Here is a 57671-nt window from a genome sequence, read left to right on the forward strand (position 1 = left end):
AGTCGATTCATCGAACTGTTGGGCGCTGTGCGCGTTGGCTAACGTTGAATAGGAGTTTCACTGAGGAGTTTGGGGCTGGAATACCTCTGAAGCGGGCTTGTCGAGTGGAGTCGCCAGAGCGGAGTCGCTATATGTGGCTCCAAACTTTTCCTACTGCAAGCCGTAGAGGCTGAGGAAAAACAGAACGGCGATCGCCAGCCCACCAAAAATCAGCAAATTCTTCTGACCCGGTGTGAGCGTGTTCACGCCAAATCCGTAGCCCAGGTTCTCCTTGAAGCCAGAAGGGCTGCCCGCTGGCCCGATGTTTGTAAACCGAGCGGTGCGGGCCCCGCAAACGGGACAGCGCCAGTCAGTCGGCAGTTCTTCAAATGGGGTTCCGGCTGTAATTTTGCCCAGGCTATCGCCTTTGACTGGCTCATAGATATAGCCACAAGCGCCGCACTCGTGGCGGTCGAGCGTCCTTGGATCGATTGCCTCTGCACTGCTTTCTACACCACTCATCGCTCTACGGGCCTCCCCTGGCCAAGATGAGAATTTATGTAAATGATTATGACACAGTGGGGGATCGGCGGAGGGGGGTACGAAGAAGGAAGAAGGAAGAAGGAAGAAGGAAGAAGGAAGAAGGAAGAAGGAAGAAGGAATAGGACTTACGCAGTTGGACAATTTCTCGCGGGCTGTGCCTATGAGAAATTGTCCAAAACCCAAAGAGCTTCTCGCAAGGGCGCAAGTCCTGACGAAGAAGGAAAACCGAAGAAGGAAGGTGATGCGCTGGGTGTTCAGGATTTTTTGTCGCTGCTGCTGGGGCCGAAGGCGACGAAGAGCAGGCAGAGGATGCCCAGGTTGATGAAGACATCGGCAAAGTTGAAGATGGGGAACCGGATCAGGCGAAAGTCCAGGAAATCGATCACTTCTCCCAGCATGAAGCGGTCGATGCCGTTGCCAACTGCGCCTGCCATGATCAGCCCGTAGCCCAACTGCTCCCAGCGAGGTAGCCGTGCGCCCCAAATTGCCAGCGCTGCTAGGGCCAGGCTGACCCCCAGCGACAGCCATCGCAGCCAGCTTCCATCTTCGCTAAACCAACTAAAGGCCGCGCCTTTGTTGGTGACGTAGGTGATGTGAAACACGCCGGCCCAGAGCGGGATGGTTTGGGGTGGATCGGTGAGCGTCATGTTTTGGGCGATCGCCATCTTGGTGATCTGGTCAAACACGACCCCCAACACGGCTGCTGCCCAAAAGAGAAAGTTTTTAATCGGCATGGTCATTTTGGTTAAGTCAAGCGCAGCCAGAGAGAAGTGGAGAGCCGTCGCGCGAAGGGTCAGTCGGCAAAATCGGAGTTCGCGTTAATAAAACAGCAGATGACGCAGGGCAAAGGAGATGACCGTGACGGCGCACAAAATTGCCAGTTGCCCCAGGAGTGGCTGGAGGGAATGCAGGATGAGAAGCTGGCCCAGCGGCAGCGTGGGAGCCAGGAGCCAGTTGCTGGAATGGGCGATCGCCAAATAGGTCATGCCTACCAGATGCACCGTTACCAGTCCACACAGACAGCTAAAGGCCAGCGATTCTAGGCGAGGCGGCACGCGAAACGCCAGCGCTCCACAAATCCACGCACCAGGGATAAACCCCAGCAAATAGCCAAAACTAGGGCGGTGAATATACTCTAGCCCGCCGCCTTGGGCAAAGATATTGAACCACGTCAGCCCCAGCAGCACATAAGCAATCTGAGACATAGCCGCCGCGTTGCGCCCCCCCAGACACCCCACCAGCAGGACTGCCCCAAGCTGAAACGTGACTCCCAGTGAGTGCGTTTGCAGCCCGCTGTGTCCCCACTCCCACGGGACATTGGTAATTGAAGCCCGAAGAAACGTGCCGCCAATTGTCAGCGCCAACCCGATCAGGGCCCAAAGCAAGTCGGTAGGGGCGATGATGCGACGCACAGGCAGCCTGGGGGTGGAAAATGGCAGCGGATGGAGACGGGTTCTTCGATGTGTCAAGCGGTTGCCCAAAACCTCAGACTCTATAGTAAGCCCGAACGAGAAATAGAATTAATCTGGATTTTTGGATTTTGGGTTTGGCAGACAAATAGTTGAGATATTTAGTGGCTGGGTTAGCGCCGGGACGGGGATGGGGGGCGGCGACTAGCCGTGAGGGCGGCAGGGCGACGGCGCGGAATTTCGTGGGTGTAAAAATCTTGCGCCATGAGGGTGTTTGGGAAAATAGCGCGGGCCTCGGTGAGCAAATCTTCGAGGGCGATCGCATTTCCAGGGGCATAGCGCGGGCTGAAATGGGTCATGATTAGCTGCTGTACGCCCGCATTCAGCGCCACCTGCGCCGCCATCGTGGAGGTGGAATGGAGCCGCTGATAGGCCAGGTCGGCATCTTGATGGGCAAATGTCGCTTCGTGAACCAGCACATCGGCATCCCGCGCCAGTTCTACCGCACTGTCGCAATAAATCGTGTCCGTGCAATAGACAAACTTGCGCCCGATCTGCACCTCGCCGCAGAGGTCTGCGCCATTAATCTGGCGGCCGTCGGGCAGCGTCACCACTTCCCCCCGTTTCAGCCGACCATAGAGCGGCCCGGCGGGAATGCCCAGCGCCTCGGCTTGCTCTACGTTGAACCGGCCGGGCCGGTCTTTTTCTGACACGCGATAGCCAAAGGCCGGGACGCGGTGCGTCAGCGCCTCGCAGCTCACCACATACTCGGCATCTTCAAACACCACGCCCGGTTCGACCGTGTGAACCTTGACGGGATAGGAGAAGTGGGTCTGGGAATAGCGACCACAGGCCCGCAAATAGTCCTCCAGTTTCGGTGGGCCATAGACATCGATGCGCGTGGGGTTGCCCGCCAGCCCAATGCTCGACAGCAGCCCCATCAGCCCGTAGATGTGGTCGCCGTGCATGTGGGTGATGAAAATGCGGCTAATCTGGCTGATGCGGATATCGCTCCGCAAAATCTGGTGCTGAGTCCCTTCGCCACAGTCAAACAGCCAGGTTTCTGCCCGCTGCGGCAGTTGCAGCGCGATGCTCGACACATTGCGCGATCGCGTTGGCACCCCCGAACTGGTTCCCAAAAATGTAATTTGCAAAGCCCGATTTCATCCCCTACGCTCAATGTGTTTTGTATCCGGCTGGGCAAGTCAGTTGCAAGCTGTATGACTTGCCTAAGGCTTCCCTCTCAACTTTCATATTGCACCAATCTCACAGGCTTCTGGGTCTTGTGCTGATGCTAGATTCCGTTCTTCTAAAAGCCTTGAAGATTCGGAGGCATCCAATCAAACCTTAATCTCCAACTCCCGCTATAGCTTGAGGATTAGCCGGGCCACGTTTAAGTAAATCATCACGCCCAGGACATCGACAAACGTGGTGATGAATGGGGCCGACATGAGGGCGGGGTCGAACCCTAGCCGCTGGAACAGGAAGGGTAGGCTGGAGCCTGCTATCGAGGCCAGGACGGAAATGCTCACTAGACTCGTACCAACGGCGATCGCCACTACGAGATTACCCTGCAACAGGTATGCCCACAGCAACACGACCGCGCCCAGCATGATGCCCAGAAACGCCCCGGCGATCGCCTCTCGTCCGATCACCGCCCAGGGTTTGGTGGAGCGCAGTTCGTCGGTATTCAGCCCGCGAATGATGACGGTAGACGACTGTGCGCCCACGTTGCCGCCTGTGCCAATCAGCAGCGGGATAAACGCCGTTAGGGCCACCACCTGCTCCAGTACGTCCTGCTGGCTGCGAATCACGGCACTCGTCCCCGTGTTGGTAATCAGCAGCACCAGCAGCCAGACCACCCGCCGCCGCGCCACCGTCAGCAGATTGGTCTGAAAATAGCTGGCATCGCCCGACTGCACGCCGCCCAGTTGGTAGATTTCTTTGGTGGCCTCGGCTTCCAGCACGTCCAGCACGTCGTCTACCGTGACGATGCCCACCAGCCGCCGCTCGGCATCCACCACGGGCAGCGCCAAAAAGTCGTACCGCTGAATCAGCCGCGCCACGTCTTCTTGGGCCGTGTCGGTTTGCACGCTGACCACCTCGCGCACCATGATGTCGCCGATCGTCTGCTCTGGCTGGGCCACCACCAGGTCGCGCAGGGAGAGGATGCCCGTCAGCCGCCGGGAGCCGTCCGTGACGTAGAGGTAATAGATCATTTCGCTGGCGCGGGCGAGGCTGCGGATGTGCGCGAGCGCCTGGGTTGCGTCCCACCCTTCCTCTAGGGAAAGGTATTCGGGGGTCATGATGCGCCCAGCGGTGCCCGGTTCATAGCCCAACAGCAGGGCCGTTGCGCCACGCTCCTTGGGACTAAGCTGCGACAGTAGCCGCGTCACGACCTTGGCGGGCAGCTCGTCGAACAGGCGGGCGCGGTCGTCGGGCGACATCTGCTCCACGATATCCAGTACATCCTGGCCGCGAAATTCTTCGATCAGCGATTGCTGTACCTCCAGGTCGAGGTATTCGTACACCTCAATGGCTTCGTCCTTGGGTAACAGGCGAAAGGCGATCGCCTGGAGGGGGTTGGGCAAATCTTCAATCGCTTCGGCAATGTCGGCTGGCTGCGCAGGCACGAGGAGGGCTTTGGCATCCGGCAGGTTATTGGCTTCTAGCAATAACTGGAGTTGCGACCGCACGATGGGACGCAACTCAGTTTGGGAAAGGCTTGGGGAACCTGATGGAGACTCGTCTTTAAGAGCGGTCAAGGGCGTTTGAAAAAGCGGAGTAGGGTAGGACTGGCAGATGAGCTTGGGCGATCGCGCTGGCTCTCGCTTGCTCCCTCAGTGTAAAACGAGTGGGTAGAACGAGTGGGTAGAACGAGTGGCAAGCAGTGGGGCGATCGCCCTCAACGGCTGAAACTACACCGGTCGGCTGCTAGCAGACTTTCGGCGGCGGTTGGTGTTGTCGCCAGAATCGGGCGACTGCCCAGCAGATGTGGCATGTGCCCTATCGCGGTGAGTTGAAGCGGTTCTGTCTCCAGGCAAAGGTGATGGAACTGCTGGTGATTGATCTGGACGTGATTGCTGATAGTTCAAAACAAACCCATGTCTCTGGTCTGAAAGCAGAAAGAATCGTTCGTCTACCTCAAGCTAGAGGGATTTTGACCCAACGGCTTGCTCATCCCTCCTCATTGTTGGAATTAGACCTGATTAAGCATCTGTGGAGCTTCTAGGCATTTCATTCAGATTGCTACTCAAGAGAATTTCGTGAAATTTGCTGGGAACGGACGGGCGGTTGAATACGTCTCGGTCACTTTCTGGAATCAGTGAAATGCCCGTTATTGGGTTGAATTTTGGGTTGAATTGTCAATCCTGTCTTGATCCTGTCCCGATAGGAATTTTCCTGAGGCGAAGAACTGAGTAGTGCGATCGCCCCGTTTCTCACCCGCCTCGTTCTCGCTATCCAGCCTGCAACAAGCCTGCAACAAGCCTTCGACCGTCCACATCTCACCGCTGCCGTTCTTGCCGTTCCCTCCCGTGAGCCAGAGTTCCTATCGTCAGAATTTAACCTTTAATCAGCAGAGCTACCTGCGGCTCAAGCTGGCGCTGAGCCTGAATCTGCGCCGACAGATATTTATCGCCGTATGCGATGATCTGCCCCTGCGCGATCGCCTTGCGGCCCAACTCCAGGCAGATTTCTCCAACCCGTCGCCGATTCACCAGGGCGATCGCGCTTTTTGGGAAGTGGGAGAACGCCGCTATCCCCGGCTGGTGACGCTCGACCTCAACCTGTCAGACCCCAATCCGATTGTGCAGGTGGCGCAATGGCTGGCAGATTCGCCGCCGCCGATGAATGGCAAACGGCGATCGCCCGTGCCCGCCTTTCAGTTTTTGGGCATCGAGCAACTCACGCGCCAGTCTCCGACCACTCAGCGCATGTTCATCACCCATTTGCAGGGCATCGAGCGCAGCCTGCCTGTGCTGGATTCTAGCCTGCTGTTTTGGATGCCGCAGCCCTGGTTTCGGCTGTTGCCCCAGTCAGCGCTGGAGTTTTGGCGCTGTCGGACGGGCGTGTTTGAGTTTGTTGGGGAGCCGACCCCGCGCCCACCCAGAACGATGACCCCCATTGTCAGCACAGCGCCCACGGCCCAACGCCCGCCCAATCCGTCGCCCAATCCGTCGCCCAATCCGTCGCCCAATTCACTGTCCAATAGCGCCGCCTCCTCTCCACCTGCGGCTCGCGCAATCACACAACCCACGCCCCAGAAAGCTACGCCCGCTTTACAAGCGCCTGCCAAGGTAGACGTAGCCCAAAAAGTTGAAGAAGTTGAAAAAGTTGAGACACCGACTGCCAAAGCGCCAGAATCCAAACGACCCGCCGAGGCTGGCGCAAGTCCTCCTGTGAATCCCTGGGCGATCGCCCCGTCTGTTCCACCTGCGGCCCCAACTGGAACGGTTCGCCCCGCCTCGCCTGCGAACTCCTCTACAAAGTCCCCAGCAGCCTCATCAGCCCACCCTGCGGCGATCGCCAAACCGCCTGCATCCCCAGTTGCCGCTCCGCCGACTGCCTCGTCTGCTGCTGCCAAACCGCCGTCCAGCCCCGTTTCTGGCTCGTTTCGGCTAGATGCCGCGCAGACCCCGGCTCCCTCCTCGGTTTCCGTTGGGCGAGCGACTGTGAAATCAACGTCCACCGGGAAACCGCCAACGCCTCCAGCGGACTCGTCAGCCAGCCCGCCGACCCTGCCCCAGCCGCCACTGGCGAACCCGGCCCCGCCGACCGATCCCGACGCGCAGATCACTCGACTGCTGGAGCAAATTGCCCATCTGCATCGACAGTCGGCCTCAGCGGCTCAATTGCAGGACGCTTATCGCACGCTGGGGGATGCCTATCGCGATCGCATTGAGCAGGGCGACACAGTCTGCCCACCCTGATGGCCGCGCTGCAAGCCTATGAGCAGGTGATGGGTGCGCCTGCCGGATAAATCCCCATTGTGGACGGATTGCTGAATGACGTGGGCAATCTCTGCTGGCTGCTGTCGCGCAACTCGTCTGCCCCTGACCAGGTGCTGCCCAACCTGCGGCAGGCGATTCAGTCCTACCAACTTGCGCTCAAGAAGCTGGACACCCACACCCAGGCCCAGAGCTATCCCATGCTGCACAACAACCTGGGGGCAGCCTACGCCGATTTGGCCCGCTACGAGCAGCCCGTTGAGAATTTACAGAAATCGGCGCAATCTTACCGAGAGGCGCTGCGCTATCGGGATGCCAGCAGCGATCCTGCCCGCTATGCCTCGACGCAGAATAACCTGGGCACGACCTACTGGAATCTGGCACAGCACCACCAGCCCAAAGAGTCTCTGAAGCGGGCGATCGCCGCCTATCAGGAAGCACTGAAATATCCCAATAGCCAGCCGCCGCTGAGCTACGCCATGATTCAAAACAATCTGGGCACGGCGCTATGGAGTTTGGCACAGATCGAGCAGCCAGAGATATACTTACCCAAGGCGATCGCCGCCTATCGCCCAGTCGCTTCAGCAGCGCACCCTGGATGCAGCCCCGGCGGCCTTTTGCCGCCACACAAAACAACCTGGGCACGGCCCTCTGGCATCTGGCCCTGTGTCTGGGCGATCGCCCCCAAGAGCAGCTCCAAAAGCTCCAGGCAGCCATCCAGTCCTACGAAGCTGCCCTACAGGGCGTGGCAAAGCTAGAAACGCTACCCAACCCACCCATGCTCAGCTTTGACCCCGCCACCACCCACAACAACCTGGGCCTTGCCTATTTCCATATCGCCACACAGGTTCCCCGGCTCCTAGGCACAGCGCCAGAGTCCACCCCCCTCAAAAAAGCGCTGCACCACCATCTCCAGGCCGCCACTCGATGGCAGCATCAGCCAGAACTACGACAAGCTGCAATGCAGAGCGTATTGCAAACCCTGAAAGCCTTTTATGAACTCTTTGGAACCGCAGGACAAAATCAGGCGCTCTCAAGCGTGCCTGCCCACTTGCTACCCGAACTGTTGCCCCGCCTATAGTCCTCCTGTGGTTTGCAGTCTGTAATTTGCGGCTTGCGAAAACCATACTTCGAGTCCATACTTTCCTGCAAAGACACCACCTGCCTTTTCTTCTATCGTTGAAAGCGTCAGGACTTACGCACTTGCGATAAGTTTTCTGGGTTTTAGAGGATTTCTCGCGGGCTGCGCCCGCGAGAAATCCTCCAACTGCGTAAGTCCTAAGCGTTAAGGGATGCAAATCACTTGGGTGAATAAACCCATCGAGCGACTTTGCTGCGGCATTCCTCAAGCTAAAATCCATAGACGACTTTAGGAGAACCATAGGAGAGCATGGTGCAATGATGAAACGCTTCCCATCGTCTAAGTCTGCCAAGTCTCAGTCTGCTCATTCTGCGAACCCTGTTGAAACGACCACTCCAAAATTTAAGACCTTAACCCACCCAGGCGCATTGGCCAATGGTTCAGGCACATTGGGGCTACGCTGGCTGGGCCGGGGTGGGGCGATCGCCCTTCTGTTGGCCGCAGCCGCCTGCCAACCGCCCACGCCGACCAGTAGCACGTCTAGCCCAGCCGCCAGTCCGGCCGCAGGCGGATCGGGTGCGCTGAAACTGGGGACGCTCTTGCCCGTCACGGGCGACCTGGCCCAATATGGACAACCCATGCAAGATAGCGTCGGGTTCTTGGTGGAAACCGTCAATGCCTGTGGAGGCGTGATGGGGCAGCCCGTGCAACTAGTGTCTGAGGACGACCAGACTGACCCAGCCGCAGGTGCATCCGGGATGACCAAGCTGGCCGAGGTGGATCGAGTCGGCGCAGTGGTGGGCGCAGCCGCTAGTTCCGTCTCCAGTGCTGCTGTGGATATTGCAGTGCGAAATCAGGTGGTGCAAATCTCCCCCTCCAGCACCAGTCCTGTATTTACCGAGCGGGCGAAGAAGGGAGAATTTAACGGCTTTTGGCTGCGAACTGCGCCCCCCGACACCTTCCAGGGTGACGCGCTAGCCCAACTCGCCAATCAGGAAGGCATCAAAACGATCGCCATCCTCGCCATCAACAATGACTACGGCAACGGACTCGTCCAGTCCTTCGTGCCTGCCTTCAAAGCCTTGGGCGGCACAGTCGTCAACGAATCCAACCCCACCAAATACGCCCCCAACGCCACCAGTTTTGACTCGGAAGTGGGCAGCGCCTTTGGCAGCAAACCCGATGCCGTGCTGATCATTGCCTATCCCGAATCGGGCAGCATTATTCTTAAAGCCGCCCAGGAGCAGGGCTTCCTCGACGGCACGACTAAGGTGCTTTTCACCGACGGCATGAAGACCGACAACCTGGCGGAACTGGTCGGCAAGACGGCCGACGGCAAGTTCATCGTGACGGGCATGATGGGGACGGCCCCCAGCGCAGGCGGCCCGGGGCTAGACGACTTCCGCGATCGCTACCGAGAAAAGTTCAACCGCGACCCACAGGTCTATGACCCCAATAGCTGGGACGCGGCGGCGCTCCTCGTTTTGGCAGCAGAGGCCGCCAAGAGTGGCAGCGGCCCCGCCATCAAAGACAGCATCCGCAATGTATCCAACCCACCGGGTGAACAAACGACTGACATCTGCACAGCACTGTCCCTTGTTCGGGAAGGCAAGGATATAGACTTTCAGGGAGCAAGCGGCAGCCTGGACTTTGACGAGCAGGGGGACGTGGTGGGCAGCTACGACGTTTGGACGGTCAATGATGCCGGAAAAATTGAGGTGAAGTCCACGATTAACGTCGGCGGATAAAGTTGGCGGGTAGCGTCGCCAGATAGCGCCCGACGACTTCGTTTCACCCGGAAAAAGGCTTTGCCTGAACCCAATGCAGATAAGAAGGCATGGAGGGTTCAGGCAAAGCCTCAATTGCCAGTATTTGGAATGCTGAAGGCTTGGCTGAAGATCCTTAGCCCAAGACGTAGAGCCAGGGTCGATCCAGGGTGGAACAAGTCCAGCAGCCTTTCTCAAAAGAGGTGCAGCAAACCCGAACCCGCACACACTGACAGGTCTGGGATGCTTTGAAATCCTCGAATGCCAGTTAAAACCTGGAGGCTAAAATTTAGCTGCCTGCGGAAACCAGCTTGCGCTGCTTTTCAATTTGGAGCTGCTGAAGCAGGGCCTCGGCCTCGGCGCGGAGGTGCAACAGCTCAAGCTGATGGGCTTTGTCGTAGGGAAGCTTGTTTAGCTCTGGGGCGGGGGCGGCTGAAACAAGACTGCGATCGCTCTCAACTGCGGGGTTATCTAGCATAGCTCGGTCACCAACGTCACCAACAACAACAGAAGAAACAGACGCATTCACAGGGGCATTCACTGCCTGACCAGTAGAAACCTGATCTAAAGACAGATGCAAAGTTGCGCTAGTCATTTGTACTCACTCACACCATTAAGTAATCTTAACTTAGTGCTAAAGATCGATCCTAGTCAAATAATTTATGCACCCACCGCAGAATGTGGCAGTTTGGGCACTGGCCAGCGTCCTGACTAAACGGCAGCGCGATCGCACTCAGTCGCGCCTGTCCTCACGGGTTACGCGGCAAGCCCTCTGCGGGTAGACTTGAGATCCATCCCTGCATTTCGCTCCGTCCCTCATTCTCACTCCATTTGTGCGATCGCCCGCTTGCGGAACTCGCCTTCCTCAAACTGCACACTTATAAGTCGAGTTAAATCAATCGAGTTAAATCGAGTCTGAGTCTGACGAAGCCTCAGCCACTATAGGCGAAAATGGGAGTCTTGAAATGAGTTTTATAGCACCCTTTGGAGATAGCCTTTTGAACACAGCTTCTAAATTCAGCAGTCCGAGCTTTTTGGAGCGGGGTTGAGACTGAAATTCTGAATCTCAAACTGAATCTTCAAAATCGACCTTCTAGTTGAGAGACTCCTATTTTGCCCAATTAGTTGCCTGAAACCAAAGCCATTTTTAGCAGAACTGCTTTTCAAACTTACGCTCAGTGATATTGCCGTGACCCTGACTTCTAATTCTCATCTGGTTCAACCTGTTGATCGACCTGCGAGTTCTGCCAGCAGCGCGGCTGCTTGGGGCGGGCTGATCGAAACCTATCGCCGCTATCTGCCCGTGACGGCGCAAACGCCCGTGGTGACGCTGCTAGAGGGCAACACGCCGCTGATCCCCGCGCCAGCGATCGCCCAAGAGATTGGTCGCGGCGTGCAGGTGTTTGTCAAATACGACGGGCTGAACCCGACGGGCAGTTTCAAAGACCGGGGCATGACCATGGCCATTTCCAAAGCCAAGGAAGCCGGAGCAGAAGCGGTGATCTGTGCCAGCACAGGCAATACCTCCGCTGCGGCCGCCGCCTACGCCAGACGGGGAGGGCTGCGTCCCTTTGTGCTAATTCCCGATGGCTATGTGGCGGTGGGCAAGCTGGCCCAGGCGCTCCTCTATGGCGCAGAGGTGCTGGCGATTCAGGGCAACTTTGACCGGGCGCTGCAAATTGTGCGCGACATGGCGGAGCATTACCCGATTACGCTGGTGAACTCGGTCAATCCCTACCGCCTGGAGGGGCAAAAGACCGCCGCCTTTGAAATTGTGGACGTGCTGGGCACTGCGCCCGACTGGCTCTGCATTCCCGTTGGCAACGCGGGTAACATCACTGCTTACTGGATGGGCTTTTGCCAATATCACCAAGAAGGCAAGTGCGATCGCCTGCCCCGGATGATGGGCTTTCAGGCGGCGGGCGCATCGCCCTTGGTCAGCGGGGCCCCGGTTCCCCATCCCGAAACGCTGGCCACCGCAATCCGCATTGGCAACCCCGCAAGCTGGGAAAAGGCGATCGCCGTCCGCGATGCCAGCCAGGGCGAGTTCAACGCCGTCACCGACGAAGAAATTCTGGCTGCGTACCGCCTGCTGGCCAGCCGCGAGGGTATTTTCTGCGAACCCGCCAGCGCCTCTTCTGTGGCGGGCCTGCTCAAGGTGAAAGATCGCGTGCCTGCGGAAGCTACCGTCGTCTGCGTCCTCACAGGAAATGGGCTAAAAGACCCCGACACCGCCATTAAACACTGCGAAAACCAGTTCAAAGGCGGCATTGCGCCAGAGTTGGAGGCCGTCGCGCAGGCAATGGGATTTTAGGAATTTGATCGATTGCGATTTTGGATTTGCGGTGAGGAACTTTAAGCGACGCTTGTTCCTCTTCTCACCACGCAGGAGAACTCGACGGTTTACCCATGCCCTCAGTGGGTTAATCCAATCGCTTGGCCCAGTATTCGTCCAGATACAGCCGCAAAAAGTCCTGCGCTGCCGCCGGATTGAGCGTGTCCAACGCCGCCACAATCGCAGGAATTGATTCTGCGGTGGGATCTCGCGTTTCGTTAAACCAATTGTTGACCGTGCCACGACTAATGCCCATCGTTACGGCTAGGCGATTTTGGCTAATGCCATAGGTGGTTAGAACAGTTCTTAGCGCGTTGCCTGCTTTACCCATGCCCTCAGCGGGTTAATCCAATCGCTTGGCCCAATATTCGTCCAGATACAGCCGCAAAAAGTCCCGTGCTGCCGCCGGATTGAGCGTGTCCAACGCCGCCACAATGTCTAGCAGGGACTCTGCTGAAGGATCGGTCACTTCATGGAACCACTGATACACCGTGGAACGATTCAGTCCCATTGTCACCGCCAGCTTATTTTGGCTAATGCTGTAGGTTTCTAAAACTTGCCGGAGCGCTTTGCCTGCTTTGCCCATGCCCTCATCGTGTCAGAGGGACATGACGGAGTAAATGTTTGTAAATACAAACATTTGGAGTAAGATGATGTTTGTGTTTACAAACACTCTGCAAAGCACGAGAAGGAACTAACCGCATGAGCAAACCGCTTTTTAATGCTGAAGAATCCCTGAAGCAGTCCGAAAACATCGGATCGCAACCCTCAAAACCGCTTTACAACAGGATGATTTTGGTTGGCGCACCGGACTGGGTGAGCGGCACGATCGCCCGCCTGCACAGCGCTGGCATTGCCCATGTCCGGGACTGGAGCCGTTTAGTGCCTACGCAACATCCAGGTGAAGTGATGAGCCTTTTGCAAAGACTGCGCTGCATAAGTGACTAAAGGCAACTGTGCAGCGAAAGGAAGACCGTGCGATCGCCCCAGATAATTGCCGCCCCGGATAATTGCCGCCCCAGATAATTGCCGCCCCGGATAATTGCCGCCCCGGATAATTGCCGCCCCGGATATTTGCCGCTATTTGCCGCTCCTGAATCATTAAGGTTCCGGTTTAAGGGCGATCGCGCTCCTGCCCAGCTTCAGGGTTTAGACGGGCTAAGATCGGTTCGACGGGCAATTTGACGAACGGCGTCTACAAGAATTCTGTCGTGGCAAAGCGGGCGAGGCGGGGCTATCTGGTCGATGCGGCGGGGCGATCGCTGCCCAGCGTCAGCACGATCCTCAACGCCACCAAGCCGCCAGAGGCAAGAGAGGCGCTGGCAAAATGGCGCGATCGCCTGGGGGCAGAGGAGGCAGGACGCATCGCCATCGCCGCCAGCCGCCGGGGCAGCCAGACCCACGCCCACATCCGCCGCTATCTGGCAGGCGAACATCCCACCTGTCCCGACGCAGTGCGCCCCTACTGGGAAAGCCTGGAGCCGATTGTGGCAGAAATCCAGAACGTGCGGCTGCTAGAAGCGCCCGTGTTTCACTATGACCTGGGCTATGCGGGCAAAGTGGACTGCGTCGCCAGCTATCGCGGCGTGCCCTGCGTGCTGGACTGGAAGACGGGCGATCGCCCCAAGGGCAGTATCGAGCGGCTGTATGACGGGCCGCTGCAACTGGCAGCCTACTGCGGCGCGGTGAACCATTACTGCGAAGCCGAGAAGATTTACATCCGCGAAGCCATGCTGGTGGTGGCTATTCCCCACCAGCCCGCCGAAGTGTTTCGGTTTGAACCGGGGGCGATCGCCCAATACTGGGGCCAGTGGCAGCGGCGCGTAGGGGAATACTATCGGCGCATGGGGTCGAGATAGCCGAAAAATAGCGGCGATCGCCCTTCCGCAAAGAGCATGAATTAATGATGTACTCGCCAGCACTTTATCTAATTGCTTAAGTGTTGAACACTTGAATAGATCAGTGTGTACACCTGCCAACCGAAAATTTACGGAAAGACCTTGAGACAGGATTACTTCAAGTTGATATTTTGCTAGACAAATTTCACTTTTCTGCTCAGTATTGAGACTATTCTCAATTAGAAGAGAATGGCAAATCCGTAAAATTGCGGATATACTCAGGGAGGAGCGAGCGCCCAAAAGGTTTGGTATTAGACCTCTTTAGGTCTATTTTGTTCAACAACTTATGTTTTTTTAATTTTCTCTTTTTTTGTGCCGATTTACGAACTTTTTCTAGCGCATACTGAGCAGGGCTATGTAGAGAGGTCAGTCTATGCAGAAGGGGGTGGGGGGCATTTGCCGATTGAGAGTTGAAGCGTAGTATTGTTTGAGCCGATGGTAAAGCTTTTCAAAAAGTAAATTTACGACTTTATGGCTGTGGTGAACAATGATTCAAAATGCAACTGTTTCCACTCACGACGCTCCCTCGATAGGGGAACCCGCGCTCCAGCTTGTTTCATCAGTTCGCTCGTTTCAGCGCAAAGATTTGCTTCCGCTTGAGCCGGATAGTGTTTGGTCGATTGAGCAAGGAATTGTGCGAACGCTGACTTGGGATGAGGAAGGACGCACGATTGGGCTAGGCTTTTGGGGACAAGGGGATGTGCTGGGTTTGCCGCTATCGCCGATTTCGCCTTACCAGGCCGAATGCATCACCTCCGTCAAGGTGGCGAAACTGTCGCTCGATAGTCGGCATCTCCAGGAAGGACTGATCCGCCGCGCCCGCAAGAGCGAAGAGCTACTGACAATCGTCCATCAGCCCTCGGTGGTGATGCGACTGTTGCAGCTTTTGGAATGGCTAGCGGCACACTTTGGTCAATCGGTTCCAGGTGGGCGATCGCTCGACGTGCTGCTAACCCATCAAGAACTCGCAGAAACCATCAGCACCACCCGCGTCACCGTGACTCGCCTGCTGAGCCAGCTAGAACAAGAGGGCAAAATCGAGCGATCGCAGCGCAACCTGACGCTATTAGTGCCCAACTCCTAAGGAACTGCATCCCAGGGCTATTGCAGAGAAAACGGAGATTGCACCGTCAGGCTCAGATCGGTGCGGGGTTCCACCACCAGCACCTCGACTCGGCGATTCCGGCGAATCAGCAGTTCAGCCGCCGCACCAATGCCTGCGCCTGCCAGCACCTCTACGACCTGCACACTGCCAAACACTTCCGCTAGCACGGCTGCTGCCGCTGCGCCAATTGCTGCACCCCGCAATACGTCAGGGCGATTACGGCGGGTGATGGTTTCTCGCTTTGTGATTCGGTTGGAAGTCGCGTCTAGCGGGATTTCGCGGGTGCTTCCGGCCGGAATGACTGAGCGAGCAAAGAACTGAGTCCCTCCGTCCACCGGGCGCAGTTCGCCCTTGATTTCGCTGCCCGCCCGCAGCATCACCGTGCCGCTGGGGGTTCGCACGTCGCTGGTCAAGGTCAGTGTTAAGGGCGCAGTTTCCGTTGGCAGCACCACTACTCTCTCTGCACCGCTGTAGGCCACCGGAAGCACCGTGCCCGCAGGCAGCCCCACTCGCGCTGGATTAGAGAAGACCTGAGCAAGCTGAATCGGCTGAGCCACCGCACGCTGCGAAGTCCACACAGGCAGCAGCGAAGTTGCGGTCATGCCAACTGCCAGCAGCAGCGCAGCTTTTGAGCGGTATTGATAGTGCTTAAGCATTGCCCGATTCCTCGAAACGAGTCCGTCAGATGCAGTTGACTCGTCTTGGCACAGGGAGGTTCCCCCAATGGAAAAAGTCTCAAGGTATAGCAAAACAGAAGGGATGCTAGGGTGGCTCGGAGTTTGGGGCGATCGCCACGTCCCGCCATATCGTTCTCGTTCCGCTATATCAATCTCCCAGCGAGATTACCCGCGGAGATTAATCAGGATATCAATCGTGGTATCAATCATCCAAATAGCGCAAAGACTCAGCCTCTTCCAAAATCTTTTGAAAATAATCGGTTTGGACGATCTCTGCGACTTCCTGGGCCCGCCTAGACTGGTCGATTTGAATTTCGAGCTGCTCTAGCTGGCGTTTCAGTTCCTCTTCCTTGCGCTTGCGCTCAGTCACGTCTTGCACGATCCCTTCGTAATAGAGCAGGGTGCCGCCGCTGTCATAAACGGCACGAGCATCCATTGCCGTCCAGATAATGCTGCCGTCTTTGCAATAGCTACGAAACTCAAAACCCTTTAAAAAGCCCTGGGTCGCCAGGATCGCCTTCACTTGCAGACGGAGGGACGGCTCAACATACATCTGTTCGCCAATGTTGGTAATGCTAGCGATCATGTCAGCGGGCGAATCGTAGCCATAAATTCTCGCCATTGCCGGGTTGATAGTGATCAACCGTCCCTCTGGCGTGGACTGAAAGATGCCTTCTAGCGCGTTTTCAAAAATGCTGCGATAGTTCTCTTCGGCAATTCGCAGGGCTTCTTCCTGGCGCTTGCGCTCGGTGATGTTGCGAATAATGACCAGCACTTCGTCTGGGCCCGTTACCACTACCCGCACTTCTTCAAACTCAAGCTTCCCATTGATCTCAATTTGCTGTTCATAAAACTGGTACTTACCCGTTTGGAGGGCCAGTCGAATGTAGCGCATCCGCAACTCTGCCAAATCAGGGGGCATGAGTTCATACACAGTGCTTTTGCCCGGAACCATTTTGTCTTTGTTCAGCACTGGGTAGCGATCGCCATTGGCCAGTTCCAGATGGGTGCCGTCTCCCCGCATTCGGATCAGCAAATCGGGAATTGCCTCAATCAGCGCTCGGTTTTTCGCTTCACTTTGGCGCAGGGCGGCTTCGGAGCGTTTGCGCTCGGTGATGTTGCGAATAATGACCAGCACCTCGTCTGGCCCGGTGGCCACTAGGCGCACCTCTTCAGACTGGATCTGCCCGTTAACTTCGATGTCCTGCTCATAGAACTGAATCTGTCCCGTCTGGAGCGCCTGACGAATGTAGTGCATCCGCTGCTCGGCTAGCTCGTAGGGCATAAGGTCATAAACGTTGGCATTTCCAGCAACTAGCGCATCTAGCTCTAGAACCGAGTAGCCATCGCTGTTGGCAATGTCTAAATGAGTGCCATCACCTCGGAAATGCATCAGAAAATCGGGAATTGCCCGAAGAATAGCCCATTTGTCGGCTTCGCTGCGGCGCAGAGAGTCTTCCGCAAGCTTGCGTTCGGTGATGTCTTGGGCGATGCAGACGATATTGCCATCGGTCATCTGCGATAGGGCAAGGGCTTGCGGATAGGTTGTGCTGTCTCGCCGCTGGGCGATCGCCTCGCCAATCCAACTGCCTGCCTGAAGGCACTGCGGCAAAATCTCTTGCTCAAGCCGCTGCTGGTCTTCTGGGGTGTAGAGGAGGGGCCAGCATTGCCCAATCAAGTCTTCGCAGTCGTGGTATCCATAAAGGTCAGCGCAGGCAGGATTGGCGTAAAGAATGTGCCCGTTGCGGCGAAAAATGGCAATTCCGTAAATCGTTGCTTCGAGGGCACCAAGCTGCTGTTCGGGCGTGGCCCGAGAGGGATGAGGCGCAGGCCGATCCTGCGGGCGATCGCTATGTTCAAGATCCATAGATGCCACAAAGAATCAGCGAAACCCATATCCTCAAAGCTAACTCAAAAGCTTTGCTGCGGCTAGCTGAATCACGGCTTCAAACACACTCAGGTCGGTGTAATAGCTCGCTGCATCCACCAGTTTGCCCTGAAAGTTCCCATTGCTAGTATAGATTGCTCCCTCCAGCATCAGGTTGTCGTGCATTCCAAACTGTTCGACAAACAGGTTGTTTTCGTCGCGTTCGGGCGTTGGCTGAGGCACGCGATCGCCATACAGCCGCCCGTCATTGCTATAGCCAAACACAGGCTTGCCCTGCGCCGCCATATAGCCCATTTCAAACGCCGTGCCTACGTCCATGCTAGGGCCCCGAAACGGGGTCATGTTGGCCACGATCAGGTCACAGCGATCCATCAATTGAATGTTGCTTTTGTAAATCGCCAGCCCCGCTTCAACGGGGGTCAACCCCGCTAAATCCAGCGCACTGTCAAACGGAAACTGACCGACAAAGCCATACTTTGCACAAATTTCTTTCTTGGCTCGCGCTGCTTCCAGTGGTTCTGGCAAGAAAACATCGGGCCCAGCGAGGTAGACGTTCATAGAAAGGAGTTAGGGTCTTGGGAGTGGAAGGAACATGAAGCATCATGCAAGTCGGGCGATGAGATGAGGAGATTCGGTCAGTCCATCCCCCCATCGCCCCGTCACGCTAGCATCAGGTCAACAGGCCGGCGATCGCCGCGCTGACAAAGTTGGTAAACGAGCCTGCGATCATAGCGCGAACCCCTAGGCGGGCCACGTCGTCGCGGCGACTGGGCACCATGCCGCCAATCACGCCGATTTGCTGACCGATAGACCCCAGGTTGGCAAAGCCGCAGAGGGCAAAAGTGGCGATCGTTGCTGCGCGGGCCCCGATAGCGCTGTTGCTCATAGCTTCTGCCAGATCGGTGTAGGCAATGAATTCATTCAGAATAATTTTCTTGCCCAAAAACACGGCGACATTGGCACAGTCGGCAATCGGTACGCCCATGATGAACGCCAGCGGAAACAGCAGATAAGACAGCAAAAATTCCATCGAAAGCTGGGGCACACCAATCAGCCCGCCCAGCCAACCCAAGAAAGCATTAATTGCCGCAATCAGCGCTAGAAACGCAATCAAAATCGCCATGATGGCTAATACCAACTGGATGCCCTGAATCGCCCCATCGGCGATCGCCCCAATCGGATCTTTTGCTGTAGAAGCAGCTTCGGGCGGAATGAGCACCTCTTCCTCGCCTGCTTCTTTACGAGCAATTTCGTCTTCCTTTAGCTCCTCATCTAAAACAGAATCATAGGAAAATTTTCCAGTCTGTGGAAAAAACACCTTTGACATCGCCAAAGCACCCGGCGCATTCATCACCGAAGCAGCAATCAACTGCTCTGGATTAATACCAAACGAAATATAAGCAGCCAGCACACCGCCCGCCACCGTCGCAAAGCCGCCCGTCATAATAGCGTGCAGTTCCGACAGCGTGACGCGCCCCACAAAGGGCTTGATCATTAGCGGCGCTTCGGTTTGCCCGATGAAAATATTGGCAGCGCAAGACGTTGTTTCAGGGCCAGAAGTTCGCATGGTGCGACGCATCAATCCGGCGATCGCCCCCACAACTTTCTGCATGACACCCAGGTAATACAAAAGCCCAATCACCCCAGAGAAAAAGATCACCGTGGGCATCACCTTAAAGGCAAAGAAATGCTCCCGAAAATCAGCCCCAAAAACGAACTCCGCACCCGCATCTGCAAAGTTTAAAAATCCCGTAACCAAATCGCCAATAAACTTGAAAATTTGATAGCCAATTGGCAGCTTCAGCACAAACAAACCCATCAAAAACTGAAGCAAAAAACCAATCGCAACAGTTCGCCAGTTAATAGCCCGACGATTGACAGAAAACAGATACGCTAAACCAAAAAATATAAGAATCCCAATCAGTGAAATCGCGCGTTCCATAGACACTCCCTATCAAGCTTTTCTGAGAGAACCGATAGCGGCACCTCTCGCAAATATAAAAAAACGAGCTTTACTAAACGAAAAACCAAGTGCTAAGTGCATGCTGCATACAGCATTTTTGAAGCTAGTGAGGCACACGGATGGTCAATAAGCCCTTGCCTCGTGAGGGCAGCGTGTGCCTCACCCCGCAAGAAAATGCTGTAGCATCTCTGCGGCATACGCACGACGCTTTGTGCTGCATATAACCTGGCGCTGTCTGCATGAGGAGTACGCCCAAAAGTATCAGGTTGACTTGACCCGGAGTGTATAAACCAAAGCTTTTCTATAGAAAGTCGTGCCGGAGAGGAAAGTCATTCAGATAGCGGCATGGGCCGACGGCGGGATCAATACATTGGGAAGGCATTCGGATTTTGCAATTTGGGCGTTTCTACGTCTGGTTGTTCCGTTTGGTTGTGAGGAGAGCATGAGATCAAAGTTTGAAAAGTTTAAGTTGAATCATTTTGCAGCAGAGGTTAAGCAAACCAGAGGACATCGGTCGCAAATCCAGCCATTGCCACCTCAGTCCCTCTGGCAAGCGCTGATACTGGGTGTGGCGCTGATGGCTGGGGGCATGGTGTGGCAAGGGTTGGGGGCGTTGGCGCTAGCCTCGCAGAGCAATATCCCCAACGCCTCCGAACTTCCAGTCTCCGAACTCCCAGCAAGCGAACTCGCTGGAACCAATCTGTCCGAACCCAGCCTGGACACTCCGGCAGGTGCCGTCCGCTTGACCACACTCGACCAGCTTTCGGAATATGGCGGCGAAAACCGAGGCGACGGCAACATGGCCCAGTTCACGTCTGTCACCGAGTTTTCTGACGTTAGCCCTGGCGACTGGGCCTACGAAGCCCTCGCCTATCTCGCAAATTCTGAGAGCCAGGGTGGTTTGGACTGTCTGGAGGGCTACCCCAACGGCACCTACCTGGGCGGACGAGCCATGACCCGCTACGAATTCGCCGCAGGTCTAGCTTCCTGTCTGGATGCAGTCGTGGGGCGACTGGAAAACCTCGATCCCGAAGCCCTAGCCCGCATCGAAGCGCTCCAGCGGGAGTTTGCATCTGAACTTGCTGTCCTGCGCGGCCGGGTCGATGCCCTCGAAGCCGCTGTCGAAGAACTGGAAGCCAACCAGTTTTCCACCACCACCACCCTCTTTGGTGAAACCATCTTCTCCATTGCCGACATTTTTGGCAGCAACGTAGACGATGCCAATAGCACTGTCTTCCAGGCCCGCGTCCGCCTCAACTTCAATACCAGCTTCACAGGTCAGGATCTGCTGAATACCCGCCTCCAGTTCTCCAACCTGGAGTTTTTTAACCTTGGAGACAACGAACTACCCGACAGTTTCACAGTTGGCAATGTTGTGCCGATGGCGACGTTTCCCAACCCCTACTTGCGGCAAACTTCGCCCTACTATTTCTTTGGCACTAACCGCTTCGACGTAACCCGCCTGTTCTATGCTTTTCCGGTAGGGAACCTGCGCGTCACGCTGGCGGCTACGGGCACAGGCATTACCGATATCGTCTCTAGCATTAGCCCCATCGATGCAGGTGGCTATGGCTCCATTAGTTTCCTGGCCTATAACCCCATCTACGATGCGGGTGCGCCCAGTTCTGGTATTGGTTTAACCTACGACTTTAGCGACACCTTCCAGATTGGGGTGGGTTACCTAACTGGCTTTGGTCAGGGCAATCCGTCTCCTGGCTTTGGGCTGTTCAATGGGGGCTATTCTCTGTTTGGACAACTCACCTTCCGGCCGGGGCCCCTGTCGATTGGTCTGATCTATCTCAACGGGTATAACAACCTGGAGTCGAGCGGTTTGCCCGCCGCCGTGACCAACCAATACGGCATTACCATCAACTACGCGCTGTCGGATACCTTCAACATCGGAGCTTGGTTTAACTATGAAGACGGCATCCTGATTGGAACGGCGGATTATCGCTCGGTGGCCTATGCGGGCTATCTGGCGATTAATGACTTGGGCGGGCCCAATAACCAGCTTGTTCTGGCAGCAGGGGTGCCGCCTCGCATTTCTGATTACGAGATCGGCAGCACTCGCATCGGCGCGTTTATTGACGATGCTGCGTTTTCGGCAGAGCTTTCGTACCGCATTAGCTTTAGCGACAATATCTCGCTGACTCCGGGCATCATCTGGACGGCTGACCCCGGCAACAACAACAACGACAATATAGCGACACTTTTCTGGGTGTGCTTCGCACGACGTTCTATTTCTAGTCCGTTCGCAAGCTGACCGCTCTGATTCTCACTCTGCAAATTGTCTGGCTCAGAGTTGAGGTGATAGTTTCATTCCTGCTGCATTCGTGCAGACCTAGGCAACTCGTTCAACAACTCGTTCAACAACTCGTTCAACAACTCGTTCAGAGCGTTTGCAGCATCGGCTGTTAGCAAAAATTTGTGCGTATCATAAAGGGTCTTTTTGAGGATCTTGTTCAGCAAGATTCACGAAAAGGTTCTTTTTTTGGTTCTATTTTTGACTATTTTTGAACAATGAATAATAGATGAATTAGCAGGTGGGTTTTGGGGCGATCGCCCTTGTCCAAGTAGTCGATTAGGCATTCGTTTGGTGTGCCAATCGCCCTAATCAATCGGCCTTGATCAACAAAGCCCAATTTAGAAAAATCGCAACAGAGCCATGTGCTTTCTGAAACTTCAACTTTTATTAAAGAAGGGATTAAAAGTTCCTGTAAAGTCTTTGCTTTGGAATGAATACTGAATTAAATTGGATTGAGTAGTGTAAATATTAATACCTTAATTTAAGGATTTCCACTTAGGAAGGGATCAAGATCTGAACGCTGCATCTAACGCATAGGTGACTGACTCAATCTGCTCTAGTCGGTGTTTTCGCTTTATCTGCGATCGCGGGTGCGTCTCTTCTCTGTTTATCAATTTCGTTGCACTGCGCGTATGAATCCTCCTGAAATCGAATCGTCACGTTTACTTTTAGTCGAAGATGATCCCAATGATGTTGAACTGATCCGCCTTGCTCTGGAGACTGGCGGGCTGGCAGCCCCAATGGATGTAGTCAACGATGGAGAAGCAGCCTTGAACTATTTGCTCGGCGAGGCTCTGGACAATTCATTGGATGACGCTTCCCAATCCGCGGCGGCGCGTCCGCTGCCCCGCTTTGTGCTGCTGGATCTGAAACTCCCCCGCATCAACGGGATTCAGCTTTTGCAAAGGCTGCGATCGCACCCCCGTACTCGTCGCCTTGTCATCGTGGTCATGTCCTCTTCCCAAGAAGACCAAGATCTCAACGCCTGCTATGACCTGGGTGTCAATAGTTACATCGTGAAGCCCCAGGACTTCGAGCAATTTTCAGACGCGATTCAGCACATCAGTCACTACTGGATGCAGTTGAATTGTCCGCCGCTGCCCACTGCTTTGCCCTCTTGACTTCTCAGTAGTAGGAGGGCAAACCCCCACCATCCATCCCCATCCTGCTAATGGTTGTTTAGGGAGATGCATTAAATCTAGAATCCCCATATACTGAGTTATTCGCTTTACCAGCACAGCCAGATGAAACCATTGAAGGGGCGAGTTCTGCTTGAACCTGATTCCTGTTTTTGAAACGGACTCAAGCAATGAACGGGTTGCCGTAAGGCTGCGGCTACGCTGCTTACACTGCTGCTTTGAGTGGCGATTGAAATGGAATCAAGCTGGTTTTTAGCAGGCGTTCCCGTTTCGGCGATAGCACGGTTTACTGCTGGGTAAGCGGGCTATCAGGTGGCAGGTTCAGATCGAGATGAGAACATCGCAGAATACTAGGGCAAAACCTTCGGAGCAGGATGGACTCCTGCCAAAGAGTTGGCATTTGATGTGTTCTGCTGCTCCAGCTTTAGCAGCACAAGTGTTGAATCTTAAGATTTTGGCGGGTAGTGCCAAGTTGTGCGTTGGTGCTGGTGATACCGAATTGGTCTGACTATTGACCCCATTCTCATTAACAGAAGCTCAAACTCGCCAAAAATCTCCAGGTTTGTAAAGTTGTGTATCGAGATTCAACACTTCTGCTTTAGCAGATACAATGCTTTAGCAAATGAGTTTCGACTGGGTATGGGCCGATCATCAACTGCTTGATGTGGCATCGGGCAGAGCCGAAAAGGGCGATTTCGTAGCAAACGCAATGCGCCTTGTTAAGGTGGTCTACGGTTCAAACCGTTGAAATGACCGATTTGGCAGCGATTCAGGAACTGTCTATCAGGGCTTTTTACTGGATGCCGTATCCAGAAAGCTGGGCAGATAGATTTAGAATTCAAATCAGTTTTGAAGTCACTTCAATACTTTTTTAGTCAAGGCATTTTTCTCCTGCAAATGTCTTTCTCGAAGTGATTGTCTAAGGTTAAGCCTGAGATGTTTTATTTCAAAATCCTGCTCAATTTGCGTAAAAAGGACGCGATTGAGTGACTCAATTCCATTCAATTCCAAAACTTTTCAACCTCTTTATTGATTTGGATCTGCTGGCGTTTGGCAAGGGCGATCGACTGCGTTCGATCGGTTAGATTCAGCCAGATTGGATTAATCAGAAGCGCCTTTGGTTTTCGTCCCGTTGGTGAATTAAGCGGGCACGCAATTTTGGAAGTTGAACCCTATCGGAGAGAGCATCTACAATGCCGTCATCCCCCGAACTGCCGCTCAAACTGCTGCTGGTCGAAGATTCTGCAATGGATGCTGAACTGGTTGCGCTGACTCTAGAAGAGAGCGGCGTGCCGTTTACCTGTGACATTGTGGACTCGTTATCGACCTATCAACGGCGCGTGAACGAGCAAGACTATGACGCTATATTGGCCGACTATCGCCTACCGGGGTTTACAGCCTACGAGGCACTGGCGGCATTGCAGTCTGCGGGTCGGGATGTGCCGCTGATTTTGGTGACCGGGAGCTTGGGCGAAGAGGCCGCGGTGGACTGCATCAAGGCGGGCATGACGGACTATGTGATGAAAGATCGGCTGTTTCGGCTGCCAATGGTGCTGAGGCGATCGCTCCAGGAGTATGCCCTGCGCCGTCAAAAGCTGGCTGCTGACCAGCGGCTCCGGCAGCAGACCCGCCAAGTCGCCATCATGAACCAGGTGTTACGCAAAATGCGCGAAACGCTGGTATTGGACGATTTGATGCAGTCTACGATGGATCTCTTACATCGGGTGCTGGATGTGGATATCTGTGTGCTGTTAATGCAAGAGGATGTAGCTCAGCAGTCGAAGTTGCAAACTGTAATTGCCCGCTGCGTGAGCCAAGCTACCCCAGAGCGCGATCGCCTGCTGGGTAAAAAATTTGAATGCGGGTTTCAGCACTACTATGGCGATCGCCTGTTGCAGGGTCAGTCGATCGTGTTGTCCAGGATGCCGCTCGATTCCCCGGTCGATATTCTATCTGTTTCACAATCCTGGAAGATTCAGTCCACGCTGATTGTGCCGATGTTGTTTCAGCAAATCTATTTGGGGTCAATCGCGCTGCATCAGTGCCAGCGCCAGCGGAATTGGAGCCATGAAGAAGTGGACTTGGTAGAGGCGATCGCCGGACAGTTTGCCCTGGCAATTCACCAGGCACAGCTTTTTGAACAGGTACAGCAACAGGCCCAGCGAGAACAGTTTCTCAACCAGCTGGGGCAAACCCTTAATTCCAGCCTGGATCTGGATTTTATTTTGCAGGAACTGGTGCGACTGGCAGGGGAATATTTTGGCGTAGATCGGGTGGTGCTGCTGCGACATGAGGCAGAGTGGATTGTGCCCCAGACTGAGTGGCGAGCATCAGATGCGGTCATACCCAGCCTGGATTTGCCGCTGCCCATGCACGAATGGCAGGAATTTTTTCGACCTAGTGGGGACTATCTGACACAAAAGGTCTGGCACGCGCCCATCTTTCTCGAAGACCCGTGGGTGCAAAAGATTCCCAGCGCCCGCCAGCGAGGACAGACCAAGCACATCCAGTCTCTCCTCAGCACGCCGATTCTGATGCGCGGACAGCACTATGGAGAACTGGTGCTAGACTGCACCCAAACCCGCCGCACCTTTACAGCCGACGAAATCCAGCTTGTGCAACGGTTGGCAGACGCAACGGCGATCGCCCTCTTCAATGCCCAGAGCTATGAACGGCTGGAAAAGCTGGTTCAAGAGCGCACGCAGGAATTAGAACAAGAGAAGCGAATTTCAGAAGCCGCCAACCGCGCCAAGAGCGAATTCCTGACTCATATGAGCCATGAACTGCGAACCCCGCTAACGGGCATTTTGGGCTTCGCCGACATTCTCAATCGCCAACTCCACGGCCCCCTCAGCAGCCTCCAGCGGCAATATGTGGAAGGGATTCGCTCCTGTGGCGACCATCTGCTGGAGCTAATCAACGACCTGCTGGATTTATCTAAAATCGAAGCCGGACGCGAGGAACTGTTTTTTGAACCCGTTCTGGTTCAGGAAGTCTGCGATGCCTGCATGAGCATGGTGCAAGAAACCGCCCAAAAGCGGGGACTACGGCTGATTCTTGACATCGCCCAAGATGTTACCGTTTGCACAGCCGACAAACGCCGCCTCAAGCAAATCCTGTCGAACCTGTTGGCTAATGCAGTGAAGTTTACCGATGAAGGCTCGGTGACGCTAAAGGTATGGCAGCAGGCAAAAGCACTGCACTTTGCCGTAATCGACACGGGTATCGGCATTGCCCCGTCCGACCAGAGCCGCCTGTTTCAAGCCTTTCAGCAGCTCAACGGAGGGCTGAACCGGAGGTATGAAGGCACAGGGCTGGGGCTGGTGCTATCGAGCAAGCTGGCTCGACTGCACGGCGGCCAGATCACGGTATCGTCGGAACTGGGAAAAGGCAGTTGCTTTACGGTGATTCTGCCAGAGCAAATTCCATCCACCTAGCCATGATGGGCCTATCCGCACCATCTGAACCGTTTGAGTCAACCTACGATCGCCACTGTCGCTGGATGCAACGCGCGATCGCCCTAGCCGCCGCCGCCGGAAACGCAGGAGAAGTGCCCGTCGGCGCAGTTGTCGTCGCCCCAGACGATTCCCTAATCGCCACGGGGGAAAACCGCCGCGAACGCGACCAAGACCCCACCGCCCACGCCGAAGTTCTGGCGCTGCGTCAGGCAGGGCAACGCCTTGGCTCCTGGCGACTCGAAGACTGCACCCTCTACGTCACCCTAGAGCCGTGCCCGATGTGCGCTGGGGCGATCGCCCTCTCCCGCCTGGGAACCCTGGTCTACGGCGCAGACGACCCCAAAGCCGGAGCCATCCGCACCGTCCTCAACATTCCCGACAGCGCCGCCTCAAACCACAGTCCCAGAGTGCTATCGGGAGTTTTAGAAGCAGCGTGCCGAGCGCAGTTGCAGCAGTGGTTTGCCAAGCGGAGGGGGAATGGGTAGCCACGGAGAGGGATTAGTTAACTCCAACCTTCCCTCTTCCCTTTTCGCTCTTCCCTCTTCGTTCTTCCCCTCTTCCTCTACCCCACGGGCACAGCCGCCAGATTCTTCTGGATCATTTCCCGATACTGGCTCTTTTGCTTCACGCCGAGCATCTGCCCCACTAGGGCCTTGTCCTTGAAGAACTGCACGGTCGGAGTTCCTGTCACGCCTGCATTGGCCGCGATTTCAGGGTCTTGTTCAATGTCAATGATGACATAGTGAACCTGATCAGCAAACTCATCAATCACCTTGCTGAGAATCGGCTTCAACGTGTGACAGGGGCCGCAAGTGGGCGAGGTGTAGATCACCACAATCAGGCGATCGCTCTCGTGATACAGCTTCCGCAGCGCATAGCCACCCTCATGCCGAGTATTGGCCAAGTCAAACTCCGAGGCCTGCTGCTCTTCGGTTTTGTGGGCAGGGGCTTCGTGGGGACGCTCCGAGGCTTCCGTTTGGTGAAATTCCTGAATCAGCGAATTGGCCGAGAGATAGCGCTCCGCCAGCAGCGCCGCCATACAGCCCGTTCCCGCCGCCGTAATCGCCTGACGATATTCGTGATCCTGCACGTCGCCCGCCGCAAACACACCTTCCACACTCGTTTTCACGTCTTCATGGGTGACGATATAGCCCACGCCATCCAGGTCAATCTGTCCCTGGAACAGCGACGTATTCGGCGTGTGACCAATAGCATAAAACAGACCCTTCGCCGCAATCTCACCCGTTTCGCCCGTGTGGTTGTTGATGGTCTTAATCCCCGTCATCAGGTTGCCATCGCCAAATACCTCCGTTGCCGACGTATTCCAATGCACGGTAATTTTGGGATTTCGCAGCACGCGATCTTGCATAGCCTTGCTGGCTCGCATCTTGTCGCCGCGCACCAGCAGGTGAACGTGGGAACCGTACTTGGTCAGATAGACTGCTTCTTCGGCGGCCGAGTCGCCGCCGCCGATCACCACCAGTTCCGCATTTCGGAAAATCGGCGTTGCGCCGTCACAGATCGCGCAAGCCGAAATACCCCGTGACCAATATTCCTTCTCTCCCGGCAGGTTGAGCCGCTTTGCGGTTGCGCCCGTGCAGATGATGACCGTGTGGGCCCGCACTTCGCGCTCCTCAGAGCGAATCACAAAAGGGCGCTGGCTGAAATCCACCGAGGTCACGTCTTCGGTGACTAGTTCCGCACCCCAGCGCAATGCCTGCGCTTTCATGTTGTCCATCAGCTTGGGGCCGGTAATGCCGTCGGGAAAGCCGGGGAAATTCTCAACTTCGGTGGTGGTCATGAGTTGTCCACCGGGCAGCCCGCCGGCCTGAAACCCTTCAAACATAAACGGCTTCAAATTTGCCCGTGCTGCATAGATAGCAGCCGTATAGCCCGCCGGGCCGGAGCCAATAATGACCACATTCTCTACCGCATTTTCTACCGCTGGGTTCGCCATAGGGAAATAGATAAACTCATAACGACTACGCTTAGCTTATCACAGGATACTGGGAGTGTAAAGAGATGTTGAGGGGAAGAGGGAAGAACGAAGAGGGAAGAGGGAAGAACGAAGAACGAAGAACGAAGAACGATGAGCGAAGAGAATCTGGTCAGGGTTGGGTAGGTACCTGGAAATTTTCTCTTTCCATTTTTCGTTTTTCGTTTTTCGTTTTTCGTTCTTTAAATTAGGTTTCCCCGTCGGACTGGAATCTTGGCCACCATTTGCTGGATGGGATCTGCGCTATCCTACTCACAACACTCATTATTCATTCCCCAGAGATCGAGGCTATGCTGACACAGATTGTGCGCCCGATGGTTCGCACGCAACTGCGGCTTTTGGCCAGCAGCCAGTCTACTCGCGCCACGCTGGTTAATACGATCGCCCAGTGGTTGGGCTTTTTGGGCGTGGAGGCGCGGGTCACAGAGATTGATGCTGCCGCGGACAAGATTCAAGTGTCGCTGGTGGTGGGCAAGCCCGATGCCTGCGATAGCCACGACTGGGAGCAGATTTTGAGAAACCTGGAAGAGAGCGAACGGGCCAGTGGTGCAGAGCCAGCCGAGCCGATCGTCCTCACGGCGCAGCAGCAGAGCAAGTTGCAGCGGCTTTTGGCGTATGTTATCCAGGCGGGTAGTCCTGATGCCAAGGTGGCATGGGAGGATGTGCTGCCACAGTTGCGCGGGCTGGGGTATGAAGAAGACATGCTGCTGGGTATTCGTTCGGCGTTGAAGATTCCGCAATCGCTGGAGGTGCTGACGGATGGGCTAGATGCTGACCTGGCGGCGATCGCCCTGCCCAAGGCCGTCAGCCTGTCGATGCTCGATCGCCGTGTTACTGCTTCCGAAGATCAGGCACTCTCTGCCCTGCTAGAGGCCATGAAGCAACCGCTCTAGCCCTGCTTCTTTGTTTTCTAGAAACCTTGCTGCTGTAGGGCGGACTGAGCCTGAGCATACCAGGCATTTTCTTCGGGAATCGTGCGGTCTGCGGTGTTGGCACAGGCCTGCCATTCTGCCACCGCGGGTCTGCCTTGGGCATTCCACACCTGAGCCAGCAGGCAATGGGCAGAAGCTCGCTGGGGCGCAATCTGGATTGCTGTTTGCAAGTTAGCAGCGGCTTCATCAAAGCGACCCTGCTTCAAAGCAATCCATCCCAGATTATTGTGGTAGCTGTAGGTAAAGTCTGGGTTTGGTAGTGCCCCAGACCCTTCTGGAGTCAGCCCAGCAGACGCAGTTTGTTCGCCCTGCATTAGCACGCTGGCGGCCATGTCGTATTGCCCATCGAGAATATACAGCCGAGAGAGCGGGATGCTGGCCTGAGACAAGCCACCCTGGAGCGCAAGGCGATATTGGGCGATCGCCTTTTCTGGATTTTGCCCGCTTTCATAAACTGTACCTAGGTCATAGTGTGTCTGGGGATTGTCCGGATCGAGTGCGAGCGATCGCCGCAGATTATCCTCAGCGCGGGTCATTTCGCCCTGAGACTGATTTTCGTTGCCCCAGGCGGCATAGAGGCTGGCAATGCGGGGCAGGTTGGCGTGTAGCCCCAGCAGCAGCAGCAGCAGCCCGGTCGAGAGTCCCAGCTTGGCCTCGTGATGATAGTGAGAGGGCACGCCCAGCCGCTCCAGGCTCCGTTCGGTGGCTTCTTGCCCTGCCTGGGTGAGCGCTGTTTTCCCAGTCAGCAGCGTCAGCACGCTCTGTCCCACGATGATGAAAGAACCGAGCAGGTCGGTGCCTCCTGTCAAAAACTTGCTAGAAATATCCATTACCAGGCTAAAGCTGGCGGCCATCGTGGTGACGGTGAGCGCGTCCCAGAGCCAGTCAAGGCAATCGCGCGGGTCGGGCGGCTTGGGAAAATTCCACCACCAGGCGCTTGCAGGCGGATTGAGGCTGTCTCGCCAGGTCACCAGATCGAGATGACGGGCGATCGCCCCGCTCTGCTGTCTCAAGCGCTGATCCAGCCGATAGATTTCGGCGCGAATGGTTGGGTCAGCAGGAGCTTTGTCCAGCGCTGCCTGCACCGCGTCTCGCGCCGTCAACGCCTGCAAAATCGCGTCTTCGCTGAGCGCATCAGCGTGGGCTTCTAGCGCGTCTAGGGCAACTTTATAGCGCTGAAGCACAGGATGGTCAGCCAATCTCGGCGCGGCAGCAGAACCCAGGGGCAACTTTTCTAGAGACGACTTTTCTAGAGATAGCTTTTCTAGAGACGACTTTTCCACGGCAGCTTCTCCACAGGGCGACTGTTTAGAGCAAGTCATTTTAGGTGAATCACTTTTGGGTGAATCATCCGCAAACATATAGGGTCGCCACCGACAGTCGCCGGGGCTGTTTATAACACCAACTGCGTCACCCAACTTTCCGTATCGGTCTGATTTTTGGGATTGGCCTGCCGCCGCGCCAGCCGCCAGGTTTTGCCCTCGATTTGCCGCTGGAGATAAATCTCAAACGGGTTAGCCTTTTGCGTCACCGTTCGCCCCGGAAACTCCAGCGTCACATCATAAGTTCCCCGCACCCGAAACCCTCGCAGATTGGCGATTTGCAGCCCTTGCTCGTCGGTGATTTTGACGTTGCTAATGGTAAACGGCGGAAACGTCGGATCACGCGGATTCAGCAGTTGGATCAGGTCTTCCTGCGTCTGGCTGAACTGGAGGGCGATCGCCCGCTCCACCACATCTCGACCTGGCCCAGAGACAGAGCTACAGGCGGTCAGGAGGAACGTAAGCAGGAGCGCAAGGAGGGGACGGAGCATTTTTAGGTTAATTGAAGGAATAAAGCACAACGGGAGGGAAGGAGGTGGGGGGGAAGTTAAAGAACGAAGAACGAAGAATGAAAAATGAAGAACGAAAAACGAAGCCTCTTCTCTTTTCGTTCTTCCCTCTTCCCTCTTCCCTCTTCCCTCTTTCTTCTCAGAACATCTTATGATCCAATTGCCCTTCTACCGTTGAAGACCATGACAGGCAAAAGCTTGGGACTGTCGGAACCGCTGCACGATTACCTGCTGTCGGTGTCGCTGCGAGAGCCGGAGGTGCTGCGATCGCTCCGAGAGGAGACAGCCCGGCATCCAGAGCGCATCATGCAGACGACACCCGATCAGGGGCAGTTTTTGGCGCTGCTGGTGCAGCTCATTGGCGCGACGAAAACGCTGGAAATTGGCGTGTTTACGGGCTACAGTTCTCTGGCAGTGGCGCTGGCGCTACCTGATGCAGGGCAAGTCATCGCCTGCGACGTGAGCGAAGACTATACGGCGATCGCTCGTCGCTATTGGCAGCAGGCGGGTGTGGTCCACAAGATCACGCTGCATATTGCGCCTGCGCTGGAAACGCTAGATCGCCTGCTGGCAGAGGGACAGGCGGGCACGTTCGACTTTGCCTTTATCGACGCAGACAAGGGCAACTACTGGAACTATTACGAGCGATCGCTCCAACTCCTGCGCCCCGGCGGGCTGATCGCAGTCGATAACGTCCTCTGGGGCGGCGAGGTCATCAACCCCGACAACCAATCCCCCAGCACCCTTGCCATTCGCGAGTTCAACCAGAAAGTCTACCAAGACAGCCGCGTATCCCTCAGCATGATTCCCGTGTCAGATGGGCTGACGCTGGCCAGGAAGCGATAGAGGGAAGAGGGAAGAAGGAAGAAGGAAGAACGAAGAGGGAAGAACGAAGAAGGAAGAAGGAAGGATGTTCTGTTTTTCGTTTTTCGTTCTTCATTTTTCGTTTTTTCCATGACTCTTCTCAGATCATCGCTTACCCTAAAACCAGAGTCCCCTTGCAAAACTGCTTCTGGGAGGAAGGTACGATGCCCATCTCTAGCGACATCTCAAGCGAATGGATGCCCTGGCTAGTGGGGTTGGGGCTGAATAGCCTGCTGGCGGCGATCGCCTGGGTTTTGCCCAAGAAACTGCTGACTCCAGCGGGCATTTTTCACGCCTGGGCCCTGGGGGTGATTCTGTTTGGCACGCTGGGCTGGCGCGGCTATGTCGTCATGGTGGTGTACTTCCTGGTGGGGTCAGCGGTCACTCGCATCGGCAAACAGCGCAAGGAAGAAGCGGGCATTGCCGAGAAGCGCTCTGGGGCGCGGGGCCCGGAAAACGTCTGGGGGTCGGCGCTGACGGCGACGCTGTGTGCGCTGGGCATTTACGCCCTAGGCAGCGCTGGCACGGCAACGACGAAGGTGATTATCGTGCTGCTGGCACTGGGTTATGTGGCCAGCATCGCCACCAAACTAGCCGACACCACCGCCACGGAAATCGGCAAAGCCTACGGCCGCCGCACGTTTTTAATTACCAACTTCCAACCCGTTCCGGCAGGAACCGAGGGCGCAGTGAGCCTGGAGGGAACGCTAGCAGGGCTACTGGGGGCAGCGCTGATTGCCACGCTGGGCTGGGCCGTGCGCCTGATTGCCCCGATTGAAATTCCTATGTGCATTGCCGCTGCATTTATCGCCACGAATCTGGAAAGCCTGATCGGTGCAACGCTGCAATCAAAATACCGCTGGCTCACCAACGAGATGGTAAATATTGTGAACACATTGTTGGGGGCGATCGCCGCCATTGCGATCGCTGGAGCCTACTATTTCCTCGCCCACCAGCTTGCATAAAGCGCAAACAGACCTGAAACGCAAATATGCGTAAATATGCGTAAATATGCGTAAATATTGTGTCAGCCCACTTTCGGCCCACCATCTCCAAGCCTGTCATTCCCACCACTGACTACAGTCAGCCCTGTCCCCGCCCATCCAACCCTCTTCGTTCTTCCCTCTTCGTTCTTCCCTCTTCGTTCTTCCCTCTTCGTTCTTCCCTCTTCGTTCTTCCCTCTTCGTTCTTCCCTCTTCATTCTTCCCCTCTTTCGTTCTTCGTTCTTCCCTCTTCGTTCTTCCCTCTTCGTTCTTCCCTCTTCGTTCTTCCCCTCTTCGTTCTTCCCCCCTTCGTTCTTCCCCTCTTCGTTCTTCGTTCTTCCCTCTTCGTTCTTCCCTCTTCGTTCTTCCCTCTGCTAGCCAGACGACCGCATCCTATCCCCCCAATCCTGCTTTAATCTAACTATCCTCCCGATCCAAGACCGCAAGTTTATCCGAGAATAGGATCACTGAACTCCGCTTCGGCGTTCACCGCTGCTGGATTTCCCGGATTGGATTGAGCAAGCCCTGCATGAGCATTTCTGAATCCGTGCTGGATGCGCTATTGAAGCGATCGCCCCACTTGCGCCCCCAGCTTTACTTCAAATCGTCGCTCACCGCCCTCTCTCACGCGATGGAGGATCAGGTTCTGGCATCCTCCGGCCAACCGCTCATCATTGCCAGCTTCCAGCGCGAACGGTTCTATCGACAGGAATCTCACCGTTACCTCCGCATCGCCGCGCTCACACCCCAGGTCTACGTCCTGGCTGCGCCCGAAACGGACTTCATGAACCGTTCAGAAGAATATGAAACCGTCGCCTTTGACCCCTCTGACCAACTGAGCCAGGAATGGCATCTGGTGGTGATTGGGCAGCAGTATTCCGCCTGTCTGGTCTGTCGCGAGCGCACCAGCCTGCCCAGCGCCGCCGCCGCAGAAACGACGATGGATCAAACCCGCCGCTTTGAAGGCGTGTGGACGTTTGATCGCCAGGTGAGCTATCACGCCGCCGAAATTTTGCTGGATCGCATCCTGACCTATCGCCCAGAACTGGCGGAAAAAATCGCCGCCGCCAAGACCGAAATTCTGCTGCCGCAGCCCGCCAAGCTGGAAGTAGACCCCGACCCGTTTGCCCAGCGCCTGGTGACTCATTTGCAGGCGGGTCAATATAAGCTGCTGAAGGCCTACCGCTCGATCGCCACGCAGGAGCGCAAAGAGCGCCTGGTGAACTCGATCACCACGGCCATGCGCCAGTCTCTCAACACCGATGACATTTTTCGCGTGGCGGTGGACGAGTTGGGCAAGGCGATGCAGGTGTGTCGTTGCATTATCTATCGCTGCAAAGACACCGACACTAGCGCCAAAATCGCCTACGAATATCGCCGCGATAAGCGCATTGCCTCCCTGGTGGATCAAGACTGGCCGCTGCGAGATAATCCGATGTTTCAAGCTGTGGCGCAGCAGCAGACTTCCGTAGCGATTCGCGACGCGATCCCTGCGGGAATCGCCAACACCAGCACCGACCCACAGTTTGACCTGTCGCCGCTGAAGCCAGTTTTGAAGCGAGCATCCATTCGCTCTTGGCTGATGGTGCCCGTGGTGAATCAGGGGCGACTGCTGGGCATGGTGGAGCTACACCACTGCCAGAAGGAGCCGCACCCCTGGACAGACGAAGAGCGATCGCTCGTAGAATCCGTCGCCTCGCAGTTGGGCGTGGCTATCCTCCAGGCCGAGTCCTACGCCAACCTGGAAGACCTGAACGAGCAGCTCGAAGCGCTGGAGCGCACCCGCAGCAACCTGATCGCCATCACCGGCCACGAACTCCGCACGCCGCTGTCCACCATCCAGGTTTGTTTAGAAAGCCTGGCCAGTGAACCCGATATGCCCACGGAACTGCGCCAGGTCATGCTCAGCACGGCCCTGTCCGATGCAGAACGAATGCGAAAGCTAGTGCAAGATTTTCTCACGCTGTCGCGGCTGGAGAGCGGTCGCGTCGAGTGGCACTTAGAACCGCTGGCGCTGCAAGAATGCGTCGATCTGGCCCTCAGTAGTCTGCGGACGCGCGAGCTAGACGGGCCGCTACCCAAAATCGAAACCAACGTATCGGGCGAGTTGCCGCTGGTGAAGGCAGACGGAGAATGGCTGGTGGAAGTGCTAGCCAAGCTGCTAGACAACGCCTGCAAGTTTACCGAATCCACCGGGGAAGTGATGATCGAGGCGCACCAAAACGGCGGCAAGATGCTGGAAGTGACAATCGCCGATACGGGGCGCGGCATCGAGCCAAATCGGCTGGAAGTCGTGTTCGATCGCTTCTATCAAGAAGAAGGCGCGCTGCGGCGGACGGCAGGCGGCACGGGGCTGGGGCTGGCCATTTGTCGGCAAATCATCCTGGCGCTGGGCGGCCAGATCTGGGCCGAGTCGGGCGGGCGCGACCAGGGCAGCCAGTTCCATTTCACGCTGCCGCTGGCGCAAGAAACGGCGATCGCCCCTGCAAAAGCGAAAGGCAGCCGTTCCTAAAGTCTGCAAGTTAGCGCCAAGAGCTTTGCGGAAGTTGCCGTGCCAATCGCTGCCAAAAATCCAACTAGATAAAACACCAGCCGCATGAGAACCTTTAGCGGGTGGCCGCTCTTGTTGCAGGGCGGATTTCCCAAAACGTGGCAGTCAAATAATTTGGCAAAGAATCGGAGGCACTGGGCCGCCGTCAGGTTTTTCAGCCCCAGCCAAAAGTGATTGTGATAAAAGCTGATTTGATAGCGGGGCGATCGCGTCGATAGGTCATGACAGCCGCCCGTTTCCTCCCCCAGATGCACCAGCCACGCTGCCGGGTCATACCAGATCATCAGCCCCGTCGCCCGCAGCCGCAGGCACACATCCGATTCCTCTCGCACGGCGCTGCCCCGAAACCGCTCGTCGAACCAGAGCTGGTGCTGGGTAAAGAGCGATCGCCGAAAGGACATATTGCAGCCCCGCGCCGACAGCACCCGCTGCGGCTGCACCGTATGCACCAGATCTAGGTGATACCAGGCGATCGCCGGATCGCTCGCTTCCGGTGGCAGTTGCTCAATTAAAAGATCCGGGTCGTCCGCCAGCTTCAGCCGATCCAGCACCCGGCCGGCGATCGCCCCAATTTCTGGCTTTTGATAATGCCGTGCGTGCCTTGCCAAAAAATCCGGCGACATCTGCACATCGTCGTCCACAAACACCACGATGTCGCCCTTAGCCTGCTGAATTCCGACATTTCGCGCCCTTGGCAGGCTGGCCCAGCCCACCCGCAGCCAGGTCAGCTTGCCCGCTGCGCTGAGTTCTGCCAGCATTGCCTCGGTTTCGGGTTCATGCGCCGCCGTCTGATCCACCACGATGATTTCGTAGGCGGGGTACTCTTGCTGCAGCGCATCCCGCAGCGTGGCCCGCAGCACCGCCTCACGCCGATAGGTGGGAATGATCAGGGAAACGAAAGGAAGCATCTGGAGAGAGGCGCATCAGCCTCCATCCTGTCGCATTTTGCGAATCTTCGGCTATCCTTCGGGTATATGAGCGTTGGAAATTCAAGGGTTTCGCAGAATGCAGGTGTGGGTTGCAGGCGTGGTGCTGTTTTTTGTAATGGCAGAGCTATATCCCTGGGTCGGGGGTCTGAACTTACCGCTGCCGCTGATGGTGGTTGCCGGGCTGGGGCTGGCGATCGCCTCCAATTTGCCTACGCTGAGGGGGGGAGGGCGATCGCCCCGCCTTGCGCCAAAGCCTGCACCAAAGTCCGCGCCAAAAACCGCCTCCACGGAAGCCGCTCAACCCGCCAACCCAGCCTCTACGTCGCCCGCAAACCCAACGCCACAGCGCCCGCCTACCCAACTTCCCAACGTCCACCCCGCGCCGCCCGCACCCCCGCCGCGCCCGATTTCCTTCACCATCCGCAAACCGGGTAATTCGTAGTGGTAACTGATGTCAATTTTGGATTTTAGATTGGCGATTTTAGATTGCCAGCCCAAACGCCTGTCAGGCTTCCAGCGATTTCATCCGTAGCGCTGTTTGAAAGAGCAGAGATCAGCCAAAATTCTGGAATCCAGCCGTGGCTTACTGTATTTCTCTGCGGATTCCCTTCCTGTAGACTTTTCTCCTCACTACGCCCTCCAGGAGGCTGCTGTGCTGTTTCAAAAACTTCGTCAGCTCAACATTGATTTGCTGAGCGTGGGCAAAGGCACCATTTCTCTGCTGCGGAATGCGGAAAATACAGACTCGGTGTATGACATTGAAGACGGTCTGCGATCGACCAAAGCAATGGCGCTGGCGGTGGAATATGTCAAGCGCGACGAGGCGATCGCCCGCCTGTTTGCAGAACGCTACATCGCGCCGCCCCCCGATTTGGATGCCCTGCTAAAGCTGCCGCCCGATTCCCTCGGCTACATCTACGCCGCCACCCTGACCGCCGCTGGGTTCGACCCCAACTTTTATCGCAAAGTCGAAGTCACCGACGACATCACCTACATGCTGCTGCGGCTGCGGCAGACGCACGACATCTGGCACCTGGTGACGGGCTTTGAAACCAGCGTCTTTGGAGAACTGGGGCTAAAGGCCTTTGAACTAGCGCAGACCCGCCGCCCCATGTCAATCGTGCTGATTTGTGGTGGGCTGTTGAAGACCCTCACCGATGCCCCAGAGTCGCTCGATGGCATTCTCAACGACCTGTCGAAGGGCTACCGCATGGGCATGACCGCCAAGCCATTTCTGGCGCAAAAGTGGGAGGAACATTGGGAGCGCTCCATGTCTGACTGGCGGCAAGAACTGGGCATTGCATAAGCGCTGGGTCAACCCGAAACCGTGACTACCGCAGCGCATAGTCGGGCTGATACTCTACCAGTTCCACCTCGTTGCCGTCGGGATCGCTGACGTAGAGCCGCAGTCGCGTTTCGGGCGAGGTGTAGGTGTAATATTCAATGCCGTGCTTTTCCAGGTGCGATCGCATCGCTTCGGCATCTTCGATCACAAAGCCGACATGGTTGAACCCCACGCTGGCATGGGCGCGATGAGCCGCCGCAGGCTCATGGGCATTGTTCAGCGACATGTAAAACTGTTCGTTGCCCAGGTGAATCCAGCGATCGCCCTCGTAGCTGCCTTCCGCCCGCACGTACCAATCGGGAAACAGCGTTTGATAAAACCGCTGGCTCGCTTCCAAGTCCTGGCAAGACAGATTGATATGTTCCATCCGTTTGAAGTTCATGACTGCCTCCAGCCATTGGTGTAAGGAGTGTAGTGCGAGGCGCTTTGTGGGGATAGGCGATGAACCGGATCTAACGCTCTGGAATCTGACGCTCTGGAAGGGGGCGATCGCCAAAACCAAAAAGCCCTCACTTCTTAATCATACTCGTAATGAGTACGGATAGATCTTCCCCGGATGGGTACTTACTGGAATAGGGACTCCTGGATGGGGACTCAAAGGTCAACTAATCCCATAAAGGGCATCAGGCTCTGGACTCACGGTCTGACAAGCCATATTACGAAATTACGAGCTACCCATTACGGACTACTCGACGGCCAAAAACTGCCGATTCTCCTCGCGGATTTGGGCAGCGGCATCGTCGTAGAGGAAGGGCAGGTAGGCGTAGCGGAGTCCCTGCGTAACAGGCGTAGCCTCATGCAGCAGCGAGCAAGAGAAGACGACCGCACCGCCCGCAGGGGCTTCATAGGTTCGCCTGCCAAATTCGGGAAAACGCAGCTTGCCGCCTTCGTACTCGCCCGTGTTGAGGTTGAGCGACACCGCAAAACGGCGGTGGGCCGTACCTTTGGTGGTGTTATCGCGATGAGGCTTGAAAAAGCCGCCGGAGTGGCTATCGTAGCAGGCAACGATGTGGCGCTCGATGCGCGTGGCGCGAAACTGGAAGGCTTTGGCGATTTCGGGGACGAGGCGATCGTGAATCCGATACATCGCCGCATTCCGCAGGGGTTCGTCCAAAATTTCCTGGTCTTTTCGCCGCTTGAAGCTGTGGTCGAGTGCGGCAACGGTGCGCCCGCCCACCTCCCGCATAAAGCCCGACTCTTCGCCGCCGTGCTGGTTGTAGTAGTCGATTAAGGCTTCGCACAAATCTGGCTCGAACACCCGCGGCACCACCAGCACGGGCGCTTGCACGGCGGCGGGTTCGGCAGGGTTGAGCGGCGGCAATTGTTCGAGGATTTTCACCAGCAGGGCGACGTGCTGTTCCGGCTGGTCGCCAAAGGGCAGCACCCCCAGCACCCGCAGCCGCTCATCCAGAATATAGGTGCAGGGCGTGTAGCTCTGGGTGGCTTCGTCCAAAACACCGTATTGGCGGCTTACCAACTGGTCAAAGTCCCAAAAAAAGCGAATGCCGGGAATGGCTTCCTGCACTCTGGCTTGCGCCTGATCTTCCGGGTCGATGCTGACCCCAAAAAAGCAGCAGTGGGTATCGTCGAACAGCGCCCGATGTTGAAACAGCAGCGTCAGCACTTGCTGACTGACGGGGACGCTGGTGGAGGCGAAAAAGCACAGCACCACGTAGCGGCCGGCTACCGAGTCGAAATGATAGCGGGGGTTGCTGGTGGAAGGGGCGGTGAACCAGGGAGCCGGTTCGCCCACCGTGAGCAGTGACCTGGCCATGGCAACGCGTTTATTTTTCCATGCAAAGAACCTTACGTCGATTTTAGGTTTTGGATTGGGGATAGGTCGTCCAAAATCCAAAATCCCTAATCCAAAATCAAGATGACGCGGGCGGCAAACGCTCAAACCCCAACTCTGTCCCTGTGCCTGCATGAACCTGGGCGAGCTTTTCGTATTTTTTGGCGTGGTCGATCAGGTCGGCCACCTCTTCGTCGCTGAGGGAACGCACCACTTTTGCGGGAATGCCCACCACGAGCGATCGCCCTGGCACGTCTTTCGTCACCACTGCGCCTGCGCCCACAATGCTGCCCGCCCCCACGCGCACCCCATCCAGCACGATCGCCCCGATGCCGATCAAACAGCCCTGCTCGATATGGGCACCGTGGATGACAGCCCGATGCCCCACCGTCACGTAGTCTTCCAGCACCGTTGGCTGTCCCGGATCGCCATGCAAAATTGCGCCGTCTTGAATATTAGTGCAGCGGCCGATCTCAATCCGTTCCACATCGCCGCGCACTACCGCGCCATACCAGACGCTTGCGCCCTCTGCCAGCAAAACCTGGCCGACCACCGTGGCCCCCGGCGCAACAAACGCTGCCTTAGAGACATCCGGGGCAGACCAACCGCCAGTGCGATTTTGCTGTGAATTTTCCGTGAAACCCGTAGACAAGCTGTAAACTCCAGTCAAATTTCTTAAGATTGCCAGGATTCGCGCCCTTGCTTCCAGCGAATACCCGTAGAATTGTTTCTAGCTTTTGACTGAGAAAAGCCTAAGAAAAACTCCGAGAAAAACTCAAAGTTATAATAGAGCCTTGCTGATGCTAGATGGAGACTACGCGGGTCGCGATTTCATGATGAACCCAGCCCTACAGTACCCAATCTTCGGCCCGGAGATTCAGTGTCCCCACTGTCGTCAGACAATTCCGGCATTGACTCTGACCGACACCTATCTGTGCCAGCGCCACGGAGCTTTTGAAGCAAATCCCAAAACGGGTGAACTGATCCATCTCCAGTCTGGCCGACACTGGCGGCAGTGGGATAACGAGTGGTATCGCCAGCATACGCATCCCGATGGCATCCGATTTGAAATCCATGAAGCGCTCGATCGCCTCTACACCCAGGGCTATCGTGCGACTCGCGTAATCATTGCCCGTCGCTACCAGGATTTGATCAGCACCTATCTCGACCGCAGTGCCCCGTGGCGCGGACAGGCAGACGCTAGCACTCGCCCCCGCCTCTACGGGCTGCCCGTAGAGTTCAGCCCCGATCCAAAAGAGGAGCCGTGCTGGGATGTGATTAATTTTGACCTGGAGAAAGAGCCGGGTGCGCCCGTGCGGTATCCCTACTTTCGGCTGTTTGAGTAGCCTGCGTCAGCCATGCACCACGCTTCGATTCGCACGGCGGACATCTTTCGGGCGATCGCCTTTTATGAGCGGCTGGGGTTTACGGTGTGCGAGCGGTTTACCGCAGGCATCACGCTGGGCTGCTGGATGGAGGGGTTGGGCGGGCGGATTGAGCTATTGCAAGTGCCGCAGCCTCGCGCCGCCGCCGATGCCTTTGGCGACGAGCATTACACGGGTTACTATCACCTGTCGTTTGACCTGACCGATGCAGTCGAGAGCCTGCCCGACTGGCTAGAAAATTTGCAGCATCATTTTGCCCAAGCTGCCGCCGCCGGCCAGGGCGAAGCGCTGAGGGTGCTGCTGGAGCCAACACAGCAGATGATTGGCGATCGCATCTACGAAGTTGCATTTATCGCCGACTCAGACGGGTTGCCGCTAGAGTTTATCCGGGTGCTGGGGGAACGGGTAGGCGCGTAGTCGCTACCCAAGTCCACCTGGGGGCACTCGTTGGATGCAAGGCGCAGATAGCGGCGACACTCGTCGGGGCTGAGTTGGCGAAACGTGCGATCGCGGGCCAGCTTCAGCAGCACGTCCCAGGTTGCAGCCCATAGATACAGGCGGCCGTTGCTGGCTAGCGTGGCGACGTAGTTGCCATCGGGCGTAAAGAACACCCGCTGAATGGTGACGGGCGACTCGGTGGCGGGCCGCAGTTGAGCCTGCTCTGCCCCTGTGTGGGGATTCCACAGGCGAGCCGTGCCGTCGCTGCCTGCGGTGACGAGCGATCGCCCGTCGGGGCTGAACTGGGCATCGAGTACGGCTCCCTGGTGGCCGCTGAGAACCATGCGCGGGTCGCCCGTCGTCGCATCCGAAATTCGCACCGTGCCATCGCGGGTGGTGGTCACGATGCTCAGCCCGTCGGGGCTAAAGCTGGCGCTGGTGAGCGGCGACGTGTGGCTGAGGATGCCCTGTCGCCGCCCGGTTTGGGCATCCCATACAATCGCGGTGCGGTCTGCCCCAGCGGTAACAATTCGCGTGCTGTTTGGGCTAAAGCGGGCCGTGGCGATTCGCGAAGCGATCCCTACGGGAATTGCACCCTGATGCCCCTCTAGTGCTGCCACCATCTCGCCCGAATCGACTCGCCACAGGCGCACGCGGTCGTCGCTGCCCAACCCCAGCAGCAGCCGATTATCAGGACTGAACGCTAACTGTTGAATCGTAACGAGATTACCCGATGGATTGCCGGACGGATTGCCCGATGGATTACCGGACAGAGATGTAGAACCCAGCAAAAGCTGGTGCAGCCGTGTGGCGGCGGCTGAGCCGGGTAGCGGTTGTTTGTCGGCCGACTGAACCCGACGAATCTCGAGCTGCCCTTCGCGAGTGGCGATCGCCATCAGTTCGCCATCTGCACTCAGCGCAAAACTAGTCAGCCCCGATGTGCTCCCTGCGTCTGCCACCCGCACAGCCCGCGCTGGGTTTTGCTGAAACCGGGACAGAATCTGCTGGGTGATGCTCGGCTGCTCTTGCGTCTCTTCGGCAACGGTTCCAGAAGGAGCGGGCTGAGATGCAGTTGCGTCAGCGCTGGAGGTTGGGTTCGCAGCAGGGCGATCGGGCGGCATCCAGGTTTTGATCTGCTGCCAAAGCGCTTTCGGATTGAGCCGATGCAGGTGGATCGCGTCGGGCATTTCCTGAGCCACAGTTTCAACGTAGGGAGTCATCGAGCGATCGGCGTAAAACGCCCAGTTTTGCAAGATGCCCTCAGCGGTGACCAGTGCCAGACCAAGTGTTCCAGGCAGGGGAGCCGTCGAGTCGAGCAAACGGTCTTCGGGTTCTGCCAGCAGCGCCTCCGCAGCGTCCTCCGCCCGTTTTGCGGCCAGGGTGAACTTGGGGCGTTGGCGCAAGCTCTGGGGAGCCGTATCACGCCGAATCGACAGCAGCGCCCTGTTTGCCGGAAGCCCGATCTGTCGCCCGCTGCCCCGTTCGTCGCCAGAAGAGGCGGTTTTACTTTGCAACACTGGCGCGATTCGCGAAGCGATCCCTGCGGGAATCGCCGGCTGCAACCCACCATCGGGCAGAAATGCCAGCCAGGACACACCACCCTCTGGAATAGCGATGCTGGGCAGTTCCCCGCCTGCCTCAGCCGACCACAGGTAGACATCACCTGCGTCATCTCCGGTTGCTAGGTGGGTTCCCCCAGGGTTAAATTGCAGGCGAGTTACAGGGCCGCTAGGATTTTGCAGTAGCGCCACAAGCTGCCCCGTGTGCGGGTTCCAAAGCTGCGTGGTGGCCCCGCTGACGGCGGCCAACAGATTTCCTCGCGGACTAAAGGCGATCGCCCGCACGATGGGCTGCGGAGTCTTCCCCTGCCCTACCGAGAGATCTTGCTGCACCTGGCCAGTCCGCAAGTCCCACACTCGGATGGGCTGCCCAGGCGACACCGCCACCAGCAGGGTTTCATCGGGGCTGAACTGAAGCTGGCTGAGGGCGGGCGGCCGCTGAGCAGCCGGGGCAAACCCTGTGAGCGTCATTTCCAGCGTGCCCGTTTGGGGGTTCCACAGGCGGGCAATGCCATCGGCTCCCGCCGTTGCAATCCACCGGCCGCTGGGGCTATAGGTGGCGTTCAAGACACCGCCCGTGTAGGGCAGAGCCACGTGCTGCTGGAGGTTGATGCTGCCTGTGAGCGTCAGGGTGGCCGGGGCAGGGGGCGTGGGTTGCGCTATGTCACCTGCTGCGGCAGTCGCTTCTGCTTCTAGGAACCCAGGCTGAGCAGGCATAATTTTCCAGATCTGCACCATGCCCGACTGTCCTGCAATCAGCAGGGATGGCTCCTGGGGGCTAAACTGGAGCGTCTGGATCGGCCAATCCTGTGTGAGTTGTGCCACCTGCTGGCCAGTTGCAACGTGCCAGAGGGAAAGGGTGCGATTCCCGTCGGGATCGCTTCGCGCACCGCCCACGGTGGCCAGCCAGTCGCCATCAGGACTGAAGCGAAGCTGAGTCGCAGGCTGGGTCATCGGCAGGGTTTGCGCCAGGGTTCCCGTGTCCACGTCCCAGAGGTAAAGCTGCATAGAGGATTTGGCGATCGCCGCTAGTTTTTTTCCATCTGGGCTAAAGGCTATTTCAAGAATCTCTGCCTGAGCGTCGCCCGGCCAGGTCAACACCCGCAACGGCTCGGCTGTGGTATTGGCATAGATGACCTGATCGGGGCTGGCCCACAGGCGAATGCTGCCGTCGGCACTGGCTGTGGCGAGATAGCGGCGATCGGGACTGTAGACCAACTGGCGAATTGCGCCGCGATGCCCTGGCAGCCAGATTTGCAGCCGCAAGTCTTGGAGCGCAGCCCGCAGGCTCGATTCGGCTTCGTAGGTTGCGCCCTGGGCTGCTGCTAGTCGGCTGACCACGAGGGCCGCCATCGCGTCTTGGTCTGGCTCTTGCAACATCGACTGGGCGATCGCCGCCCGCGCCCGCGAGGTGGCCAGCATCGTCTGGTAATCTTTCTCGGCCTGCGTCTTCACGGTGGTGCGATATTGCCCCAACGACAGCGCCACCGCCAGCGCCACGGCAGACGGCACAGACACCTTTACCCACAGGGCCTTGCGACGAACTCGACGGTTTTCGGCATCGCTGACGCTGAGAAATTCCCGGGCCAGGGTCGAAAGCTCCTGGGGATAGGTCTTTTGGAAGCTGATGGCATCCTGGAGGCGATCGCTCCCTAGCAAATACTCGTACCGGGTGGGTTTGCCCAGCTTTGCCCACTCTAGTGCCGCCTGCTCAATCCGCCGCTGGCGACGCAGCATCTCGCGGCTCTCATCTAGCCAGCCCCGCAGCAGGCTCCAGTTGCGAATCAGCGCCTCATGCACGACATCTAGCAATTCTGCCGATGGACGGCTCCGCGCTGCATCTTCCCCCCGATCGCCCTCGCCGCCCCGACTGGTGACCACGAGCTTGCTGGCGACTAGCTTTTCCAGCGTGCGCTCGATCAGCGGTCTGGGAAACGCGGGGCTAACTAACTCATCCTTGGCAGCCCGACGGCGCGTGTCTTCGGTGCCTTCGCCCAGCCGAGTCAGCGTCAGGAAAATGCGCCGCGCCGCCGCCTGCTCATCCGGCTCCAGGCAGTTGTAAATGTCAGTCGCCCGCTTTTGCAGCGTGCCGCGCACACCGCCTAGTTCTGTGTAGGCATTGAGGGTCAGCTTGGAGGGTGCGCCCTGGGGCGATCGCTCGCGTTGTTCCCACAGTTCCCGCAGCGTATATTGCAGCAGCGGCAATTCCCCCGGTGCCCCAATCACATCCAGCAGCATGGTGTAGACGAGATTGGGTTCGCAGATCAGCCCGGCCCGCTTGGCAGGACGCACAATCGTATTTTTAATCTGCTCATAGCTCATGGGCAGCACCTTGAGAATCTGCCGCTTGATCTGAGCCGCCAGCCCCGCATATTGCAGGCACTTGCCAAAAAAATCTGCCCGCAGCACGACGACTATACTGAAGCAGTCTTCGGACTGGGCCAGAGCGCTGGTCAAGCACTGGAAAAACTGCTGCCGCAGGGTCTCCGCCTGAGAGCCACAGCAGAGCGTAAATACCTCCTCAAACTGGTCGATAATCAGCACTAGGCGCGGACGGGTGGCCCCAGAAGGAAGCGTGGAGACTGGGCTGGAAGTCGGACTGTTGGGCAGGCTAGCCCGAACCAATCGCGCCAAACCCGTGCCGCCGCTTTGCAAAAAGGTCTCTGCCCGCTGGATTTGCTCTGCTCGCTCGATCTCTGGTGCATTTGGATCGACAAAAGCGCTGGCCAGGCTCCGCAGGGGGTTTTCGCCCGGCGTAATCAGCTTGAGTCGCCAGCGATCGCTGCCTGCGAGCCGCTGCCCCCGACGCAGTTCATGCATCAGCCCGGCCCGCACCAGCGACGACTTGCCGCTGCCCGACGCACCCAGCACCGTGACAAAAGGACTCGTGCGGAGTCGTTCGACCAGTTGATGGGTCAGTTCTTCGCGCCCAAAGAAGAAGTCGGCGTGTTCTTCCTCGAAGCACTCCAACCCGCGAAAGGGGCAGATCTCCGGCTTTTCCGGGGTTTTGGGGAGAAGGGGGGAAGTAGCCGTGCCGCAGCGCGTCAGAATAATTTCGCTGCCAGAGTTTTCAAACAAGGGCTGCTGGAGTTCGTGCTTGAGGCGATCGCTCACCCAGGCCGTCAGGTAATGCGCCGTCACAGTGCCCGTGCTGGCGTGGCGCGGATCTAGCCCTTCCAGCAGCGCTTGGGTCAAAACGCTGTAGTCGCTGCTGAGCGACTCGTAGGCGGCTTCATATTCCCGCGAGGCTGCAATGAACAGGCGATCAGTGCCGGCCCGTGCGCCGGGGTCTGCCTCCAACATGTTGAGCAATTCGCCGCTGTGGCAGCAGTCCAAAATCACAATTCGCTGCCGCACCGGGCTTTCTTGCAACAGCCGCCGCAGCCAGTAGAGCGACAGTCCGTAAAATCCCGCATCGGGGTGGGCGTCGCTGACCGCGAGGTAGCCTTCGTGAATCCCCGCTTCTTTTTGAATGCCATGTCCAGAGAAGTAAAACAGCGCAGTTTGGGGAATATTGCTGCCTTTGGGCTTGAATAAATTCACCAGCGCGGTTTCTAAATCTCGTAAAAAGACGGGGGTAGATTTACCGATTTTGGGCTGCCCTGCCTGCACCACTTCTGGCAACCGCTGCACTCGAAATTCGCCATAGACTTGCAGCATTTGGGCGATCGCTTCTGCATCTTTGGCAGGGGCTTGTAGCGGCTGTAAAAACTGGTAAGCATTAACTCCAACAACGAGAGCATCCCGAGACATGACCCAACTCCTCACACACAACAAACAAGGCTAGATGTAGTAACTTCGACGGTGAATTTGACGATTAATACCGCTATGGATAGACATAAGAACTTGAACGAGAAGAGTAGACTAAGACAGATGAAGAAAGAATTCTGGATGTATTAATCAAGTTGGCGATCGCAGGCTAAGCCCACTGAAAATCCCTTAAACAAATCACTTAAACCAGCCAGAAAAGCTCAGACTATAAAATTGAGAAATTGTCTAATTGAGAAATTGTCTGAAAAAGTCGTAACAAAATGACGGCAATCGTTCTTCACGATGTCCGCATCTGGATATTCTCAGTTTCTAAAGTTATCTGGAAGGCGGTTATAAACTTGCGTAGCCCAATTGCGATCGCACAACCTTATAGAATTTCCTTGCATCGTGAGGTGCGTTTGCCCTAGCGAAACAGGGGCTTTGTGATCGCTCACGACCCTCACGAGCTATAGAAACGCTGCCAAAAGGTCAATCTAAATAAAGTCTGTCAATGCAGACGCTCGATAGAGCCAGTCACTAGAGACAATTTCACAACTTGGCTTCTTGAAAATGGTCTTTGGCAACTACGGGAAACTACTGATCCTTCAAAGCGCTTAGCTGTAGAAGACTGATTTTTCAGCCTGGTTCGCTAAAACGCTCTAATAGTCTTCAGATTTCACCCCTTAATTTTTCCTCGCATGTCCCTCGCTTATCTTTTGGTTTTGTTTCATTTGTCAGCGATGCGATGCTCTCAAGAACAAGATCAACTAGAATAAAAAAACTGAATCGGCTTTACTAATCCAACTATAATCAAAACTAAGTTTTAATAAAAAGAGGGCAAAACCCCTCATTTGAAAGCACTTCAACCCTTTATTAATCGATATTAATTAGGTCTTTAAGGCGCAAAAAACATTACGTCAATCCGCCAAGACGCTGAAGGTTTTAGAACAATTTAATTGATTGCTATCGATCGTAAGATTAGTCTTAATGCGCTTATGTATTATCCCGGAGTTTCTCTCTTGAGACCTGGTGCATTGGCGATCGCCCTGCGTATTTTCTCTGAATTTACTTGCGTGGTATCCGTAAAATATGGCGAAATGAGTCAAGCTTGAATCTTCACAAAAGATTTGCACAACGCCTACACCACGCCTGATGGATCGTTTTGCTCCGCCATTTGCCCGAAGTTCGACTCAAATCGGCACGGATCTCAACTCTTATTAACCTCCACACAGCCATTCCAGACCTGCCATGTAAAATGAGGGAGTCGAGCTAAGGGGATCGGACTGCCGATCCGTTGTGCCTATCGAAACGATTTTTGGCAACTTGCAGGGACTCAAGCCCAGCCAGATCAAGCAGTTGCAGCGGCTCTATCACCAACGACTTCCGGGCGATCGCCTGACGACCCCCGAATTTGCCCAACGCCTCGCGGCCGTTAGCACTGAGATTGGTCAGCCCGTTTGCGCCTATATTAATCGCCGGGGACAGGTGATTCGTGTTGGAGTGGGCACTCTGCGACAAACTCAAATTCCGCCACAAGATCTCCCGCGATATGGCGCAGAGCGTCTCAGCGGCATCCGCTGTGTGGCCACCAAGTTCAAGCCCGAACCGCCCAGCAGCGCGGCCCTTACCGCAATGGCGCTGCAACGGCTAGATGCACTGGTGCTGCTGGTGATGACGGGCGAAGGCTTTGAGCGACGGGGCGGTGGTGCAACGGGCTACATTCGCGAAGCCTATCTGGCCCACCTGATTCCCCATCCGGAGGCCAACTGGACCGTTTCGCCGCCTCTCAGCCTCGATCGGGTCAGCCAGCAAGACTTTCTGGAGCTAACGGAAGGGCTGGAGTCAGAATTTCGCCGCGAGTTTGTGGCGCAGCAGGTCGAAGTCGATCACGATCGCGCGTTGCTGGTGGGCATCATGACCGACAACCTTTCGGCTCAGCAGTTTCAGGCTGGGCTGGAGGAACTGGCGCGGCTGGTAGAAACAGCAGGTGGCGACGTGGTGCAGGTTCTCTCGCAAAAGCGGGCCCACCCCCATCCCCAAACCGTTGTAGGGGAAGGAAAAGTCCAGGAAATTGCCCTGGCCGCTCAGACCGTTGGCGCAAACCTGATCGTCTTTGATCGGGACTTGTCGCCTGCTCAGGTGCGAAATCTGGAAGCGCAAATCGGCGTGCGGGTGGTCGATCGCACGGAAGTGATCCTGGATATCTTTGCCCAACGCGCCCAGACGGGGGCTGGCAAGCTCCAGGTGGAACTGGCTCAGTTGGAATACACCATGCCCCGACTGATAGGTCGAGGGCGTGACATGTCTCGCTTGGGCGGCGGCATTGGCACGCGAGGCCCTGGGGAAACCAAGCTGGAAACTGAACGACGTGCCATTCAACGGCGAATTGCCCGACTGCAACAGGAAGTCAACCAGATCCAGGCGCATCGGGCCCGGCTGCGACAGCGCCGCCAGCATCGGGACGTGCCTTCGGTGGCGGTGGTGGGCTATACCAACGCGGGCAAATCTACCCTGCTGAATGCGCTAACCAATGCGGAAGTCTATACTGCCGACCAGCTCTTTGCCACGCTCGACCCCACGAGCCGCCGCCTGGTGGTGACGGATGCCGAAACCCAGGAGCCTGTGGAACTGGTGCTGACAGATACGGTGGGCTTTATCCACGACCTGCCGCCGTCGCTGGTGGATGCCTTTCGGGCGACGCTAGAAGAGGTGACCGAAGCAGACGCGCTGCTGCACCTGGTGGATTTGTCGCATCCAGCCTGGCAGAGCCAAATCCGCTCGGTGATGAAGATTTTGAGCGAAATGCCGATTACGCCAGGGCCGGCGCTGCTGGTGTTTAACAAGATTGACCAAGTGGATGGCGACACGCTGGCGCTGGCTCAGTCGGAGTTTCCGCAGGCGTTGTTTATCTCGGCGGGCGATCGCCTCGGTTTGGGCACCCTCCGACAGCGCTTGCTGCAACTGGTTCATTACGCTGTGTCGATGAACGCAGAAATGGGCGAACTTCCCGCATCGGATTCTCCTGCCCAGCAGTCTCGCCGCTCCTACGACTTCCCCTAGCGATAGGCTGAGATTGGAAGGTTCAAGCCCGGATGACTCCCGATCCAGGCTTGATTCTTTCCGTAAAAATCGATAAATTCACTAAAACTTCATAAAAAAATTAAACTTGCCTGGTGCTTTCCCAGTAGACATAGGTAAGTATCAGATGGCACTTCGCGTTAGGGGTTTAGTCATGGGTTCAACCAATCAACCGACGATTTTGGTGACGGGAGGTGCGGGATATATCGGCTCCCATGCGGTGCTATCGCTCCAGCAAGCGGGATACGAGGTTCTGGTTCTGGATAATCTGGTGTATGGGCATCGGGAACTGGTCGAAGACGTTCTGAAAGCGAAACTGATTGTCGGAGAGATTGGCGATCGCCCCCTGCTTGACCAAATCTTTGCCAGCCGCACCATCGACGCAGTGATGCACTTTGCCGCCTATGCCTATGTGGGCGAATCGGTCAAAGAACCCGCGAAGTATTACCGCAACAACGTAGTCGGCACGCTGACGCTGCTAGAAGCAATGCACGCCGCCGGGATCAACAAGCTGGTGTTTTCTTCCACCTGCGCCACCTACGGCATTCCCAACGTCGTGCCCATCCCTGAAGACTATCCCCAGAACCCCATCAATCCCTACGGCGCGACCAAGCTGATGATTGAGCGAGTGCTGAAGGACTTTGGCGCAGCCTACGGTCTGCAATCGGTGATCTTCCGATATTTCAACGCGGCGGGTGCTGACCCCCAAGGTCGATTGGGCGAAGACCACAACCCCGAAACCCACCTGATTCCCCTGGTGCTGCAAACGGCACTGGGGCTGCGCGATGCTATTCAGGTGTTCGGCACGGACTATCCTACCCCCGACGGCACCTGCATCCGTGACTATATCCATGTGACGGATCTGGCGTCGGCCCATGTGCTGGGGCTGGAATACCTGCTCAACAGCGGCAGCAGCAATATTTTTAACCTGGGGAATGGCAGTGGCTTCTCGGTGAACGAGGTCATTGAGGCAGCTCGTCGGATTACGGGCCGGGACATCCCGGTGAAGGCGTGCGATCGCCGCCCTGGAGACCCCCCCGCGCTCATCGGCAGCGCCGACCGGGCCCGGGACGTTCTGGGCTGGCAGCCGCAGTATAGCCGCATTGACGACATCATTTCCCACGCTTGGGCCTGGCATCTGAAGCGGCATGGAAGCACCCTGGTTGCCTCATAGCCAGGGTTCCAGATTATAGGCAGGACTTACGCACTTGCGGTAAGCTCCTTGGGGTTTGGACAATTTCTCGCGGGCACAGCCCGCGAGAAATTGTCCAACTGCGTAAGTCCTAATAGGGTTCATCAGGTTTCCAGAAGCAGGGCCCAACGTCTTTGAAGCCAGATTGCGATAAATCCACTCGTCAACCCGGTATTCTAAGCAGCAAGGGGCCAATGACAGTTTGAGTGATGCCACTCGGAGCGATCGCCCTTCGAGTGGCGATTTTTATGCTTCTGTGATTTATATGCTTCTGGATTGACATCTGTGTTGACATGAAGGCGCTCGCCAGCAGCTTGAGCCTTTGAGCCAGCAGCTTGAGCCTTTGAGCCAGCAGCTTGAGCCTTTGAGCCAGCAGCTTGAGCCAACAGATTGAGCCAGCAGATTGAGCCAGCAGATTGAGCCAACAGATTGAGCCAGCAGTTTGAGCCAGCAGTTTGAGCCAACAGATTGAGCCAACAGATTGAGCCAGCAGTTTGAACCAACAGATTGAATAGACAAATCGGTGTGGGAACCTGTGAAGTATTTTTTTCTATCGGACGGTTGGACGGTGGGGCGCGTGTGGGAATTTGGCGGGCTTTGGGATGAGCGGGCCTGGCGGCGACCGCCCCACATCCAGCGGATGCAGCTTTCTATTGTGGAGCGGGGCGAACGTCTCTGGCTGCACCAAGTTGAAGAGTCGGTGCTAATGGTAGAAGTCTGTCCATCGCCTACGATCCAAGCAGACGGATCGAGTGCATCGATTGGGCAAGTGGTGCTAAAGCGGCTGATCACAGCAGAGCAGGTGCTAGAACTGTTGTGTGGAGCCGATCTGGAGGCAAAATCCTAGTCTCCACTAGACCGCGGTCAACAGCGGTCAACAGCGGTCAACAGAACTTTACGGGTTCAGCCATGACGCTTCCGTCCATCGATTCCCACGATTCCCAGTCCAGATCCCAATCTTGGCTGCTGTTGCTGCTATTCACCAGTTTGATCGGCGGTCTGAGTTTGCTAGCTGCGCTGGTGGGGCAGAGCGCTCAGGCTCAAACCCCAGACCCGCCGCAGACGCTAGAAGCGGCAATTCGCCAGGATGAGGCCGATCGCCTGCTGCGAGAGGGCGTGCAGGCCTATAGCGCCAGTCAGTTTGCCGTTGCGCTAGACAGATGGCAGGCGGCCCTGGCGATCTATCAAGAGTTGGGCGATCGCCCCGGCCGCACGGTTGCGCTAACCAACATTGGCGAAGCCCACCGCAGCTTGGGGCAATATGCCGAAGCCATCGCTGCCTTTACCCAGGCACTCCCCATTGCCCAGGAAACGGGCGATCGCCGTCGGCAAGGGCTGATTTTGGGTAATTTGGGCGTGACCTATTATTCCACGGGCGACTATACCCTGGCCCTAGAAAATTTGCAGCAGGCGCAAGCTATTGCTCAGGAATTGGGCGATCGCGAGGGCATCGCCACAGCGCTGCTAAATCAGGCGGTCGTCTATCGGGCGCTGGGCCAGCCAGAGGAGGCCGATCGCCGCGTGCAACAAGCTCGGACGGCTGGCGGCGAGGCAGAAGTAGCTTCGCAGCCCACTGGGGACACAATGACTCAACTGGAACGAGAACTGCGAATTGCCCAGGAACAGGGCGATCGCCAAGGCGAGGCTGCGATTCAGGGCGCTATTGGCGTGCTGTGGCTCAACCAGCGCCAGTATGACCGGGCGATCGCCGCCATGCAAAGCCAGTTGGACATTGCCCGCGAGATTGGCGATCGCTCCCTCGAAGCCACCGCGCTCAACAACCTGGGACTGGTGCATGTCGAGCTTCAGCAATATCCCCAGGCGATGGACATGCTGCAAGACTCGCTGCTGGTGAAGCAGGAAATTGGCGATCGCGAAGGCGAAGCCCGCACCCTGCCAAATCTGGGGCGACTCTTTTTGGAGCAAGACCAGCCTGCAATGGCGATCGTGTTCTTGAAGCAGGCGGTGAACCTGTGGGAAGCGCTGCGGGCCGGGCTGCAACAGACCAACCCCGACATTCAGCAGACCTACACCGACCGGGTATCCAGCACCTATCGCCTGCTCGCAGATTTGCTGCTGCGCCAGGATCGGGTGCTGGAAGCACAGCAGGTCTTAGATTTGCTCAAAGTGCAGGAACTAGACGACTATCTGCGCGACGTGCGCGGCAACGAGCAGACGGGGCGCGGCATTGCCCTCTCTGAGGAAGAGCGAAACATGCTCAACCTCTACGATCGGGCGATCGCCCAGGGGCGAGAACTGGCCAGACTGCGGGCGATCGCCCCCGACCGCCGCACCCCCGCTCAGCAGCAGCGCCTCGCCGTGCTGGTCGCCGCCGAGCAAAATTTGGCCCGCACCTTCGACGATTTCCTCAATCGTCCAGAGGTGATCGCCGCCCTAGATCAGCTTAGCCGCACCACGCGCCGCCAAAACATTGACCCGGTGCAGTTCACCGCGCTGCAAAACAATCTGCGAAACCTGAATCAAAACGCCGTCTTGCTCTATCCGCTGGTGCTAGACGATCGGCTAGAGCTAATTTTGGTTACGCCCTTTTCGCCGCCCATCCGCCGCACGGTGAACGTCCCGCGCACCCAGCTCAATCAGGCGATTTTGGAACTGCGGCAATCCCTGACCGACATTCGGGTCAACCCCAGACCCAGTGCTGAGCGCCTTTACAATTGGCTAGTGCGCCCGCTCGAAGCAGACCTGGCCCAAGCCAACACCCAGACGATTGTCTATGCCCCAGACGGGCAACTGCGCTACATTCCGCTGGCGGCGCTGCACGACGGCACGCAATGGCTAGCCCAGCGCTATCGGGTTAACTACATCACTGCCGCCTCCCTCACAGAGTTTGATCGACGACCCCAGCGCGACTTGCGGGTGTTGGCAGGGGCGTTTGTGCAGGGTGAAGTCAGTGTGCGAGTGGGGACGCGAGAACTTCAGTTTCCGGGGCTGCCGTTTGCAGGCATCGAGGTAGAGAATATTGCAGCCCAGATCCCCAACACGCAAAAGCTGATTGATGCCCAGTTCAGCCCCCAGGCAACCATACCCCGCATGAATGACTATACGGTGGTTCACCTGGCGACCCACGCGCAGTTTGTGGCGGGTTCGCCGGAGGAAACCTTTATTGTGTTTGGAAATGGCGATCGCGTTACGCTGCAAGATGCATCGCGCTGGTCGTTGCCCAATGTGGAACTGATCGTGCTGAGCGCCTGCCAGACCGCCGTCAGCGGCGAGAGCAATGGCGAAGAAATTCTGGGATTTGGCTTCCAGATGCAGCGGACTGGAGCCAGAGCGGCGATCGCCTCCCTGTGGCGGGTCAACGACGAAGGCACCGAAGCGCTGATGACCCAGTTTTATCGACTGCTGAATCCGAAAACAATCTCCAAAGCAGAAGCCCTCCAGCAAGCCCAGATCAGTCTCATTCAAGACAACCAGCCGCCGTTTTTCTGGGCCCCGTTTATCCTGATCGGCAATGGACTTTGAAGCGAGATTTTGATACCTGATATTTGATACCTGATAAAAGATTTGTTTGATAAAAGATTTGTCCCTGATGAGATAAGACTCCGGTGAAGGGAACCCATAATGGCAAAAGTCATTGCAGTCACCGACGCGGTTAAAAGCTTATCTGAAGTGGAAGCCCGGTTTGGATTACGCCGGGTTGAGGATGAGCAATTTTTTACCGAATGGCAGCAAGAGTTGCCGGAGTTGAATGATGCTGAACGGGCAAAGCTGCAAGTTTTGCGTCAACGATTGCTTTATCATCGGGCTGAAGGGGATTTGCTGGAAGGCTCGGTGATGCTGCTAGTGGCTTCGCCGCTTCTGGAGCAAACCGGATTCTATGATCCGCCCTTTCGGATGCAGGCAGAAGCAGGCGTGGAAGTGACGGTTACAGATGGCGAAGAGATTTTGCGGGGGCGCATTGATGTTTTGATTATGCAGCGGCAGTTTTGGGCGCTGGTGTTGGAATCGAAGAAAACGACAATCTCAACGCGATCGGCATTGCCTCAGGCATTAGCCTACATGATGGCAACCCCTGAGTCAGACCAGCCCCAGTACGGAATGTTGACCAATGGGGATGATGTGCTGTTTATCAAGCTAGTGCTGCGACCAGAAAAACAGTACAGTTTGTCGCGGGTATTTTCGCTCTATACGCTCACTCAAGAGTGGCAGGGGGCATTACAGGTACTCAAGAAGCTAGCGCGGATCATGGAATCGGCCCAAGGTACTTCTGGATGATGATTTCGCAGGGTTGAAGAGAGCGAGCGGGAAGCCCCCCCAATCACTTGCAAGTTTTGAGTGAACAAGCTTGGATTGGTTTATTTTGTTCAAATGCTTGCCTGCCCGGTGCAGCATAGCGATCAATCCGGGCGATCGCCCAAAGATGCTCTAGGTTTTCAACACGACCTTCATCACTTCGTACAGCACCCGCGATAGCTCTCGGCGGCGTAGGGACTGGCGGTCGATGGGCGTGCGGGCAAAGGCCTGGTCGTAGGCATCGGGCGCGGCTTTTTTCACCAAAAAGGACAACTGCTCACGGGTGATGGGCGACTCTGGCGCAAAGCGGCCGCGGCCGACTCCGGCGATCAGTCCGGCTGCGGCCAGGGCCTCGATATAGGGATGGGCCCAGTGGTTCTTGGGCACGTCGGAAAAGGTGGGCTGGTCGGGCGTGGTGGGCGACAGGTTGAGTAGCTTCACCATTGCGGTAGAAACGACGGCGCGGGTGATGGTGTTTTCGGGGCGGAAGTGCAGGTCGGTGGCGGTTTCGCTGCGGACGATGCCTGCGGTCGCCATCACCTGAATCGGCTCGAAGTCGGGGTCGCTGTGGGATACATCGTCGAACCAGAAGATGGGAATGCCGTTGCGCGTGATTAGCCCTTGCAGCTTGCGGAGGAGGGATTCCTGAAGGGCGATCGCCCTCGGTTGCACCCCCGCCCACACGGCCAGCGCCGCCAGATAGCCACTGGCTTCCCCAATTGCCCATTCCACCGGATGCATCCGGTAGGCGGCGTTGGTGATATGCGTCGTGCCGAGGCTCTTGGACGACAGAACCAGCCCGTCGGTGTCGATGGGCACAAGCGACCCCACGGGCAAGGTAAACGGTAGCGCGATCACCTTGTCTCCTGGCAGGCTGGCGTGGCCCTGGCGGTCGTTGCCGTGCAGATCGAGATAGTGATATTGCCCAATGCCCACGCTGTCGGCAAAGCAGCGGGCCCGCGCCTGGTTGGGGAAAAAGGCCTTGGCTACATCTTCATGAATGATGGGGGTGAGGGCGATACCGCGTCTTGCCTCGCGGATGTAGGGTTCTAGGGCGATGCCGTCGGCGGTCCAGGTGAGGTCGCCCCGGGGTATTAGCGGAAGGCCCTGCTGCTGCAAGTAGTGGACGTAGGCCCGAGCGCGATCGCGCCCTTGCTTTAGATGCAGCTTGCGCTCCTCCCGGCTCACGCCGACCAGTTCCCCCACGCGATAGTCATTGCCGCAGAGCATCGGGCCGCCCTCGCCGTGCTGATGCTGGCCCCAGTTCAGCACCGACACATCCCCCGGCTTGACCAGCTTTTCCTGGGTAGACACGCGCATCAGGCGACGATAGCGAAAAATCCCAAAGGGATGCAAAAACGGGCGCGGCTGTGGCTCCCATTGGCCGCCAGATTTCGTCCAAAAGTCGCCTTCAAAGTCTTTTGCCAGCAGCCAGGGAGCGACGTTATATCCTGGCGGTGCGCCAATGGGCTTGCCTTTGCCCGGTTCCGCCAGTTCGATGATCGCGCCGTAGGTAAAGGACTGCTGACACTCTGGCAGGGGCCGTTTAGGAAGCGCCTGTTCGCCGGTTTCTTCGCGGGTTTCTTGCCCCACGCGGGAGGGAATGTTGCCCACTTCCAGCAGATCCCCCAAATCCGTTGCCTCAATGGTGATCTGTGCCAAAACCGTGAAGCGATGCCCCCGCTGGAGGTCTTGAAACACGACACCCGTCACCCGCCGCCGCCCGTCTAGAGGGGTGGCAAACCGCACCTCGACGGGTTCTGCAAAGGGGATGAAGCGGAGTGTGCCCCGTTCTAGACAGGGGGCGATCGCCTCGTTTAGGGCCGTTGCAGCCACCACCGGACTGGTGCAAATTGGGCTGACCCAGCCACCGCCGGGGTTTTGCAAAATTTCGCCCTGCACGGGCTGGAGCTGTCGCTGGCGATCGCGAAACCAGCGCTGCAACGGCGAAATCGCAAATTCTTCGCCCGCTCGATGAAATGCGCTCGCCCGTTCTTTCAGCAAGTCGCCATCGTCCGACGCGGGCAACGCCTGTACGGTGAACTGTCCCCCCAAAATCTGCGTCGGCTGCACCAGGCATACCGACAGATTAGCCCGCGCCGCCACCAGCGCCGCCGTGTAGGCCGCCGTCGATCCCCCCACCACCAGGATGGCGCAGGAGAGTTCGCTGTCTCGCAGGGGACGGGTAAAGGCGCGGTCTTCAAAAATGCCGTTGTGCTGGCGCAGGGGAGGGGTGAGCATGGATGGATGGAAGCAAGGTAATCTAATCATCGCATTCCAACCGTCTAGCCCTTCAA

The 57671-nt window shown here is 56.7% G+C and carries 48 protein-coding genes (1 of these 48 cut by a window edge); 26 read left to right on the top strand and 22 right to left on the bottom strand.

The window, feature by feature from the left end; genetic code table 11:
- The 6 genes from O77CONTIG1_RS00795 to mgtE form a co-directional block, all read right to left on the bottom strand.
- A protein-coding gene (locus O77CONTIG1_RS00795) for a photosynthesis system II assembly factor Ycf48 (RefSeq protein ID WP_068507274.1) crosses the window boundary here: on the bottom strand, positions 1 to 11 show its start. 1015 nt of this gene lie to the left of the window's left edge; 11 of the gene's 1026 nt are visible here — the first part of the coding sequence; the start codon lies at positions 9 to 11; its stop codon lies beyond the left edge, outside the window.
- 139 nt (positions 12 to 150) lie between these two features.
- A complete protein-coding gene (locus O77CONTIG1_RS00800) occupies positions 151 to 501 on the bottom strand; it encodes a rubredoxin (RefSeq protein WP_068507276.1) in 351 nt (116 codons plus the stop codon).
- A gap of 275 nt (positions 502 to 776) precedes the next feature.
- The gene (gene lspA / locus O77CONTIG1_RS00805) at positions 777 to 1262 is read right to left on the bottom strand and encodes a signal peptidase II (RefSeq protein WP_317134177.1); all 486 of its coding nucleotides are present in this window, start codon (positions 1260 to 1262) and stop codon (positions 777 to 779) included.
- Between the two features lie 78 nt (positions 1263 to 1340).
- The gene (locus O77CONTIG1_RS00810) at positions 1341 to 1934 is read right to left on the bottom strand and encodes a biotin transporter BioY (RefSeq protein WP_286132483.1); all 594 of its coding nucleotides are present in this window, start codon (positions 1932 to 1934) and stop codon (positions 1341 to 1343) included.
- 170 nt (positions 1935 to 2104) lie between these two features.
- The gene (locus O77CONTIG1_RS00815) at positions 2105 to 3085 is read right to left on the bottom strand and encodes a ribonuclease Z (protein WP_068507279.1); all 981 of its coding nucleotides are present in this window, start codon (positions 3083 to 3085) and stop codon (positions 2105 to 2107) included.
- A gap of 210 nt (positions 3086 to 3295) precedes the next feature.
- On the bottom strand, positions 3296 to 4696 hold the full coding sequence (gene mgtE / locus O77CONTIG1_RS00820) for a magnesium transporter (protein WP_068507280.1): 1401 nt from the start codon (positions 4694 to 4696) through the stop codon (positions 3296 to 3298).
- A 284-nt stretch (positions 4697 to 4980) separates the two neighbouring features.
- Between mgtE and O77CONTIG1_RS00825 the strand changes: the two genes are divergently transcribed.
- The 5 genes from O77CONTIG1_RS00825 to O77CONTIG1_RS00845 all read left to right on the top strand — a co-directional run bounded on the left by O77CONTIG1_RS00825 (position 4981) and on the right by O77CONTIG1_RS00845 (position 9709).
- Positions 4981 to 5163 (top strand): hypothetical protein, encoded by a 183-nt coding sequence (locus tag O77CONTIG1_RS00825; RefSeq protein ID WP_156434793.1) that lies wholly within the window; start codon positions 4981 to 4983, stop codon positions 5161 to 5163.
- A gap of 190 nt (positions 5164 to 5353) precedes the next feature.
- Positions 5354 to 6862, top strand: coding sequence for a hypothetical protein (locus tag O77CONTIG1_RS00830; protein ID WP_156434795.1), 1509 nt, complete (start codon positions 5354 to 5356; stop codon positions 6860 to 6862).
- Positions 6863 to 6921: 59 nt separating this feature from the next.
- Positions 6922 to 7638 carry a tetratricopeptide repeat protein gene (locus O77CONTIG1_RS00835; RefSeq protein WP_068507284.1) on the top strand — a complete coding sequence of 239 codons (717 nt, stop codon included), beginning with the start codon at positions 6922 to 6924 and terminating at the stop codon, positions 7636 to 7638.
- Positions 7626 to 7961 carry a hypothetical protein gene (locus tag O77CONTIG1_RS00840; protein WP_068507285.1) on the top strand — a complete coding sequence of 112 codons (336 nt, stop codon included), beginning with the start codon at positions 7626 to 7628 and terminating at the stop codon, positions 7959 to 7961. Before O77CONTIG1_RS00835 ends, O77CONTIG1_RS00840 begins: the two co-directional genes overlap by 13 nt.
- A gap of 428 nt (positions 7962 to 8389) precedes the next feature.
- Positions 8390 to 9709, top strand: a complete 1320-nt coding sequence (locus O77CONTIG1_RS00845) for an ABC transporter substrate-binding protein (RefSeq protein WP_068507287.1) — start codon at positions 8390 to 8392, stop codon at positions 9707 to 9709.
- Positions 9710 to 10016: 307 nt separating this feature from the next.
- Here O77CONTIG1_RS00845 and O77CONTIG1_RS00850 read toward each other — a convergent pair whose 3' ends face one another.
- A complete protein-coding gene (locus tag O77CONTIG1_RS00850; protein WP_068507289.1) occupies positions 10017 to 10205 on the bottom strand; it encodes a hypothetical protein in 189 nt (62 codons plus the stop codon).
- A 735-nt stretch (positions 10206 to 10940) separates the two neighbouring features.
- On the opposite strand from O77CONTIG1_RS00850, the gene thrC reads away from it, so the two are divergent.
- Positions 10941 to 12041: a threonine synthase gene (thrC, locus tag O77CONTIG1_RS00855; protein ID WP_068515801.1), complete on the top strand. Its 1101-nt coding sequence runs from the start codon at positions 10941 to 10943 to the stop codon at positions 12039 to 12041.
- A gap of 109 nt (positions 12042 to 12150) precedes the next feature.
- On the opposite strand, the gene O77CONTIG1_RS00860 is transcribed toward thrC, so the two are convergent.
- On the bottom strand, positions 12151 to 12393 hold the full coding sequence (locus O77CONTIG1_RS00860) for a helix-turn-helix domain-containing protein (RefSeq protein WP_068507292.1): 243 nt from the start codon (positions 12391 to 12393) through the stop codon (positions 12151 to 12153).
- Positions 12394 to 12405: 12 nt separating this feature from the next.
- A complete protein-coding gene (locus O77CONTIG1_RS00865; protein ID WP_068507293.1) occupies positions 12406 to 12648 on the bottom strand; it encodes a helix-turn-helix domain-containing protein in 243 nt (80 codons plus the stop codon).
- Positions 12649 to 12764: 116 nt separating this feature from the next.
- Here O77CONTIG1_RS00865 and O77CONTIG1_RS00870 point away from each other — a divergent pair, with 116 nt between their 5' ends.
- The 3 genes from O77CONTIG1_RS00870 (at position 12765) to O77CONTIG1_RS00880 (ending at position 15044) form a co-directional block, all read left to right on the top strand.
- The gene (locus O77CONTIG1_RS00870; RefSeq protein ID WP_068507294.1) at positions 12765 to 13010 is read left to right on the top strand and encodes a hypothetical protein; all 246 of its coding nucleotides are present in this window, start codon (positions 12765 to 12767) and stop codon (positions 13008 to 13010) included.
- A 263-nt stretch (positions 13011 to 13273) separates the two neighbouring features.
- Entirely contained in the window at positions 13274 to 13921 is a 648-nt protein-coding gene (locus tag O77CONTIG1_RS00875) for a PD-(D/E)XK nuclease family protein (protein ID WP_225894660.1), read from the top strand.
- A gap of 526 nt (positions 13922 to 14447) precedes the next feature.
- Positions 14448 to 15044, top strand: a complete 597-nt coding sequence (locus O77CONTIG1_RS00880) for a Crp/Fnr family transcriptional regulator (RefSeq protein ID WP_084781964.1) — start codon at positions 14448 to 14450, stop codon at positions 15042 to 15044.
- Between the two features lie 17 nt (positions 15045 to 15061).
- On the opposite strand, the gene O77CONTIG1_RS00885 is transcribed toward O77CONTIG1_RS00880, so the two are convergent.
- The 4 genes from O77CONTIG1_RS00885 to O77CONTIG1_RS00900 form a co-directional block, all read right to left on the bottom strand.
- Complete coding sequence (locus O77CONTIG1_RS00885; protein ID WP_068507296.1) at positions 15062 to 15721, bottom strand: hypothetical protein; 660 nt, start codon at positions 15719 to 15721, stop codon at positions 15062 to 15064.
- A 223-nt stretch (positions 15722 to 15944) separates the two neighbouring features.
- Positions 15945 to 17609, bottom strand: coding sequence for a PAS domain-containing protein (locus O77CONTIG1_RS23170; RefSeq protein WP_084781965.1), 1665 nt, complete (start codon positions 17607 to 17609; stop codon positions 15945 to 15947).
- 39 nt (positions 17610 to 17648) lie between these two features.
- Positions 17649 to 18188: a nucleoside 2-deoxyribosyltransferase gene (locus tag O77CONTIG1_RS00895; RefSeq protein ID WP_068507298.1), complete on the bottom strand. Its 540-nt coding sequence runs from the start codon at positions 18186 to 18188 to the stop codon at positions 17649 to 17651.
- 112 nt (positions 18189 to 18300) lie between these two features.
- Positions 18301 to 19572, bottom strand: coding sequence for a NupC/NupG family nucleoside CNT transporter (locus O77CONTIG1_RS00900; RefSeq protein WP_068507300.1), 1272 nt, complete (start codon positions 19570 to 19572; stop codon positions 18301 to 18303).
- 463 nt (positions 19573 to 20035) lie between these two features.
- Here O77CONTIG1_RS00900 and O77CONTIG1_RS00905 point away from each other — a divergent pair, with 463 nt between their 5' ends.
- The 4 genes from O77CONTIG1_RS00905 (at position 20036) to tadA (ending at position 26980) form a co-directional block, all read left to right on the top strand.
- Positions 20036 to 21856, top strand: coding sequence for an iron uptake porin (locus tag O77CONTIG1_RS00905; protein WP_068507302.1), 1821 nt, complete (start codon positions 20036 to 20038; stop codon positions 21854 to 21856).
- A gap of 674 nt (positions 21857 to 22530) precedes the next feature.
- Positions 22531 to 23019 carry a response regulator gene (locus O77CONTIG1_RS00910; RefSeq protein ID WP_068507304.1) on the top strand — a complete coding sequence of 163 codons (489 nt, stop codon included), beginning with the start codon at positions 22531 to 22533 and terminating at the stop codon, positions 23017 to 23019.
- A gap of 1211 nt (positions 23020 to 24230) precedes the next feature.
- Positions 24231 to 26474 carry a GAF domain-containing protein gene (locus O77CONTIG1_RS00915; RefSeq protein ID WP_068507306.1) on the top strand — a complete coding sequence of 748 codons (2244 nt, stop codon included), beginning with the start codon at positions 24231 to 24233 and terminating at the stop codon, positions 26472 to 26474.
- A gap of 2 nt (positions 26475 to 26476) precedes the next feature.
- A complete protein-coding gene (gene tadA, locus O77CONTIG1_RS00920) occupies positions 26477 to 26980 on the top strand; it encodes a tRNA adenosine(34) deaminase TadA (RefSeq protein ID WP_068507308.1) in 504 nt (167 codons plus the stop codon).
- Positions 26981 to 27057: 77 nt separating this feature from the next.
- Here the strand turns inward: tadA and trxB are convergent, their stop codons facing one another.
- Positions 27058 to 28452, bottom strand: a complete 1395-nt coding sequence (trxB, locus tag O77CONTIG1_RS00925) for a thioredoxin-disulfide reductase (protein WP_068507311.1) — start codon at positions 28450 to 28452, stop codon at positions 27058 to 27060.
- A gap of 329 nt (positions 28453 to 28781) precedes the next feature.
- On the opposite strand from trxB, the gene O77CONTIG1_RS00930 reads away from it, so the two are divergent.
- Positions 28782 to 29384, top strand: coding sequence for a hypothetical protein (locus O77CONTIG1_RS00930; protein ID WP_068507315.1), 603 nt, complete (start codon positions 28782 to 28784; stop codon positions 29382 to 29384).
- 17 nt (positions 29385 to 29401) lie between these two features.
- On the opposite strand, the gene O77CONTIG1_RS00935 is transcribed toward O77CONTIG1_RS00930, so the two are convergent.
- Both O77CONTIG1_RS00935 and O77CONTIG1_RS00940 read right to left on the bottom strand, forming a co-directional pair.
- Positions 29402 to 30706: a tetratricopeptide repeat protein gene (locus tag O77CONTIG1_RS00935; RefSeq protein WP_172799619.1), complete on the bottom strand. Its 1305-nt coding sequence runs from the start codon at positions 30704 to 30706 to the stop codon at positions 29402 to 29404.
- A gap of 110 nt (positions 30707 to 30816) precedes the next feature.
- Complete coding sequence (locus O77CONTIG1_RS00940) at positions 30817 to 31236, bottom strand: hypothetical protein (protein ID WP_156434799.1); 420 nt, start codon at positions 31234 to 31236, stop codon at positions 30817 to 30819.
- Positions 31237 to 31437: 201 nt separating this feature from the next.
- Here O77CONTIG1_RS00940 and O77CONTIG1_RS00945 point away from each other — a divergent pair, with 201 nt between their 5' ends.
- The 3 genes from O77CONTIG1_RS00945 to O77CONTIG1_RS00955 all read left to right on the top strand — a co-directional run bounded on the left by O77CONTIG1_RS00945 (position 31438) and on the right by O77CONTIG1_RS00955 (position 35613).
- The gene (locus tag O77CONTIG1_RS00945; protein WP_068507321.1) at positions 31438 to 32100 is read left to right on the top strand and encodes a class I SAM-dependent methyltransferase; all 663 of its coding nucleotides are present in this window, start codon (positions 31438 to 31440) and stop codon (positions 32098 to 32100) included.
- 182 nt (positions 32101 to 32282) lie between these two features.
- A complete protein-coding gene (locus O77CONTIG1_RS00950) occupies positions 32283 to 33083 on the top strand; it encodes a TIGR00297 family protein (protein ID WP_068507322.1) in 801 nt (266 codons plus the stop codon).
- A gap of 547 nt (positions 33084 to 33630) precedes the next feature.
- A complete protein-coding gene (locus O77CONTIG1_RS00955; RefSeq protein ID WP_068507324.1) occupies positions 33631 to 35613 on the top strand; it encodes a DICT sensory domain-containing protein in 1983 nt (660 codons plus the stop codon).
- Here O77CONTIG1_RS00955 and hpsN read toward each other — a convergent pair.
- Complete coding sequence (gene hpsN, locus O77CONTIG1_RS00960; RefSeq protein ID WP_068507327.1) at positions 35610 to 36560, bottom strand: hormogonium polysaccharide biosynthesis glycosyltransferase HpsN; 951 nt, start codon at positions 36558 to 36560, stop codon at positions 35610 to 35612. The genes O77CONTIG1_RS00955 and hpsN overlap by 4 nt on opposite strands.
- Positions 36561 to 36657: 97 nt before the next feature.
- On the opposite strand from hpsN, the gene O77CONTIG1_RS00965 reads away from it, so the two are divergent.
- Both O77CONTIG1_RS00965 and O77CONTIG1_RS00970 read left to right on the top strand, forming a co-directional pair.
- Positions 36658 to 37023, top strand: a complete 366-nt coding sequence (locus tag O77CONTIG1_RS00965; protein WP_156434801.1) for a hypothetical protein — start codon at positions 36658 to 36660, stop codon at positions 37021 to 37023.
- Positions 37024 to 37233: 210 nt separating this feature from the next.
- The gene (locus O77CONTIG1_RS00970) at positions 37234 to 37887 is read left to right on the top strand and encodes a Coq4 family protein (protein WP_068515810.1); all 654 of its coding nucleotides are present in this window, start codon (positions 37234 to 37236) and stop codon (positions 37885 to 37887) included.
- Positions 37888 to 37912: 25 nt separating this feature from the next.
- On the opposite strand, the gene O77CONTIG1_RS00975 is transcribed toward O77CONTIG1_RS00970, so the two are convergent.
- The 3 genes from O77CONTIG1_RS00975 to O77CONTIG1_RS00985 form a co-directional block, all read right to left on the bottom strand.
- Entirely contained in the window at positions 37913 to 38308 is a 396-nt protein-coding gene (locus O77CONTIG1_RS00975; protein ID WP_068507331.1) for a VOC family protein, read from the bottom strand.
- A 303-nt stretch (positions 38309 to 38611) separates the two neighbouring features.
- Positions 38612 to 39700, bottom strand: coding sequence for a redoxin domain-containing protein (locus O77CONTIG1_RS00980; protein ID WP_068507333.1), 1089 nt, complete (start codon positions 39698 to 39700; stop codon positions 38612 to 38614).
- 97 nt (positions 39701 to 39797) lie between these two features.
- The gene (locus O77CONTIG1_RS00985; protein WP_068507334.1) at positions 39798 to 40370 is read right to left on the bottom strand and encodes a gamma carbonic anhydrase family protein; all 573 of its coding nucleotides are present in this window, start codon (positions 40368 to 40370) and stop codon (positions 39798 to 39800) included.
- Positions 40371 to 40551: 181 nt separating this feature from the next.
- On the opposite strand from O77CONTIG1_RS00985, the gene O77CONTIG1_RS00990 reads away from it, so the two are divergent.
- Complete coding sequence (locus O77CONTIG1_RS00990) at positions 40552 to 41064, top strand: TIGR02652 family protein (protein ID WP_068515812.1); 513 nt, start codon at positions 40552 to 40554, stop codon at positions 41062 to 41064.
- A gap of 12 nt (positions 41065 to 41076) precedes the next feature.
- Entirely contained in the window at positions 41077 to 41520 is a 444-nt protein-coding gene (locus O77CONTIG1_RS00995) for a VOC family protein (RefSeq protein ID WP_068507335.1), read from the top strand.
- Here O77CONTIG1_RS00995 and O77CONTIG1_RS01000 read toward each other — a convergent pair.
- Positions 41439 to 46853 (bottom strand): caspase family protein, encoded by a 5415-nt coding sequence (locus tag O77CONTIG1_RS01000; protein ID WP_068507337.1) that lies wholly within the window; start codon positions 46851 to 46853, stop codon positions 41439 to 41441. The two genes, O77CONTIG1_RS00995 and O77CONTIG1_RS01000, sit on opposite strands and share 82 nt — an antisense overlap.
- A 1293-nt stretch (positions 46854 to 48146) precedes the next feature.
- Between O77CONTIG1_RS01000 and hflX the strand changes: the two genes are divergently transcribed.
- The 5 genes from hflX to O77CONTIG1_RS01025 all read left to right on the top strand — a co-directional run bounded on the left by hflX (position 48147) and on the right by O77CONTIG1_RS01025 (position 55356).
- Complete coding sequence (gene hflX, locus O77CONTIG1_RS01005; protein ID WP_084781970.1) at positions 48147 to 49910, top strand: GTPase HflX; 1764 nt, start codon at positions 48147 to 48149, stop codon at positions 49908 to 49910.
- A gap of 172 nt (positions 49911 to 50082) precedes the next feature.
- Entirely contained in the window at positions 50083 to 51102 is a 1020-nt protein-coding gene (gene galE / locus O77CONTIG1_RS01010) for a UDP-glucose 4-epimerase GalE (protein WP_068507338.1), read from the top strand.
- Between the two features lie 553 nt (positions 51103 to 51655).
- A complete protein-coding gene (locus tag O77CONTIG1_RS01015) occupies positions 51656 to 51967 on the top strand; it encodes a hypothetical protein (RefSeq protein ID WP_068515815.1) in 312 nt (103 codons plus the stop codon).
- Positions 51968 to 52029: 62 nt separating this feature from the next.
- Positions 52030 to 54603 carry a CHAT domain-containing protein gene (locus O77CONTIG1_RS01020; protein WP_068507340.1) on the top strand — a complete coding sequence of 858 codons (2574 nt, stop codon included), beginning with the start codon at positions 52030 to 52032 and terminating at the stop codon, positions 54601 to 54603.
- Between the two features lie 99 nt (positions 54604 to 54702).
- Positions 54703 to 55356 carry a type I restriction enzyme HsdR N-terminal domain-containing protein gene (locus O77CONTIG1_RS01025; RefSeq protein ID WP_068507341.1) on the top strand — a complete coding sequence of 218 codons (654 nt, stop codon included), beginning with the start codon at positions 54703 to 54705 and terminating at the stop codon, positions 55354 to 55356.
- Between the two features lie 150 nt (positions 55357 to 55506).
- Here the strand turns inward: O77CONTIG1_RS01025 and O77CONTIG1_RS01030 are convergent, their stop codons facing one another.
- Positions 55507 to 57615, bottom strand: a complete 2109-nt coding sequence (locus O77CONTIG1_RS01030) for an FAD-dependent oxidoreductase (protein ID WP_068507342.1) — start codon at positions 57613 to 57615, stop codon at positions 55507 to 55509.
- Positions 57616 to 57671 lie beyond the last annotated feature (56 nt).

Source organism: Leptolyngbya sp. O-77 (assembly GCF_001548395.1).
Taxonomy (GTDB): Bacteria; Cyanobacteriota; Cyanobacteriia; order Elainellales; family Elainellaceae; genus Thermoleptolyngbya.

Bases quoted from the DNA above. Each gene is read 5' to 3' on its own strand.
- O77CONTIG1_RS00860 (WP_068507292.1), bottom strand. From the start codon at position 12,393: ATGGGTAAAGCAGGCAACGCGCTAAGAACTGTTCTAACCACCTATGGC.
- O77CONTIG1_RS00950 (WP_068507322.1), top strand. From the start codon at position 32,283: ATGCCCATCTCTAGCGACATCTCAAGCGAATGGATGCCCTGGCTAGTG.
- O77CONTIG1_RS00900 (WP_068507300.1), bottom strand. From the start codon at position 19,572: ATGGAACGCGCGATTTCACTGATTGGGATTCTTATATTTTTTGGTTTA.
- O77CONTIG1_RS00965 (WP_156434801.1), top strand. From the start codon at position 36,658: ATGCAGGTGTGGGTTGCAGGCGTGGTGCTGTTTTTTGTAATGGCAGAG.
- O77CONTIG1_RS00910 (WP_068507304.1), top strand. From the start codon at position 22,531: ATGAATCCTCCTGAAATCGAATCGTCACGTTTACTTTTAGTCGAAGAT.
- O77CONTIG1_RS00800 (WP_068507276.1), bottom strand. From the start codon at position 501: ATGAGTGGTGTAGAAAGCAGTGCAGAGGCAATCGATCCAAGGACGCTC.
- O77CONTIG1_RS01000 (WP_068507337.1), bottom strand. From the start codon at position 46,853: ATGTCTCGGGATGCTCTCGTTGTTGGAGTTAATGCTTACCAGTTTTTA.
- O77CONTIG1_RS00995 (WP_068507335.1), top strand. From the start codon at position 41,077: ATGCACCACGCTTCGATTCGCACGGCGGACATCTTTCGGGCGATCGCC.
- O77CONTIG1_RS00895 (WP_068507298.1), bottom strand. From the start codon at position 18,188: ATGAACGTCTACCTCGCTGGGCCCGATGTTTTCTTGCCAGAACCACTG.
- O77CONTIG1_RS00945 (WP_068507321.1), top strand. From the start codon at position 31,438: ATGACAGGCAAAAGCTTGGGACTGTCGGAACCGCTGCACGATTACCTG.
- O77CONTIG1_RS01025 (WP_068507341.1), top strand. From the start codon at position 54,703: ATGGCAAAAGTCATTGCAGTCACCGACGCGGTTAAAAGCTTATCTGAA.
- O77CONTIG1_RS00885 (WP_068507296.1), bottom strand. From the start codon at position 15,721: ATGCTTAAGCACTATCAATACCGCTCAAAAGCTGCGCTGCTGCTGGCA.
- O77CONTIG1_RS00850 (WP_068507289.1), bottom strand. From the start codon at position 10,205: ATGCTAGATAACCCCGCAGTTGAGAGCGATCGCAGTCTTGTTTCAGCC.
- O77CONTIG1_RS01020 (WP_068507340.1), top strand. From the start codon at position 52,030: ATGACGCTTCCGTCCATCGATTCCCACGATTCCCAGTCCAGATCCCAA.
- O77CONTIG1_RS00915 (WP_068507306.1), top strand. From the start codon at position 24,231: ATGCCGTCATCCCCCGAACTGCCGCTCAAACTGCTGCTGGTCGAAGAT.
- O77CONTIG1_RS00955 (WP_068507324.1), top strand. From the start codon at position 33,631: ATGAGCATTTCTGAATCCGTGCTGGATGCGCTATTGAAGCGATCGCCC.
- O77CONTIG1_RS00905 (WP_068507302.1), top strand. From the start codon at position 20,036: ATGAGATCAAAGTTTGAAAAGTTTAAGTTGAATCATTTTGCAGCAGAG.
- O77CONTIG1_RS00975 (WP_068507331.1), bottom strand. From the start codon at position 38,308: ATGAACTTCAAACGGATGGAACATATCAATCTGTCTTGCCAGGACTTG.
- O77CONTIG1_RS00870 (WP_068507294.1), top strand. From the start codon at position 12,765: ATGAGCAAACCGCTTTTTAATGCTGAAGAATCCCTGAAGCAGTCCGAA.
- tadA (WP_068507308.1), top strand. From the start codon at position 26,477: ATGATGGGCCTATCCGCACCATCTGAACCGTTTGAGTCAACCTACGAT.
- O77CONTIG1_RS00980 (WP_068507333.1), bottom strand. From the start codon at position 39,700: ATGGCCAGGTCACTGCTCACGGTGGGCGAACCGGCTCCCTGGTTCACC.
- lspA (WP_317134177.1), bottom strand. From the start codon at position 1,262: ATGACCATGCCGATTAAAAACTTTCTCTTTTGGGCAGCAGCCGTGTTG.
- O77CONTIG1_RS00865 (WP_068507293.1), bottom strand. From the start codon at position 12,648: ATGGGCAAAGCAGGCAAAGCGCTCCGGCAAGTTTTAGAAACCTACAGC.
- O77CONTIG1_RS00930 (WP_068507315.1), top strand. From the start codon at position 28,782: ATGCTGACACAGATTGTGCGCCCGATGGTTCGCACGCAACTGCGGCTT.
- O77CONTIG1_RS00990 (WP_068515812.1), top strand. From the start codon at position 40,552: ATGATGAACCCAGCCCTACAGTACCCAATCTTCGGCCCGGAGATTCAG.
- O77CONTIG1_RS00940 (WP_156434799.1), bottom strand. From the start codon at position 31,236: ATGCTCCGTCCCCTCCTTGCGCTCCTGCTTACGTTCCTCCTGACCGCC.
- trxB (WP_068507311.1), bottom strand. From the start codon at position 28,452: ATGGCGAACCCAGCGGTAGAAAATGCGGTAGAGAATGTGGTCATTATT.
- O77CONTIG1_RS00825 (WP_156434793.1), top strand. From the start codon at position 4,981: ATGGAACTGCTGGTGATTGATCTGGACGTGATTGCTGATAGTTCAAAA.
- O77CONTIG1_RS01030 (WP_068507342.1), bottom strand. From the start codon at position 57,615: ATGCTCACCCCTCCCCTGCGCCAGCACAACGGCATTTTTGAAGACCGC.
- hpsN (WP_068507327.1), bottom strand. From the start codon at position 36,560: ATGCTTCCTTTCGTTTCCCTGATCATTCCCACCTATCGGCGTGAGGCG.
- O77CONTIG1_RS00880 (WP_084781964.1), top strand. From the start codon at position 14,448: ATGATTCAAAATGCAACTGTTTCCACTCACGACGCTCCCTCGATAGGG.
- O77CONTIG1_RS23170 (WP_084781965.1), bottom strand. From the start codon at position 17,609: ATGGATCTTGAACATAGCGATCGCCCGCAGGATCGGCCTGCGCCTCAT.
- galE (WP_068507338.1), top strand. From the start codon at position 50,083: ATGGGTTCAACCAATCAACCGACGATTTTGGTGACGGGAGGTGCGGGA.